We start from the raw sequence: 57,671 nt of genomic DNA, 5'->3' as shown, positions 1-57,671 counted from the left end.
AGGCATTGTCGTAACAACAACCTCTGGCGCTCATACTTCCCCGCAGATTATGGCGTTTCAGTAAGCTCTGATAATCCGTTGAACAGTACTGACCGCCTCTGTCTGTATGCACGATGACATTTTCCGGACATTTACGCCGCCACAGCGCCATCTGTAACGCATCGCAGGCAAGCTGTGCTGTCATCCGCGAAGACATCGACCAGCCAATGACTGACCGCGACCACAGATCGATAACCACGGCCAGATAAAGCCAGCCTTCACCAGTGCGAAGATACGTGATGTCACCCACCCACTTCTGATTCGGGCCGCTGGCGTAAAAGTCCTGCTTCAGCAGATTCTCTGAGACTGGCAGATCATGTTTGCGGTAACTGACCGGACGGAACCGGCGCGAGGCTTTCGCCCGCAGCCCCTGCCGACGCAGGCTGGCCGCCACGGTTTTCACGTTGAACTGGTAACCCTGAGCACGAAGCTCATCCGTCAGGCGTGGCGCACCATAGCGTTGTTTTGCGTCACTGAATGCTTCCCGGACGACGTTATCACAGACAAGGCGGAACCGCTGACGCCGGTTTATCTGATGACGACGCTGATGCCAGACGTACCAGCCGCTACGGGCAATCTGAAGTACACGGCACATGGCTTTGATATTGAACTCAGCCTGATGTTTTTCGATGAAGACATACTTCATTTCAGGCGCTTCGCGAAGTATGTCGCGGCCTTCTGGAGAATGGCCAGTTCCTCATCCCGTTCTGCCAGTTGACGTTTCAGACGGGCGATCTCAGCGGACATCTCCTGCTCGCGTTCAGAAGAAGAGAGCTGATTTTGCTGTTTGCTTCGCCAGTTGTAGAGCTGTGATTCATACAGGTTAAGTTCGCGGGCGGCAGCGGCCACCCCAATGCGTTCAGCCAGTTTCAGGGCTTCCTGACGAAATTCAGGCGTGTGTGCTGCTTGCGTGGCTTTTTGGTGGTTGATGCTGGTTTTGTCATGTGAGTCACCTCTTACTTGTGAGTTTACTCACTTAGTCGCGTGTCCACTATTGCTGGGTAAGATCAATGGCCTCGCTGACCAGTCATGACATGAACGCCGTGCATATCCAGGATCTTCTTGCGGTGGATACGTTTATTCCCCGCGCGGTACAGGGTGGCATTGCCGGGGAATGTTCAATGGAAAACGCCGTTGGCATTGCGGCGATGGTGAAATCCGATCGCTTACAGATGCAGGCTATCGCCAGCGAGCTAAGCGCCCGGTTAAATACCCCAGTTGAAGTCGGTGGTGTGGAAGCCAACATGGCTGTGGCTGGCGCGTTAACGACGCATGGATGCGCCGTGCCGCTGGCGATCTTCGATTTAGGCGCAGGATCCACCGATGCCGCCATTATCAATAACGATGGCGCAGTACGGCGTTGTCGCCGGGCAGGGTAATATCCGTGGTACTGAAGGCCCGCGCAATGCGGTAGCGACCGGGCTGGTTTTAGCCGGAGAAGCCAAAAAATAGCGCAGAAAACAGCCGCGCAAGCGTTTAGCTGCGGGGTAAGTCAAAGAAAGGCGATGTTCTCTTTGATATCCCGGCGGAGTTGGGTACATAGTATCAAGGTGTCTCTCACGTGGTTAATTTTAAGGATAAGAGCATGCCAACAGCAATTGAAAAAGCCTTGGATTTTATTGGTGGTATGAACACTTCGGCGTCAGTACCCCATTCAATGGATGAAAGTACCGCTAAGGGAATTCTAAAGTATTTGCATGACTTAGGTGTGCCAGCGAGTCCGGAAGTTGTGATGGCAAGGGGTGAGCAGGAGGGATGGAATCCTGAGTTCACGAAAAAAGTGGCCGGATGGGCAGAAAAAGTCGCCTCCGGTAACCGCATCCTTATCAAAAACCCAGAGTATTTTTCGACCTATATGCAGGAGCAGCTCAAAGAACTCGTGTGAGCTGACTATCGAATAAAACGCTAACGGACGTTTCCATCTAAGGATGGCGGCGTCCAGAAGGGGTTGCCAGTGACAGTTTTGGACTGCCGATTCATTTCTTTTCGTCAAATTAATGTCTATATATTTATTGAATAAATATATAGTTCATAACTTACTACGTTGCCATTACCGCGTCATTCTTAGATGATCTACATTTCATAAAACACTTGATTCCATTTTGTCTCTATTAAGAAAAATAAAATGTGAACGCTGTCAATTCTGTAAACGTAAAAGATAAATATTGTATACACGGATGTTTGTTGGCAAACAGGCAGATGGCAATCAGGATCTTTTACGGAACATTGTGTATGAAAAATAATATTGAAGAGACAATAGGTAAGTACTTGCCTATTTTAATGATATTACCTCTGGCGGGTTTGGCAGAGTTAGCTTCTTTATATTCAATCCAGGCTTTATTACCAAAGTTAAGTGAGGTTTATAATATCCCATTGAATCAGGTAGGGATGATTTTGTCTGCTGAGGTGGGGTTTCTGGCATTAGCCATGTTATTTAGCGGCACGTTATCTGACCGTTTTGGGCGAAAGCCAATCATTTTTTATTCGTTGCTGGCAGGAGGTATTTTAACTCTATTGTGCGCAACTGCATCATCATGGCCGATGCTGGTGGTATACCGCGCTTTGCTCGGCATTGCAGTAAGTGGTATTACGGCGGCCGTTACAGTCTATATCAGTGAAGAAGTCTCTCCTGCTTTGGCAGGGATTGTTACTGGATATTTTATTTTTGGCAATTCGCTAGGGAGTATGTCTGGTCGTGTGTTTGCAACTTTGATGATGGAGCATGTATCTATAGATACGATTTTCTTTATCTTCGGTGGTGTTCTGATTGCTATGGCACTCGCGGTGAAGTTGTTTCTCCCGACATCCCGACAGTTTGTTCCTACACCTTCACTACAGCTTGGTGCAGTGTTGAAAGGCGGGTTGGAACATTTTAAGAATATCCGAGTATCATTATGTTTTGTCATTGGATTTATTCTTTTCGGCTCTTTTACGTCCATCTTTAATTTTCTGGCGTTTTACCTGCATCGACCGCCTTATGAGCTGAGCTACACCTGGATAGGTTTGATTCCAGTTAGCTTCTCATTAACTTTTTTTCTTGCGCCATATGCTGCCCGTGTCGCGTTGAATATTGGGTCGATGAACGCGCTCAGTATGCTGATCATCTGTATGATGGTCGGTGCATTTCTCACGCTAATCGCCCCTTCTCTGTGGGTTTTCATTTCAGGTATCGTTTTACTGTCAGTCGCATTTTTCTCTGCTCATTCCACCGTATTAGCCTGGGTCAGTTCACGGAGTCCAAACGCAAAAGGACAGGCGACATCGTTTTATCTGCTTTGCTACTACTCTGGCGGTGCAGTAATGGGGTATTTAAACGGGTATCTTTTCTCCTGGCAGGGATGGAATGCTATTGCGGCATCATGTCTGATGATGCTGGGGATAGGATTATTGATCTGCCGGTTTATTTTCGCAAAATATGAGAAACAACCGCAAATCAAAAAACAGTCAGTTCAGGAGAGTTTCTGATTATAGACACGAAGTGTGTTTTTATACTTTCCATAATGGAATCATCATTTTTTCATTAATGTGTCACTATAGCTAAAAGCTTAAATTGTGAATATTTGGCTACCCGGATATTCGTTGCTCCAGGAATATATATGTCTGCTAAAACGCTGTATGAAAAATTAGTTGAGTCACATACCATTCGTGAACTTGATAACGAAGGACATGTTTTACTTTATATTGATCGTTCAATACTGAATGAATATACCAGCCCGCAGGCATTTAGCGGGTTAAGAGAACGCGGTCGCACCGTTCGGCACCCCGACACGTTTTTATTGAATATTGACCATGTTAATCCCACGCGGTCGCAACGGGATGTCTTAATGACCGATCCGGGAGGACAGCTACAGGTTGATTACTTTCGGGAAAATGCCGCTGACTTTGGCATCACATTATTTGATGTGCTGGATCCGCGTCAGGGGATTGAACACGTGGTTGCTCATGAACAAGGGCTAGTGATGCCTGGCATGGTGATCGCCGCCGGGGATAGTCACACGACAACCTACGGTGCATTTGGCGCGCTGGGCTTTGGTATCGGGACGTCGGAAATTGAACATCTGCTGGCCACGCAGACGCTGGTTTACCGCAAGCTCAAAACCATGCGCGTAAGTGTTCAGGGAGAGCTACCTTTCGCCTGTTCCGCAAAAGATATTGTTCTTGAATTGCTTGAACGTATTGGCGCTGATGGCGCGACGGGATATGCCATTGAATTTGTGGGTGAGGCCATCAGCGCGTTGAGCGTTGAAGGACGAATGACGCTCTGCAACATGGCGGTAGAAGCGGGGGCGCGTGGTGCCATTATTGCGCCGGATAAAAAGGTTTTTGACTATATCTACGGTAAACCGCAAATGCCTGTAGGTGAACTCTGGCAGCAGGCATTGCTGGAATGGTCACAGTTGAGCAGCGATGCTGATGCGGTATTTGATAAGACGGTGGCGATCAACTGCCATGATCTTGAGCCTAAAGTCACCTGGGGAATCAGTCCGGATCAAACAGGTTCCATCACCGGACGTGTCCCTTTCCCGGAACAGGAAACCAATCCGCTTAAGCGCCTGGCGCTTGAGAAGGCCCTTCATTACATGGGATTAACGGCTGGCATGTTGCTGAAAGATATTCGTATCTCTCACGCTTTTATTGGTTCATGCACAAATGGTCGCATTGAGGATTTGCGTGCCGTTGCGAAGGTGCTTGAAGGGCGCAAAATCGCCAGCCATGTTCGCGGGATCATTGTGCCTGGCTCAACAATGGTAAGATGCCAGGCGGAAGAAGAAGGACTGGCGAAAATCTTTATTGCTGCCGGTTTTGAATGGCGGCAGTCGGGTTGCTCAATGTGCCTTGCGATGAATGAAGATGTGTTGTTGCCCGGCGATCGCTGTGCATCAGGTACGAACCGTAACTTCCCTGGACGACAGGGCGCTGGAGCAAGAACGCATTTGATGAGCCCGGCGATGGTTGCGGCGGCGGCGGTAGCGGGGCATCTGGTCGATGTTCGGTCATTACTTCAGGCAGGGGAATAAGATGGATACGTTTAAGCAAATCAGCGGGCGAATTGCGCCGATGCTGGAACCGAATATCGACACTGATGTGATTATGCCAAAACAGTTCCTGAAAGGGATCGATCGCCAGGGGCTGGATAAAGGGGTGTTTTTCGATCGTCGCTTTATGGCTGGCGGCCAACCAAATCCTGATTTTATTCTGAACATGCCGGGCTGGCAGAGCGCGACATTCCTGCTGGTTGGCCCCAATTTTGGCTGTGGATCGAGTCGTGAACACGCCGTATGGGGATTGAAACAACTGGGAGTACGGGGGCTGATAGGTAGCACATTTGCAGGCATTTTCGATGATAACTGCCAACGCAACGGGATCCTCACGGTCTCATTAGATGAACCTGCTTTGGCGCGCCTGGCGCAGCTTGCCGCGAGTGCTGATACCAATTCTATCACTGTTTCACTCGATCGCTGCGAAATTACGACGGCAGAGGAAACGATCTCCTTTGTGATTAGTGAACTCAAACGGGCGATGCTGGCCGCAGGCGAAGATGCGATAGCCTGGACATTGCAATACTTGCCGGAGATTGAAAATTTTGAGGTTGCGCATTATTCACGGCGGCCGTGGTTAAAACGCCCTGCATCCCCGCGCGGTTAAGGAAGAAGACTGCAATGAAACTGGTTCAATATCTTGTGAACGGTGGCAAACGCTACGGCATTATGCAGGAAACCGGAATAATTGATCTCTCGCAGCGGCTTGGCGACAAATATCCCACTTTGAAATCTCTACTGTGCGCTAATGCGCTGACGGATGCGGCGTTATGGTGTGATGAGCCGGCGGATTATTACTACCAGGAAGTCACTTTTCTGCCGGTGATTGACGATCCGCAGAAGATCATCTGTGTCGGAATGAATTACGCCGATAAGCGTATTGAGTTTAATGAAACCAACCCGGCCCCAACCCTTTTTGTCCGCTTTGCGGATTCTCAGACCGGGCATAATGGCCTGCTGCTGAAGCCTGAAAATACCAATGAGTTCGACTACGAAGGTGAATTAGCCGTAGTGATTGGGCGGCCATGCTCCCGGGTCAGCGCTGAGGATGCTTTAGATTATGTCGCCGGATACAGCTGCTATATGGATGGTTCAGTGAGGGACTGGCAGCATAGCTGGTTTACGGCTGGAAAAAACTGGCCTTCGACAGGATCATTCGGTCCGTGTCTGGTGACCACAGACGACATTCCCGATCCCCAGATGCTACGTTTACTGACACGACTAAACGGGCGGGAGGTGCAGAACGAATCTACGGCAAATATGATCCATCCTATCGCTTCACTCATTGCTTATATAAGCACCTTTACTCTGCTTTCCCCTGGCGACACGATCCTCACAGGGTCGCCTGGTGGAGTGGGCAAAAAACGCGTTCCACCGCTGTTTTTACACGATGGTGATGTTATTGAAGTTGAGATTGAACATATTGGAACCCTGCGCAATGTCGTCCGGGATAGCCGTTATTTAACATCATCTGTTAGCTGGCATGACGGGAGAAAGTGATGAGTACACTGATTGAATGCGGTGCCTCTCCGTTTATTCCGGGGTTTGCGCTCAAGGATGTTCGTCTGGAAAATGGTCTGACGGTAAGAGTGGCTATCGGAGGCAGCGGTTCACCTTTGGTACTGCTACATGGGCATCCGCAGAATCATACAACATGGCGGAAAGTCGCACCGACATTGGCGCAAAATCATACAGTCATTTTGCCGGATTTGCGTGGCTATGGCGACAGCGATAAACCAACGAGCGATCCGGCGCACCGTACCTATTCAAAGCGCACCATGGCGCAGGATATCGTCATGTTAATGGACGCGCTCGGCTTTTCCCGTTTTGCCTTCGTAGGGCACGATCGTGGCGGACGCGTAGGACACAGGCTCGCGCTGGATTATCCGGATCGTGTGACCTGTTGTACTTTTATCGACATTGCTCCAACCGCGACGATGTACGCCTTGACCGATAAATCCTTTGCTACGCGTTACTTTTGGTGGTTTTTCCTGATTCAACCTTTCCCGTTACCCGAAACGATGATTGCGCACGATCCGGCATTTTTTCTGCGTAAGCATATTTCTGGCCAGTTAAAAATAGAGGGCGCGACCTCGCAGGAAGCATTCAATGAATACCTGCGCTGTTACCAGAACCCTGAGATGATCCACGCGATCTGTGAGGACTACCGGGCTGCTGCGACGATTGATTTGGACGATGATGCCGCAGATACGTCGGCGCGTATCCGGTGTCCGTTACAGTTGCTGTGGGGAGGGCTGGGAACGGTAGGGCAACTATATAATGTGGTTGGTACCTGGAAAGAAAAGGCGCTAAACGTTCAGGGGGAAGCATTGCCTTGCGGACACTCCCCGCAGGAAGAGTGTCCTGAGTACTTTATCCAGAAACTTCAGTCCTTTTTACATTCAGTGTTATAACTCGGTCATCCTTTGCAACTTCGCACTGATGCTATGAAAACGACACCTGTAGGAAAAAAACATCGCCAGCCCCTTGAGGGCTGGCCTTCTGTTGAAGATCTTTTCGTTTTTGTCACCGTTGCTCGCAACGGTGGATTTGCCCGGGCAGCGCTGGAGCTGGGGTTATCTCCCTCCTATATCAGCAAACGTATCGCTATCCTTGAAAAATGTCTCAACGCCCGGCTTTTTTTTCGAAATAACAGAGTGATGCGTCTCACACCGGAAGGCGAAAATGCGCTGTGTGGGGCTATGCAGGTCGTCAGTGAAATGGATGGTTTTGTCAGTCGTTTGGATAATCAACGTGGTGTGTTGGCTGGTAATATCACCATCAACTGCTCATTTGGTTTTGGGCATAAATATGTCGCAGAGGCGCTGTCGTCATTTATGATCACCTATCCTGATATTACGGTAAAACTCACGCTAACAGATCGTGAAGTGGATCTGGTGGAAGAGGGGATCGATATTGAAATTCGCGTTGGGGATGATATCAACGAATTGTATATCGCACGGCAGTTAGCCACTAATCGACGGATCCTGTGTGCTTCCCCTGAATACCTCGAACGCCACGGCAAGCCAGAGTCTGTTAGTGCGCTTGTGCAGCACGATTGCCTAATGATTCAGGAAAAAAACTCGGCATTTGGCAATTGGATATTAACGGACGGTAAGCAGCAGACACATTGCCGACTAAACGGTTTTCATTCTTCCAACAGCGGCAGTGTGGTGCTTATTTGGGCCCTGAAAGGCCATGGCATTACATTGCGGTCGGAATGGGATGTTGCGCAGTATATTGAACGAGGTGAGCTGGTTCGCGTGTTGCCTCAGTGGTATCAGGAAGCGAATATCTGGGCTGTATATACCCGGCGTTCATCAAGTTCTGATCGTATCAAAATCTGCATCGATTTCCTCACGGAGCATCTTGCACAATGCTTGCCAGGCGGTAAAGCACCGGGCGTACTGTGATCAGTCGGCGCCAACTGTCGTGGCGCCAGATGCTCTGACTTACGTTTACTGTTAGGTGTTCTTTTTGCCAGCACCCAGTAGCTTTTAGGGCGTTGCGTTGGTGGCGCGGTTTTGTTTCCGCTATCGTGGCGAAGTTATCTTTTATCCCACCACGCGGCCCAACCTCCACATAGATACCTCCATTATTACCGGATTTCTCACCTGGTTTTAACGTCATATTTTATCTCCTGATTTTTGGGTGACGATTATCGGAGGTTGAGAATTCTATTGGTATCGGCTGGATGGCATTGTAAGTATCACACACTCACTCCATAACAATCAGATTGATTGAGCGACTACTTTAGCTCAATAGATATGTGTTCATCTTAAGCGTATTATCGCAGGTTGGTAATTAAAATTCTTTAAAAAACAATACCATCCATCAATTCAATATGCTGATTTTTCGAGGTTTTCTCAAATTTAGTTATGCTTATGTAATGCTACCTAACTGACTAAAAGTAATGCTCTTTTCACACAAAAGCCTTAACAGAGGAAACGCAATATTACGTGACTTAATGCCTCTGCTCATTCTCATTAGTTATACCAATGTAATGTTTTCTCACAGCAAAAGAGAAGTAGCTACCTGTGCAGCATTATAGGCGGAAAATCCATTGGGGGTATTACCAAAGATGAAATAGAAAATTAATATTATTAATTAAATGAATATGAAATAGGTATTGTTCCTGTTATCGTTACAACCTTTTCTGTCATAACAATCTTCTCATTTTCTTTCTCGCATACTTGCTGAGACATGATATAAATGTCTATGAGGACGTCAGCTCGGAAAGCATTCGTTCTGCATGGTATGCCTTTCGCTATTCTCAGGGGCGTGAAATGAAAGTTTTCTTTGATGGAGTCTATATAAGCATATGAAATTGATAATAATTCTCCTTCTCGCGCTATTCCCGTTATGTTCATCTGCCAGCAATCATTATGCCCTTGTTTTTGAAAATAACACGATACTGCTTGTTTTAAATCTTAAATTTTCCCCCTGTGATTTAAACTGCGCAAATATTCAGTATCAGCTTTTCAATAAAGAGACGGAGTCTGTTATTTCAGGGGTTGCTAAGCCTGTGACAACGGGCATCGAAAATAATTTTCGTGGTTATATGATGCGTAATAATAATACGTCCTACACATTAATTGAATCAGATAATAAAAACGTATGGGATATGTCTGTTGAGGAGAAGGGAACTCAACAGAACAAAGATACCGTGCAAAAAGTAAAATATCAGCTTAATGCTATTTTTGACAATGGTACATGCTGAGTCTGGCTTGCCTCAGGGATACGATCGTATCCCTGAATATTTCCCATCAAAACTCAGGAATAAAATTACTCTTACTAATATATTTTTCCAGTATGGCGGTATATTGTCGCCAGTTCCCGGAATCATTGATTACTGCATAATTTATCGATGCTCCCGGCGTTGGCGAGCGTGTTAGCGGCACATCAAGTGCTGTTTTCGGCGCAACCATGATATCGCCGATACTTTTCTTGTTATCCATCGTTAACGTTAAACTCATATACCACGAGGTGGGGTTAACTATCCGTATAGTATTCTCTTTAGCAATAAAGCGTAATTTTTTCTCCTCCGCTTCCGTGGGCGCTTTTAGCCCAGTCGGGCGAATTAAAATTTTTAGCCTCAAACGAAGCGGTAACACCAGTTTTCGCGGGTGGTTTTTAATGTCCTGGGTGACTGGCGGTATCTGATAAATGTTTAGCCAGAAGAGACTCTCCCGGTCCGTTGCCAGCTGCTGGCGGGAACTCAGGAGCAGGCGAAGCGTTCTCAGTTCTCCTGGCTGCATTTTAAATACCGGCGGCAGCGCCACCAGCGGCGTTTTGCTGTTATCCGGAGAGGCGTCAATGTTTCCGGCGTCGGTCCATACCTGTAACAGCATCGGCGTTGTATTATCGTTGGATAATGTCAACGATTGAGCGACCTCATCTGAAGCAAAAATAATTCGGGTTCTGTCAATATTAACGGCAGCTTGTGCCGGGCCATACCATCCCGTCAACCCAAGTAGCGTTAATATGACTTTACTGAAAACTAACCACTGCCTGTAATTGCGCATTCACGCTTCCTGCCGTTACTGTTTGTCCGCCGATCGCCTCAAGCGAGGCAGTAAAATCACCGCTGTAGGTTTCTACTGAACCGGATGATACCCGTGTGGTTAAATCTTTATAGCCATACCAGCCTCGGGCGTTGCCGGTGCCTGTCTTGATCCGATCGGGTAACAGGTTAATTGGCGTACCGGCATCGTTATAGATGCGGATACCCACTCCGGAAGCTACGCCAGGTTCGCCATAATGGGTGTCCAGTAGCCACGACAGACCGCCTGCGGATGTGGTTAGCCCCAGGCGACGCGCCGCCGCCACGGCGGTGGGTTGATTAACGACAAACCCCATTGCGACATTAGCGGCGCTGGTGGACGGGAGGGCACTGGACACTGCGCCGGACTCACATTCCAGGCTGACGTGGAAAGGCGCCTGGCTATTGCCTCCGGCGGCTAATATGCCGACGGCGACAGGGGGAATTTTCACGATCGCAGGATAATCTGTGATTTTACATAACGCGCCGCGAACATAGGTGACGCTATTATATGTACTCCATGCCCCGGGCCAATAGCTGGGCCAGCCATAATAATCGCTGGCATGATCCAGTCCCGCTTTGATCCGCTCGGTAATCAAGCCTGGGCCTTTAAACGCGATATAACCCCGAGGCTGCGTCCAGGTATCTCGGTCCATTGGATTCTGGTAGGCAAAATATTTTCTTGAGTCAATTTTAAACATCTCATATAGCACGTTGCTAAACGCGCTGGCAGGAATATAAATATATTTGTCATCCTGAAACCAACTGTCTGCGGTAAGTTGGCGTTCTTTCCAGAAACGGCTGTAATATTCGCCGGTACTGAGGTTTGTCATACGGACAGCAACATTACGCTCCACATCATAATAGGCGCCTTCTACTTCGGGAGTAAAAAATGCCCCCGCAAAAGCGCTATCGCCATTTGTCGAATACATCTCATAGAGCTTCCCGGCATCGGCGGTATCGCAGCGGTAAAGTACCTGTTTACTGGAATAGGGCGTTTCGGTGGCGGCCGTCAGGAAGTTACCGATCCCACTGGCCAATAGTGTGCCGGAGGGTTGAAATGTTTCACTATTACTGATGCTAATCACCGTTGGCAAACCGATATTACCGGTATTTGTGTCAGTTGCGCCGATCCAGTTTTGCGCCGTGTAGCCCGCTTTTATCGCCGCGTCAGAGAGCGCGCTCTTATCGGTGACTTTGATACATGACGACCATGTTCCGGCGCTGACAAACAGACTGGTGATAAACAAGAGCGTTCGGAAATTAAAAAGCATTGTGCTATTCCTTCTCGCAGATTTTGTTCAGATAGAGAAACGGTTCTTTGGTGTGAAGATCGAGTTGGTAGGCAACCCGGCAACGCTGGTTTGCCCCTGTTCCCCAGCGCACCAGTAGAGAACCCGACGGATGGGCGATACGGGCATAAATCTGCCCACTCTGGCCGACCATGCCGATGTTTGTGCCTTCACCGTTGAAAACATCAGCGCCCATTGGCGGTATGCCGCCATCCGGCATCTTCACGGAGATCAGCACCGCTTTGCCGCTGATAGTGGCGAAATTGACACGCGCGATGGCGCCGGCATAGGGCACAATCTGCTGACTTCCTCCCGTCAGTTCGGCATCGCTGCGCATCTTACGGGTATCGAGCGTAACGTTATTGACGCGGTAAGGAGATAACGAAGGCAGAATGGCGTAACCAAAGTGATCAACCACAGCGCCCTGGCCATTTTGTACGATCGCGCCCTGCGCGCCATCGGCATGAATAAGCGCAAAGGTATCGCTGGTATAGGGTCCAGCCGTCAGACCGCCAGGGTGGAGTACCAGGGTGCCGGACGCGCCCAGTCCTTCCTGACGATAGTTATCACCCTGGTCATAGTTGGCGCGAAGTGCGCCAAACCGGGTGTTTTGTTGTAGATTACCGCCAAACGTCGTTGGCGCGCTGCTATCGCTATTACTATTGCGATAACGCTCGTAGCTGCCATAAACCGACCATGACAGGTCGCTGTTTTCACCGCTACTGCCGGTCATGGATACGGTTGAGGAACGGCTTTGACTGGACTGGTTATAATTCATGGCGACAGACGTTCTGTTTTCGCCCCAATCCAGCGGTATAGAGACATTAAACGACATTGTGGTTTCGGTATATTTTTGTCGGCTACTCACGTCCAGTGGTTCGTTAACGCCGTGATAAAAGCGATCGTAATCCCAGGTGGTGCGCTGTCGTGCGATATTCACCCCGTAGCTTATATTCCGCCACTGGTTGCTATACCCCATTTGTAGCTGTGTTATACGCGATTGGTTATTGTAGTAGTCTGCGGTGCTGGCGCTGAGGTTAAGCGTGCCAAGCCGTCCTAACGGCTGGCTTACCGTCGCGGACAGGCGATTGCGCTGATGCAGCGTGTCGGAGTAGTAATCAATCCCCGTTTTTGCTTCCCGGCGTACGCCGAGCACGTCCTGAAGATCGCGAAAGCCGTTGGTTGAATAACGATAAGCCGCCAGCACCAGGTTAGTGCCGGTGGTAAACGTTTTGCTGTAACTGAGTTCCGCGCGCCAGCCTTGCTGGCGATCGTTATGCTCTGCGCGCGCATTCGACCAGGTGGCGTTAAGGCCGAACGCGCCCATACCGGTGGCCCAGACGCCGCCCGCCAGCCATGCCTGGTAACGCTGCGCAATTCGTGAACCGAGGTTGAGGGTAATGGTGTTATTAACGCCGTGCTGGAACGTTCTCTCAAAGAAACGATTTTCAATATCGTAGTACTGACGGACCCTGCCGAAGGCCAGCGAATAGTGCCAGTTACCGGGACGTACCGAATCCGGCACGGAAGAATAAGGCACGGTGAAACGTGAGGTTTTACCGCTGGCCTCGATAACCTCTACCTCCAGATCGCCTTGATAACGGGTGTTGTACAGATCGTCAATATAAAATGGGCCCGGCGGAACGTTGGTTTCATAAATCACTTTCCCCAGTTGTTTTACTACCACGTGCGCGCTACTGGCCGCTACGCCCCGAACTTCCGGCGCATAACCGCGTTTGCCCTGCGGGCGCATCCGCTCGTCGGTGACTAGTTTAGCTCCGTTAAAAGACAGACTGCCGAATAAGCTGGAGTCCGTATAGCTATCGCCCAGCGACAGAATACTGTTAATAGACGCGACAGGTCTTTGCACCCAGGTTCGAACGCTATTATAGCGCCAGGCGCTTCCGCTCTGGTTGCTATTGGCATAGCGCAGATTACTTTGATGACGGACCTGCCAAAGTCCGAGGTTAACGCCCATGTTTAAACCGCTCCATAAGTATTGGTAGCGATAATGGCTGTCGGTATTTTCGGTGCGGGTCCAGTTTGTGTTATGGCGTAAAAACAGCGCCAGCGCGCCGCTATCCCACTCTGAAGGGGAGATATAACCGCGCGGTTTGTGCGTAAGTTCGGTCATTGGAATCGTCAGCAACAGGCGAAGCGTGGCGCTATCAAATTGCCAACCGGCATGAGGTACCCACTCCCTGAGCGGGCGACACTCGGTCGCAGCGTCGGTCGCGGGAAGTGATTTTATCTGTGCCGCTTTCATCACCGATAAGGGCAGGCAGGGTTCCGTCTGTTGACCCTCTTTTACAGCATCAAATCGAATATTAGTGCTCGCTGTTACCAGCGTGCCATTAACGTAAACGTCGGCAAGATAGTCTCCGGAAGGCGTTTGCCGTTCATTAAAACGGGCAATATTTTGTCCGTAAGTGGCCCCCTGAAGTAGCGCAGGATCAAAATAATACTCTTCACCCTGCGCGGAGCCTGAGCAAACTATGGCGATCAATAGCGCAAGGCTTTTGCGGTTCAAATTAATGGTGGGGGACATCGTAGCTCTCGCTTATCCTTGCGCCCAGGTCGTTAACTAAAGTAACGGTGACTGTACCGGAGAAGGATTTGAGTGACCGTTTGCCCGGCAGCCACCAGGTTTGACTGGAGAAAGGGGCAATCATGTCAGCATCCAGGTTATACGAAGCGCCGTTCACTTTTACATTCAGGTTACTTAAAGAGGCAAACCAGGGCTGCGGATTAACAATAACAATACCGCTTTTTCCGGAACCCTTATTTACCGTTTTAATCTGTAGTTTTTTCGCCAGATTATCAGGTTTACCTAGCCCGTCAGGACGATAGAAAAGTTTTATTCTTGAGCGCAGCATCACCAACATTTTATTTTGCCCGCTGTCGCTGCCAATATTCGTTGGTGGTACCTGTAATACGTTAAACCAGAATACTGACTCACGATCCTGCGGCAATTTTTTCGTGTTGTTATAAATTACGCGTACAACCTGGCCTGCTTTGGGTTGAATACGAAATACCGGCGGCGTGGCAATGAATGGCATCGCGCTGCTATTTTCCGGGCTGGTATTCATATCGCCATCGTCAAACCAGGTTTGTACGATATAAGGTATTGCATCATTATTTTTTAACTGCACATCTACGGAGGAGGCTGTTGATGGGTAAATTATTCGGCTACCCAAAATAGTAACGCTCGCCCACGATGCTGTGGCGGGTAGGGCCAGCAATAGAAAAACTATTAAGTAATATAATGCGGAATGTCGGGTATCCATTTTCATCTCAACAACTCCCTGGCGATTGAAAAAGGTCTGGCGTTTCAACGCCAGACCGTAGCGACAATTATTTATACGAAACGGCGTATTGTAGGGTGGCAGCGACTGTCCCTGCCTCTGCTTTCCCGGTAGAGTAATACCGCGCGGTATAAGTCGCGCTCGCTTCAGAAGCATTTGGTTCCAGCTGTAGGTCGCCGTCGCCAGTAAAGCCGCCGGTCAGATTGATTGGCTCCCCTGAAGTGTCGAGTAATTGGACTTCAACATTTTTCGCGCTGCCAGTATTACCCAGGTTACCGTTACTGGTGACCTGATTACCGACAAAGACAGTGGAAATTTTTGTTGTTTTGTCCTTAGAGCCGGTACACCCGGACAGCCCAATATCAAACGTTATTGGCCCCGCGGTTTTCCCTTGTTCTGATAAATCTTTAGTACTTACTGTTGGCAATAACACGAGAGGTTTAGCCTGATTACCATTAATCACGACAGAGCACGTTTCATCAGAGACTTCCCCTTGAAAGGTGATGGTATTATCAGAAACAGCCATCGCGCTGCTGGAGACAAGAAGTGAGCCTGTGATCATTGCTAAATACTTTTTCATAGACATATGATAATGTTCCTGTATTAATCTTTACTTTTTCAGGACGAGTGCAATTCGCCCGAATGTTTCGTGCTTATGGAGGAGTGGTAAAAATAACGATCATTAACTCTATTTTTGGATGTGAGCTATACCCTCCTGACTATTGATAATGCGATATAAAACAAACAGACTTATTTCTCTTATCATGAAATAGAGCGATAAGCGCTTTCGTCCATACATCTCATTAGTACAACTGATAGTGTTATCATTTGATTGAGTGTAATCCGATAACAATTCTCTCCGCGTCTGAATAGATAGACTATGTTGCAATACAAACCTGCACATTTTTGCTATGTAAAATCCGCATCAGTTAAACCTCCCGATGGATAATACGATGGTGAGATTAAGGTAAATTTTCTGAAATGTGCTTCTGAAACAGTATAATTAGTCTTACTTTTTTCTTACTTTTGGCCTTTCAGAAGTTTCCTGAGTTTGCGTTAAGGTAAAGAAAAGTGTTCAGATTTACCTATAACTGTTTGATTTGTAATGTGCAGGTAATACTTGTGTCAATTATTGTTTACTATAAGCGAGAGTTATAAGTTAAACTCAGGTTAATTAGGGGGCTGAATTCTTTTTTGAGCATGATAATATGTCGTCTGAATGATGGATGCAGTTACCTTTAGGATTGTCATGAATGAAAGCATATTTTTACTTGATAAGCGTGTTGTATTTGATAGTACGAAGATGACCTTATCGCATGGTAATGAGATAATCAGAATATCAGAAGCTGAGACCCATCTGCTTCTTGCTTTTTGGCATGGTCTTTACAAAAAAGAAGATATTATTCATTTTGTTTGGGAAAATCGTGGAGGCTGCGTCTCAGAATCAAGTTACTATAAACTCATTAATCAAATGAGAAATGATTTTAGTAGCATCGGTCTACAGTCATCTGACATCGTAACTCGTCCTCGGGTGGGGGTGTCGCTGTCTGTTGCCATTGAACCTATAAAAAAAATCACCTCCCTAAAGGTGAGTGATGAAAACGTTAAAGGCACCCCGACTCGGGAGAACATATTTTACAAAATTAAACGTCACAGCGTATTTGTGGTATTAACAGGAGCCATTCTTCTGGCATTGCTCTATGGTGTATTTACTATATATAAAGCGCCTGTTCGTAACAGCCCTGATAGTTTTTTTACATATCTTGGCGAATATAACGATTATGCAATCTATAAAACAAAAGAGGATAAGGTCACATTAAGTGAAGTAGTTTTTGCTTTTAACTCTCTAAAAATTAAAATTTACCGGCAAAATGGACGCCATCTTTATTATATCAGGGAGCCAAATATGAATATTTTTCTGCAATGCTTAAATCCTGTTGAAATGGCGGTGCCAAAATGTATTACAGTAAAAGAACGTTACTGATTATATTTGTAATATTTATCGCCATTGCCGCAATCGGATCGATAATAGCGCTTGAGTGGGTAAATCGTGACTCTTATAGAACCAATAATCTTATATGCACGACAAAATCAGAAGCGTATATTGAACCACGAAAATTGTACATGGATGGTGGACTTGTGCTGGATCTTAAATCCGGCAGGATTACCCTACACTACGATGTTACTACCGATACGAAAGAGAAGCGGCTTTTTTTTCGTGATATCTGCATCAGCAAACTGCGCAGAACGGGTATGAAAACATTTACTTTTAAAGTCAATTCAGTTAAGACTTTTGAGTCTGATACTGCTGGCGATTTGTTTTCCTGGTTGAGGTTGTTACAACCTGGTACGATTAATGAGTTAAAGATGGTCAATATTGGGAAAAATACCTACATGTTTTCGCTTAATCGGCATTTGTATAATGTGTGTACCACCAGTAGTAACGTTGAGTTGTAGCCAATAATCCCTGTATTGATGGGAATTCGTTCCGTGATGGTTATGCCTCATCAGGCAGCGAACCTGGTATCAGGCTAACATATTGAATTTAGATATCTGCTATCGCTTATTTTAACGATAGTATCCTGCACCTGTTGGGTATTGATATTTTCTTGTCTATTTTCGGCACAGGGAGTGCCATCTTGCTATCATTAAGAACGTATAACCTATCTCTTAATATTGCTTTTCTATATTAATGTTACTTTAGTTATCCTATAAAAGCGTACAGTGGCAAAAGGAAGGCCGGTAAGAGGGCAATGATTTGAAAGTAAGAAAGCTATTTCTGATGTTGTTTATTGCCGTTCCACTGATCGTAATGATATTGGTGGGGTTACTCGCGGGTATCTTCCAGCTAAAACGAGATATCGCCGTCAGCGCCAATACGCTGCTGCGGTTTAGCGCGGATATATCTGCCGCCTCCTGGCAAGTCGCCGGAAAAGCCGCCAGACTGGCTGAGAGTTCCTGCACTGACACGCTGAAAGAACTGTCCAGAACGCGGGCCTTCACTCCTTATGTCCGTGACATTGGGTTTCTGGAAAATGGCGATATCACTTGCTCCTTTGTCACAGGAACCGAACGCTATCATTTTTCCCGGCTGGCAGGGCTTTCTTTACCTGCTTCTTATCCGGAACGGTGGTTGCGATCTATCGGTAGTATGGCCGAAGGACCCGATCGCCTTGTTGTGGTTTATGTGAAAAAAGTAGCAGCGAATAAAGCGGCTTTCGTCATTGTGGATTCGCAGTATGTTCAGGAGCTCATAGAGATATTGGCAGCAGAGAGAGCATCAGCCTTTAGCCTGACATTCGGCGCAGGGGAGGCGATTACCAGCGCTGCGACGTTGCGCGGTAAGGCGTTTTTAACGCAGCGGTTCACCTCAACCGATCACACTATCCAGCTGATGGTGCGAACCCCCTTCTCAACGTTATCGGCATACTGGTTACAAAACCTTTTTATTTTTGTTCCGCTGTCATTGTGTCTTTCTGTAGGGATGATGTTGTTTTACAGGCGCTGGTATTTAAAACGCTTATCTCTGGCCCGGGAGATTGCCAGGGGGATAACGCACAATGAGTTTACGGTACATTATCAACCTGTTTTTAACGTTAAACACGGTAGTTGCGGCGGCGTAGAGGCGCTAATGCGCTGGCCGCAACCGGATGGTCGTTTTATAACCCCGGATATTTTTATTACCGCCGCAGAAAATGAAGGCATGATTATTCCACTCTCTCGTCATCTGTTCGAACTGATTGCTCATGACGTAATAAACTGGACTGTACCGGATGATTTCTATATCAGCGTAAATATATCGCCTGCGCATCTTATGGATGACGGTTTTATACAAGATATAGAGGCGCTCAGGACTCGTTTGGGAACGATAACGCTTATGTTGGAGCTCACCGAGCGTAGCCTGATTGTAGAACCTTCACAGGTCGCGGAAAAACTTTCAACGCTCCGTGAAAAAGGCGTGTTAATAGCGATTGATGATTTTGGGACCGGCTATTGCTCACTCTCCTATCTCCAACAATTACCTGTAGACTCTCTTAAAATAGACAGAACGTTTATCGATACCATTGATACCAGCAGCGATGATGTTCCTGTCCTGGATACTATCATTACGCTGAGTCAGCGACTGGGACTCAATGTGGTTGCCGAAGGGGTCAGTACCCAGCACCAATTGCGTTACATCTTAAGCCACGGGGTAGGATTCGTTCAGGGATTTCTTTATGCCAGGCCGATGGGGACTAATGACTTTATGAGTTGGCTTGGCAAGTCAGCCCAGCGGCAAAATGGTTTGCTCAAGGGGGAAAGCGGATCCGCGAGCGATCTGGTGGCTGAATAATGCAGGAACTCGCTACGGAAAAAAATTCAATAGCACGATATATCCTGGTAATATGTTTATGCCGTGAAGAAACGTGATAGCACTGGGGCGGATATTTTTATGAGTCAGAACAATTATCTGATTGACAAAAGGGTTATTCTTGATTGTGAACGAATGACGCTTTCCTGCGCCGGAGAGTCGATAACGATATCTGAATCGGAACGCAGTTTGCTTATCGCTTTTTATGAAGGCCTTTTTAAAAAAGATGATTTAATTAACTATGTCTGGGGGCGCAAAGGTGTCGTGGTCTCTGATGCCAGTTATTATAAACTGATTAACCAGCTACGAGGATCATTTGATAAAATTGGTCTTAAGGGGGCGTCTGTTGTGACTCGCCCTCGCGTGGGTGTTTTACTCTCAGTTTCCATTGAACCGTTGAGTGATGAGGCGCAAAATACGCCGTTGCCTGCTGTTGCTGAAACAGAATTATCGAAGGTTGAAGTGCGGCGCGATGACACTATTATCCCCCCAATACCGGGCGCTGTGAATAAAAAAGATTGGCTCTACTTTTGCCTGGCCGCGCTTCTGATGTTTTTTATGATGTATAAAGTTAAGGGTGAAAATATTGATTACTTTACCCTCCAGGGTTCGTATGATGGATACACTTTTTATAGTGTCGGGCATGATAAAACCCATCTGACGGATATCGTTGAAGCGTACTCTGAGATGAGTAATGAAATACATAAACAAAACGGAAAAATCATTTATTACATTCGCGTTCCTAATACAAATATTTTTGTCCAGTGTCTTAACCAACTTGATATAGCGGAGCCGAAATGCATTTCCATAAAAGAACGTTATTAAGCGTGGCGACGTTTGGTATGTTGGCTGTTTCAGTCGTACTGATGGTAGTTTGGGTACGAAACAGTAACCATAGTTCTATTAATACTAATGAATTTTTATGTACGACAAGAACGGTAACGACGATACAGCCTAAAGATATCCATGCCGATGGCAGTCTTGTTCTTGATTTTAAGATGAAGAGAATTACGCTTCAATATGAAATAAAAACAAAAGATAACGGTGTAAAAATATTATACCGGGACGTATATATGAAAAATTTACATCGAACAGCGCCTGGTGTTTATACGTTCGAAGTATCCCAGGTAAAAGTCTTTGCCACGGACACGGCTGGCGATCTGTTATCATATTTACGGGTTCTGCATCCGGAAGCGGCTAATGAGATTCGAATATCTAAAGTGGGTGAGAAAACCTTTTTTTATTCTCTTAATCGGCAGCTTTATAACGTTTGTACCGCGCAGTAGATCTGAATGTTGTCTGAATGCGTCAGAAAGCGAGTTGCGAAATTGCCCTCCGCAAGGGTAAAGGTTAACTCGAACACCAGTTAAAGAGCGTTAAAAACAATGAGTTATGAATTTTTTACTCTTCATGGAGGTAACTGATACTCGCTGATAACCTCTCGCAGTCCGCCTGACGGATGCGATGCCAGGATCGGGTCTGAAGCAACCATGAATCCGCCATTAATAAAAAAGTAAGAACTCTGTAAGACTGATTTCATATCCATTATCGAATATATCAGGTTATATTACCTCCGCAGTTGGCATGACTGGTAATAAGCGCATTAGGTGCTCTTAATCTAAATGCTATTTGTGTGCCATAAGTTCCGGTACCGCCTTAATTATATATCAAAAATGGAGTGGTTTTAATGAAAAGACGGTCTTCGTTCCTTGTTTTTTTAGGTTTATTATTAGCGTCACCTTTAGCTTTGGCTAACGATCAGCACACCGTATCGTTTGGTTATGCACAAACTCATCTCAGTTCATTGAAAAATAGCGATAGCAAAGATCTGCGAGGCTTTAATTTTAAATATCGTTACGAGTTCAATGAGACCTGGGGGATGTTAGGCTCATTCACTGCGACGCGCAATGAAATGGAGAACTACACCTGGAAAGAGGGGAAATTGCATAAAAATGGTTCCGATTCTGTAGACTATGGTTCTTTGATGTTTGGACCAACATATCGTTTTAATGACTATGTGAGCCTGTACGGCAATGCGGGTATAGCGACGATGAAATTTAATAAACACTCAAAAGAAGACTCCTTTGCCTACGGCGCTGGCGTAATATTTAATCCAGTTAAGAGTATATCTATCGATGCATCATGGGAAGCCAGTCGTTTCTTCGCTGTGGATACCAATACATTTGGTGTCAGCGTAGGTTATCGCTTCTGACATTAAAATTATAAGCGTTACGTTTATGGCAAGGAATTAAAAATAATATGGCGCTGCTACAGAATAGGGATGGTTATGAGCGCTCAGGTAATCTTAAGAGGAAGATAAAACACTCACCGTAGCGTTATTCTATTGATGAAATTATGATAAATTCACTATCGGAACAACTTCCGTTAAAAACGATAGGTATAGTTTTAACGGATGATTATTATACTTATTTAGGCATCGCTTCACTCTTTGAGGATGGGAAGTGCTTTATGTTCCCACTCAATGGAGAATATAATTCGTGTCAGATATCAGCTAGCGAAGATATCATAATTATTATTGATGGACGAGTTTTGATTCAGGGGGTCTGGAAAGGTTTTAAGGCGCTCATGCAGCATTATCCACATGCTCGTCGAATCTGGCTCACGCGCAGAGATATTGGAAAACTTTATCCACATGGCTGCGATAGAGATCCTGATATCGATCCCGATTTGGCAAAGCCTGTTTTTATTGAGCATTTCATTAAATACGCTTGTGCAAACGATGTAGCGGTCGGTGAAATTGCGCCGTTGACAAAAAAGGAGGAGGAGTTGTTATGGCACTTTTTATATAAAAAGTCGATGAGTCAGATCGCCAGTAGCTATGGCATTAGTCGTAAGACTTTGTACATTCATAGATTGCGTATCTGTCGTAAATATGGCTTCAAGCGCTTTTTCCATTTGCTATTTATTTACCAAAGAAGTCGCCATATCTTCGCATCTAAAATTTGCCGTGTAGACAAAAACGCCGATCAGGCTTGAAGTAAACAAGATGAAAAAGTTAACGATGAGAGAGTGTGAAAGCATCAATCCTACTTTGCTGCTTGCCATTAAGATACTTATCTCGGCGCTTGACGAAAAAACAAAAATAAGGCTCAGAGAGCATATTGAAAAAACTGAACAAGAAATAACCTCAAGCATACATGATAGCATCATGACAGAGACTTTTCTTCAGCAAATGAAAGACATTCGTTACATCTTAAATATAGTTCCTTGACGGCGTTCAGAAGCAAGAACGCGTTATTATTTAATGATTAATAGACCAGGTATTAGTATGAAAAAGATCTTAGTATGTTTCGTCGGCTTGGCTTTAACCGCATGTAGCGCTAATTCGTTGAATTATGGCGCTGAACAGGTACGGGTGATGACCAGCGAGCCAGGTAAGGAATGCAGCTACTTAGGAGATATCACGGGCAGCCAGGGGAATTTCTTTACCGGTGGCTGGACTTCCAACAGTAACCTGGAAACGGGTGCCCGTAACGATCTGAAAAACAAAGCTTATAAAATGGGCGGCAATACGGTAGTCCTGTTAACCCAGCGTGCAGGCCAGACAGGAAGTTCATGGCACGGTTCGGGCTCAAGCAAACAAACGAATGTCACGTTAAGCGGGAACGTTTATCGTTGCCCTCGTTAACCTTATTTTGCAGGCAATATATGCCTGTTTAGCGCGCGCGCCGCACTGGCGACGCGGGCGCTATTTGGGCTAACCTTGCTTTTTCTCGCTGTATTCCCGCCAACCGCCGCCTAATGCTTTATACAGATTAATGATATTCAGCTGTTGCATGAGCCGTGTGCGTACCAGGCGCTGTTGCGCGCCATAAAGCATACGATGGGTATCAAGCAGCGTAAGGTAGTCATCGACGCCTTCCTGAAAACGGAGTCCGGCCAGCTCATAGGCGATTTGACTGGCTTCAACCGCGCGTTGTTCTGATTGCACCTGGTCATTCAGCGTACGCTGTCCCGCCAGACCATCCGCCACGTCGCGAAAGGCTTGCTGAATAACGTTTTCATACCTGGCGATTTCAATCTGTTTTTGGACATGCGCCCTATCCAGGTCAGCGCGTAATGCGCCGCCGTGAAAGAGAGGCAAGGTGATTTGCGGTAGAAAACGCCAGCTTCCCGATCCCGGTTCAAAGAGTCCGCTAAGAGACGCGCTGGCCGTTCCCGCCGTGCCTGTCAGGCTGATGGTCGGGAAGAAGGCGGCGCGCGCTGCGCCTATTCGGGCGTTTGCGCCGCGCAGCCTGTACTCGGCGGCGCGAATATCCGGGCGGCGTACCAGCAGATCTGACGGTAATCCGCCTGGCAGTGTGGTCGGGATCGCGCCTTCCGTAAGCGTGACCGCCTCGTTTAGTCGACGCGACAGTTCAGGCGTGAGCGGCTGGCCCAACAGCAATTCCAGCGCGTTACGATCCCGCGCCAACTGTCGCGTATACGCCGCGCGATTGATTTCCGCAGAACGCAGCGCGATCTCCGCCATACGCAGATCGAGCTGTGTGGCGTTGCCTGTCCGGGCAAGCTGGGTTGTCAATGTGTATGAACTTTTTTGCGCGGCCAGCGTATCTTCGGTTAAGCGCAGCAGCTCCCGGTCAGCCCGTAGCGTCAGCCAGGCGCTGGCGACTTCGGAAACCAGGCTCATTCGCGCCGCAATGTACGTCTCATCAAGCGCCATATAGGCGGCTAATGCCTGGTCGCTAAGGCTTCGCACTCGCCCCCAGAGATCCAGTTCCCAGGCCGTCGTCGCCCCAGCCATCTCGTAGCGTCGGTTAATCTCAGACTCGTCTGTGACGCTGAGATCGGCGGGAGTGCGACCGGCGTCCATGGCGGTGGCGATGCCGAGCGTCGGCAGCATCTCCGCGCGCTGAATACGGTATAACGCCCGGGCGGCTTCAACATTGAGCCCTGCCTTGCGTAAATCCCGATTATTGCGTAACGCGATCGCGATCAGTTCCTGTAGAAGCGGATCGTGGAAGAAATCACGCCAGCCAATGTCAGCGGCATCCGGCGCGCCAGAAACGGTTGACGTTGCGTAGGGATAGACCATCGCAGTCGGCGATGCGGGGCGTTCGTGCTTCGGCGCCATCGTACAGCCAGCAAGCGTGGTGACGAAAGCAAGCGTCGCCAGCGTGGCGGTCTGCCGATAGCCTGTAAAAGTGATCTTCATTATGCCATTCCCATCATTATGCTTGCTGATCATGCGAATCAACGCGGTTCTCACGCTTTAATGCCATCCTGCGAACCACCACGTAAAATACAGGCGTCAATAACAGGCCGAAGAGCGTGACGCCCAACATTCCGGCAAACACGGCGATGCCCATCGCATGTCGCATTTCCGCGCCGGCACCCGTCGCGAGTACCAGCGGTACTACGCCTGCGATAAAGGCGAATGAGGTCATCAGGATAGGACGTAGACGCAGGCGTGACGCTTCCAGCACGGCGGGCAGCGGGTCTGCGCCGTCGTGTTCTTTGGCGCGGGCAAACTCGACAATCAAAATGGCGTTCTTGGCCGCCAGGCCGACCAGCACCACGAAACCAATCTGCGTAAAGATATTGTTATCTCCGCCAGATACCCACACGCCGACAATGGCTGAGAGCAATGACATAGGCGCAATAAGCAGGACGGCGAAGGGCAGCGACCAACTGTTGTACTGCGCCGCCAGGATCAGGAAGGCCAGCAGCACCGCCAGCGCAAAGATAGCAAGCGCGGAGTTGCCGGCCTGTTTTTCCTGATAAACCAGATCGGTCCATTCGAAGACCATCCCTTCCGGCAACGTTTCACGCACGATCTTTTCAATCGCGTCCGTCGCCTGTCCGGAGGAGAAGCCCGGAGCCGGTCCACCGCTAATATCTACCGAGGGGAAGCCGTTGTAATGGATGATTCTGTCCGGCCCCGACTGGCGCATAATCGTGACGAAAGCGCTAAGCGGGATCATCTCGCCCTTCGCATTGCGGACTTTAAGCAGGCCGATATCCTCTTGTTGCATACGGAATGGCGCATCGGCCTGCGCCATCACCCGCCAGGTACGGCCAAATCGGTTGAAATCGTTGACGTAAAGCGAGCCGAGGTTAATTTGCAACGTTTCAAAGATGTCGGTGAGCGATACCCCCATTGATTTCGCCTTTACCCGGTCGATATCCACCTGTAATTGCGGGGCGTTTGTCTGGAAACTGGCCAGCATATTGGCCAGTTCGGGCGTCTGCATCGCCTTAGACATAATCTCGCTTTGCACCTTTGTCATCGCTTCAAATCCCAGTTCCGCACGATCTTCAATCTGCAATTTAAAGCCGCCCGTCGCGCCAAGCCCTGGAACCGGCGGCGGCGGGAAGATGCCAATAAACCCGTCGGGAATGTGGCTAAATTTGTGCATTAGCTTTCCGGCGATAGCGTTAGCGGAAAGCGAAGGATCTTCACGCTCGTCAAAGGGTTTCAGCATGGCGAACATCAGCGCCGAATTTGGCACATTTACCGGGCCGTTAACCGACAGGCCGGGGAAGACGACGACGCTTTCAACGCCGGGTTCCGCCAGCGCGATAGCGGACATCTGTTTCACGATCGCCTCTGTGCGATCCAACGATGCGCCGCTTGGGAGCTGGGCGATGCCGACGAGATAGTATTTATCCTGCGCAGGCACAAACCCGTTCGGCACCTGATGGAAGCCAAGCCAGGTCAGCCCCACAAAGCCAGCATAGAGCACCATCACAATGACGCTGCCGCGCACGGCCCGACGGACGGCGCTAACATAGCGGTTCGACGCGCTGTCGAAGAAACGGTTAAAGCGATGGAAAAAACCGCCAGTGACCGTGCCCATCAACCGCGTTAGCCAGTCAGCCTTCGCAGTATCGTGGTGCGGTCTTAGCAAAATGGCGGCCAGCGCAGGGGAGAGCGTCAGCGAGTTAATGGCCGAAAGGATGGTCGAAATAGCGATGGTCAACGCGAACTGGCGATAAAACTCACCCTGCAGGCCCGCCAGGAATGCGGAAGGGATAAAGACCGCCGTCAGCACCGAGGTAATAGAAAGAATGGGACCAGTGACTTCATCCATGGCCTTCTTTGCCGCCTCTCCGGGACTTTTGCCCTGCGAGATATGCCGTTCCACGTTTTCGACCACAACGATGGCGTCATCGACAACGATACCTATCGACAAGACCAAACCAAACAGCGAAAGCGTATTCAGCGAAAAGCCAAACAGGTGCATCAAGGCAAAGGTGCCGACCAGCGAAACGGGAACCGCCACCAGAGGAATAATGGACGCCCGCCAGGTTTGCAGGAACAGCACCACGACAAGGACGACCAGCACGAGGGCTTCCAGCAACGTAATCGCCACCGATTGTAGCGATGCGCGCACGAAGACCGTAGGATCATAGGCAATCCGGTATTCGATATCCTGCGGGAAGTTTTGCTGCAACTCATCCATTTTGCCGCGAATCGCGTTAGAAACGTCAATCGCATTGGCGCCCGGACTTTGAATAATCTGTAACGCTGGCGCCGCTTCGCCATTCAGTAAACTGCGCAGCGTATAGGCATCTGCGCCCAGCGTGACGCGGGCGACATCACGCAGACGCGTCACCTCGCCGTCAGCGCCGATTTTTACCACAATCTCGCCGAACTGTTCTTCGCTGGTCAGGCGGCCCAGCGTGTTTACCGTCATCTGAAAAGCGGCGGAGGCCTCCGGCTGTTGCCCGACGGAACCGGCGGCGACCTGTACGTTTTGTTCCCGCAACGCCGTAACGATATCACTGGCGGTAAGACCGCGGTTGGCGATTTTCGCCGGGTCCAGCCAGACGCGCATGGCGTACTCGCCCGCGCCCCAGACGAGAACATCGCCGACGCCGGGTAAACGGGCCAGTTCGTCGCGAACCTGCCGGATGGCGAAGTTAGACAGGTAAAGCGAGTCATAGCGTTTTTGCGGCGAGACAAGATGAACCACCATCAACATATCGGGGGACGTTTTCTCCGTTACAACGCCAATTCGCTGGACTTCTTCGGGCAGGCGAGGCAGCGCGCGGGATACCCGGTTTTGCACCTGAATTTGCGCCATATCAGGATCGGTTCCCTGTTCGAAGGCGATAGAGATAACCATGCGGCCATCAATGGCCATCTGGGTATTCATATACAACATGCCGTCAACGCCGTTGATCACCTGTTCCAGCGGCGCGGCTACAGTATCGGCAATCACTTGCGGGTTAGCGCCGGGGTAGCTGGCGCTAACCTGTACCGTGGGCGGCGTAACGGCCGGATATTCACTCAGCGGCAGTTTTAAAAAGGCGATAGCGCCAGCCAGCAGCATTAACAGCGACAGGACGATGGCGAAGATGGGGCGTGCAATGAAAAAGTGGGTGAATTTCATTGGCGCACCGCCTTCGACGCACTGTCGCCGTCCGCTTTAGTCAATGTCGCGGTCTGTTTGTCGGTCACATTCTGTCGCATCGGCACCAGACGCGGCGCAACGGTCATGCCAGGACGCACCAGCCCCTTGAGGATGATTTTTTCTCCCGGCTGTACTCCCTGTGTAACGACGCGGAGTCCATCGACCATTTGTCCCAGCTCAACCGGACGATACTCCACCTGATTCTCCTTGCCGACGATCAGCACATAGTTTTTGCCCTGATCGGCGCTCACCGCCAGATCGTCAATCAGCACGGTTTCCCGCGGCTCGCCGATGGGCAAACTGATTCGGGCAAACAGGCCGGGAGAAAGCATTCCGTTGGGGTCAGGAATCACGGCGCGCGCCCGGATAGTGCCGGTGCTGCGGTTCATCTGATTGCCCATAAAGTCGAGTACGCCCTGATAAGGCAGCCCGTTATCGGTGGTTAACCCCATGTTGACTACCGGTGGATTTTTGTCGGAGCGGGTATGCCGTAACGCCTTCAGCCAGGTGGCTTCGTCAATATCGAAATACACATACATGGGATTGTGAGACACGATAGTCGTCAAAAGCGTGGCGTTACCCGCTACGCCGCCGCTGACCAGATTGCCCCGGGTCACCAGTACGCGGTCAACGCGTCCGGCAATGGGCGCGGTAATACGGGTCCAGGAGAGTTCAAGGCGCGCTGCGGCGACGGCGGCTTTGGCCGATTGCATCTGCGCCTGTCGCGCATTACGCGTGGCGGTGACATCGTCAGCGTTTTTACGTGATACGGCGCCGCTGGCGACCAGTCGTTGAATGCGATCGAAATCCGCCTGCGCCTGGCGGGCCAGTACTTCAGCCTGACGTAATTGCGCGACGGCGGTATCGAGGGCGACCTCGAACGGGCGCGGATCGATCTGGAACAGCAGTTGTCCGCGGCTTACCAGACGTCCTTCCGGAACGCTGACGGCGTCAAGGGTTCCTCCCACGCGCGAACGCAGCTCCACGGTCTCCGGCGCGGCCAGAAAACCGGTGAATTCCGCCGTAGGCGCGAGTGTGCGGCTAAGGGCTTTAGCAACCGGTACCGACGGTGGAGGCGGCGCGCTGGCCGGGGGGCCGACGGCGTTGTCTTTATCCCATAGTGCTTCGCCGGCCATGTAAATCACGCCCCCGATGGCGGCGATGACGCCGGCTATCAACATAATTTTGAATGTTCTACGCATGTCGTTTCCCTCTTTACCGCAGCGTGTCGGCCATTCCGCAACGCTGCCGCAGAATTTTTGGCAAAGGCTAGGCGTTACAACGAAGGAAAGGTCAAGCGTTCCTGGCGGGTTTTTACGGGACGTAGGTCGGCATCGTGGCGTAAATGTCTCGCATCATCCTCTTTTATGAGCCATCTCACATTCTCGCCGAACCGTGCAGCCTGAATACGCTTGACCTTCCCACAATGGCAAGCTTTAGGCTTTCTGATACCGAATAGTCAGGATGGGGAAGTCGTCATGAGTCAGTCAGAAAATCGTCACGACACGATAAGCTTGCTTATTGAAGGTATGACCTGCGCGTCGTGCGTCGCTCGCGTTGAAAAAGGTATTAAGGCTGTGCCTGGCGTAACGGACGCTACGGTGAATCTGGCGACGGAGCGCGCCACCGTCCGCGGGACGGCGTCGGCGTCGGCGGAGGCGGTGATCGCGGCGATTGAAAAAACGGGGTATGAGGCGCGACCGATAGAGACGGCGGGGCAGGGCGAAGACGACTCTGAAGAGAAAAAAGAGGCCGAGCGCGTCAGGCTGAAGCGCGATCTGATTCTCGCCAGCGTGCTGGCGCTCCCCGTTTTTGTGCTTGAAATGGGCTCGCACCTTATTCCTGGTATGCACGAGTGGGTGATAAAAACGATTGGCCTGCAACAAAGCTGGTACTGGCAATTTGCACTGACCCTGTTGGTGCTGACGATCCCCGGTCGCCGTTTTTACCTTAAAGGGTTCCCGGCGCTGGCGCGTCTGGCGCCGGACATGAACTCGCTGGTCGCCGTGGGAACCGCAGCGGCATTCGGCTACTCGCTGGTGGCGACCTTTACGCCCGACCTGTTGCCTGAAGGGACGGTAAACGTCTATTACGAGGCCGCCGCAGTGATTGTCGCGCTTATTCTGCTGGGGCGCTTTCTGGAGGCAAGGGCGAAGGGGCGGACTTCCGAAGCGATTAAACGTCTGGTGGGGCTACAGGCGCGGGTCGCGCATGTGTTACGCGAGGGCCGCATCGTGGATATCCCTGTCGACGAGGTTGTGCTGGGCGACTGTGTGGAGGTTCGGCCAGGCGAGCGGATCCCGGTTGACGGCGAAGTGACCGAAGGCCGCAGCTTCGTTGACGAGTCGATGATTACCGGCGAACCGATACCGGTTGAGAAATCCGCAGGAAGCGCGGTGGTGGGCGGTACCGTAAACCAAAAAGGCGCGCTCACGCTGCGGGCGACCGCCGTCGGCGGACAGACCATGCTGGCGCAAATCATTCGTCTGGTGGAACAGGCGCAGGGTTCAAAACTGCCGATTCAGGCCGTCGTGGATAAAGTGACGCTGTGGTTTGTCCCAATGGTAATGCTTATTGCTGCGCTGACCTTTGTGGTATGGCTGGCGTTTGGGCCGTCGCCAGCGCTGACTTTCGCTCTGATCAATGGCGTTGCGGTTCTGATTATCGCCTGTCCTTGCGCGATGGGCCTGGCGACGCCGACCTCCATTATGGTGGGAACCGGTCGTGGGGCGGAAATGGGCGTGCTGTTCCGTAAGGGGGAGGCGTTACAGCTACTCAAAGACGCTAAGGTGGTGGCCGTAGACAAAACCGGGACGCTTACCGAAGGCCGCCCGGTACTGACCGATCTCGACGTGACCAACGGCTTTGAACGCCGTGAGGTGCTGGCGAAAGTCGCGGCGGTAGAATCGCGTTCAGAGCATCCGATTGCCCGTGCGATTGTCGTGTCGGCAGAAGAGGAAGGGATCGCGCTACCAGGCATGAGCGGCTTCGAATCGGTGACCGGGATGGGCGTATACGCCACCGTTGACGGTACGCGTGTTGACGTGGGGGCCGATCGCTATATGCGCAAAATTGGCGTGGATATTAGCGGCTTCGCCACCACCGCCGAACGGTTAGGACAGGAAGGGAAATCGCCGCTCTATGCGGCTATTGACGGTCAACTGGCAGCGATTATCGCCGTGGCCGATCCGATCAAACCCAGTACACCCGCCGCAATTAACGCTTTACATCAGCTCGGCATTAAGGTCGCCATGATCACTGGCGATAATGCCCGCACGGCACAGGCTATCGCCAGACAGTTAGGGATTGATGACGTGGTCGCCGAGGTATTGCCAGAAGGGAAAGTCGAGGCGATACGGCGCCTGAAAGCGGCGTATGGGCAGGTGGCGTTTGTCGGCGATGGCATCAACGATGCGCCAGCGCTGGCGGAGTCCGACGTGGGGCTGGCGATTGGCACCGGCACCGATGTGGCGGTGGAATCCGCCGACGTTGTACTAATGTCCGGCAACTTGCAAGGCGTGCCGAATGCTATCGCGCTGTCTAAAGCGACCATCCGCAATATCCACCAGAATCTGTTCTGGGCCTTTGCTTACAATACGGCGCTGATTCCTGTCGCGGCAGGCGCGCTATTTCCGGTCTGGGGCATATTATTGTCCCCGGTATTCGCCGCAGGGGCGATGGCGATGTCGAGCGTGTTCGTGCTGGGCAACGCTTTGCGGCTGCGCCGTTTCCGGGCGCCGATGGCAACCCCATCCGACACATCCACGACATGAGGAGGAGCGTCATGAACATCGGTAAAGCAGCTAAAGCATCGAAAGTCTCGGCCAAAATGATTCGCTACTATGAACAGATTGGTCTGATTCCCGCGGCAAGTCGGACGGATTCCGGCTATCGGGCCTATACCCAGGCTGATGTTAATCAATTGCATTTTATACGCCGCGCGCGCGATCTCGGCTTTTCAGTTGCTGAAATCAGCGACTTACTGAATCTTTGGAATAACCAGTCGCGGCAAAGCGCTGACGTCAAACGCTTGGCGCAGACGCACATTGATGAACTGGACAGACGTATCCAGAACATGCAGCACATGGCGCAAACCCTCAAAGCGCTGATTCACTGCTGCGCCGGCGACGCGCTGCCAGATTGCCCCATTCTGCATACGCTTGGACAACCTGACGATAGCGAGCCGGAGGCGCGTACCGGAGCGGTATTGCGCCGTCCTCGTCGCCACGGACTGGCAAAGCGTCTGTAAGTCCTGAGATTACGCTTGACCTTCCAACACTGGCAAGGCCCAGACTGGCAACAGTTCCCACACAAAAGGAGTTCACTATGCAGTTCCATATTGATGACATGACCTGCGGCGGCTGCGCCAGTACGGTAAAAAAGACGATTCTGACTCTCGATGCTAATGCGACGGTGAGAACTGACCCGGCGACGCGTCTGGTTGACGTTGAAACGTCGCTATCCGCGGAGCAGATTGCCGCCGCCCTGCAAAAGGCCGGTTTCCCGCCGCGCGAGAGGTAATCGTCAATGGCGATCGGTCTGGCGACAGGCCGGTCGCGATACGCTAGCCACGCTTCGCTTTCCTTTGCATGAGATAATCCCCATAAAAAGTGTGACAAATCATGTGTCAGTAAGCTTTGTTAATAATATGTAATGATTTGTCTATTTTTGCTAACATTTTACCTGCTATATACAAAAAGATAACAAATAAGTAGCGCAACGCTACCTTGTTACGTCGCTTTGACGACGGGAGCGCTTCAGCGTTTCGCCGCTTCAAAGCTTGATGTTATTTTTTGATGCAGGACACTACCTATGTACACCCCCCTGAACTGGACGACGACACAACGACATGTGGCGTTTGCCAGCTTTACCAGTTGGATGCTGGATGCGTTTGATTTCTTTATCCTTGTCTTTGTACTTAGCGATCTCGCCGAATGGTTTCACGCTTCCGTATCGGACGTTTCCATTGCGATTATGCTGACCCTGGCGGTACGTCCCATTGGCGCGCTGCTATTTGGTCGAATGGCGGAAAAGTACGGACGTCGACCGATACTGATGCTCAATATTCTGTTCTTTACGGTGTTTGAACTGCTTTCCGCCTGGTCGCCCACCTTCATGGCATTTCTGATTTTTCGGGTCATGTACGGCGTGGCGATGGGCGGGATATGGGGCGTTGCGTCATCACTGGCGATGGAAACCATTCCCGATCGTTCGCGTGGCCTGATGTCGGGCATTTTTCAGGCGGGCTATCCCTGCGGCTATCTGTTCGCCTCGGTTATTTTTGGCCTCTTCTACAGTATGGTAGGCTGGCGCGGCATGTTCCTGATTGGCGCCCTGCCTGTTGTCTTGCTGCCTTATATCTGGTTTAAAGTGCCGGAATCCCCCGTCTGGCTGGCGGCCAGAGCGCGTAAAGAGAATACCGCGCTGCTTCCTGTTCTGCGCAAGCAGTGGAAGTTGTGTCTGTATCTGGTGCTGGTTATGGCGTTCTTTAACTTTTTCAGCCACGGCACGCAGGATCTCTATCCTACCTTCCTGAAGATGCAGCATGGTTTTGATCCGCATCTGATCAGTATCATTGCGATTTTTTATAACATTGCCGCCATGCTCGGCGGTATTTTCTACGGTACGCTATCGGAACGTATTGGGCGTAAAAAAGCGATCATGATCGCCGCCTTTCTTGCGCTTCCGGTACTCCCGCTATGGGCATTTTCCAGCGGATCATTCACGATTGGCCTGGGCGCGTTTCTGATGCAGTTTATGGTGCAGGGCGCCTGGGGTGTCGTACCGACCTGGCTGAACGAGCTGGTTCCGGCGAATGCGCGCGCCGTGCTGCCAGGGTTTGTTTACCAACTCGGTAATTTACTGGCGTCGGTTAATGCGACGTTACAGGCCCGCATCGCGGAAACGCATGGCGGAAATTACGGGTTGGCAATGGCGATCGTGGCTGGCGCGGTGGCTATTTTAATCTGTGTATTTGTGGCATTTGGTCGCGAGACCCGGGGAGTCGTCATCTCCGGTACAGATAGCGATGCCCTCCCGGAGTCGGCCATCGGTCATCGCACGTAAACACTACGCTCCTGGCGCATACTGTCGCCGGGAGCACGCCTTCCTCCCGTCGTTTTCACGCCCTTTCAACGAACAACAAAGGTTAATGATGGCATCTGCCGTTCGTGACCATTACAATCATCGCTTACTTTTTTCTTTATAAGAAATTGATTGCTGCACCTTAAAATTATCAACGGAGCGAAGATATCATGTTGAAAGATAACCAAAAACACAACGAGTCTGTTGCCCCGAATAGCGCCTTTCTGTCTGAGTTACAACGTGCATTACCGGAATTTTTTACCGCCGATCGCTATAACGAGCAGGGCGAACTGATCGCGAAAGGCGGATTTGATCTCGCCAAATTTGAGCGCGCGCTGAAAGCGCGTAATATTGATGAGCTGACTAGCGGTTATCAGATTGATTTTATTGGCAAAGATTACGCAAAAAAACAGGCGGGTGAAAAATCCGTTACCGTTATCGTTCCTGACGTGGAACACAATACTCTGGCAGAAAACAAAAACAGCCATAATCTTTTTCTGACCGGGGATAATCTGGATGTTTTACGCCATCTGCAAAATAATTACGCCGATACCGTCGATATGATCTATATCGATCCCCCTTATAACACCGGATCGGACGGGTTTGTCTATCCCGATCATTTTGAATATAGCGATCGGGCGTTGCAGGATATGTTTGGTCTTAATGATACTGAACTGGCACGTTTAAAATCCATTCAGGGTAAATCGACGCACTCCGCGTGGTTATCTTTTATGTATCCGCGTCTTTTCCTGGCCAGGAAACTCCTGAAAGATACCGGATTTATTTTTATCTCTATCGACGATAATGAGTACGCCAATCTTAAATTAATGATGGATGAGATTTTTGGCGAAGGCGGATTTGTCACCAATGTGATGTGGAAGCGCAAAAAAGAGATTTCTAACGACTCTGATAACGTTTCCATCCAGGGGGAATACATTCTTGTTTATGCCAAAACCGGTCAGGGCGCTTTACGTTTAGAACCGCTTTCTAAAGAGTATATTCAGAAATCCTATAAAGAACCGACCGAACAGTTTCCAGAAGGGAAATGGCGACCGGTGCCGTTAACGGTGTCAAAAGGGCTGAGCGGCGGCGGCTATACCTATAAAATTACCACGCCGAATGGTACGGTACACGAAAGACTATGGGCTTATCCTGAAGCCAGTTACCAAAAACTGGTGGCCGATAATCTGGTCTATTTTGGCAAAGATAACGGCGGTATTCCCCAGCGAGTCATGTACGCGCATCACAGTAAAGGGCAGCCAACGACCAATTACTGGGATAACGTAGCGTCGAATAAAGAGGGGAAAAAGGAGATTCTGGATCTCTTCGGCGACAACGTTTTTGATACGCCGAAACCGACCGCATTATTGAAGAAAATCATCAAGCTCGCTATCGATAAAGACGGCGTCGTTCTGGACTTTTTTGCCGGTTCCGGCACCACGGCCCATGCGGTAATGGCGCTGAATGAAGAAGATGGGGGGCAGCGCACGTTTATTCTGTGTACTATCGATCAGGCATTAAGCAATAACACTATCGCGAAAAAAGCAGGTTATAACACTATTGATGAAATCAGCCGCGAGCGAATTACACGCGTTGCGGCGAAGATCCGCGCCAACAATCCCGCGACCAATAGCGATCTCGGTTTTAAACATTATCGTTTTGCCACTCCGACACAGCAGACGCTGGACGATCTGGATAGCTTCGATATTGCTACCGGCCATTTTATCAATACCAGCGGTCAACTGGCCGCTTTCACCGAGTCAGGATTTACCGACATGATCAATCCTTTTTCCGCCAGAGGATTGGGCGTGCCGGGCGGCGCAAGCGGCGAAGAGACCTTATTAACGACATGGCTGGTCGCCGATGGTTATAAAATGGATATTGACGTACAGACCATTGATTTTTCCGGCTATTGCGCCAGGTATGTTGATAATACGCGCCTGTATCTGATTGATGAACGATGGGGAACAGAGCAGACCCGCGATCTTCTCAACCACATTGGTACGCACCAGCTTCCGGTTCAGACCATTGTCATTTACGGCTACTCTTTCGACCTTGAATCCATTCGTGAACTGGAAATCGGCTTAAAACAGCTTGATCAAAAAGTGAACCTGGTGAAGCGTTATTAAGAGGGGATGATGATGAATATTTTACTGGAAGAACTTCCCCATCAGGAACAGGCGTTAGCGGCGATTCTGGCGAGTTTCACCGGTATCGATCACGCGCAAGCCGATCATAATCACTATGCTAATCCGCTGATTAAGGAACGTTACGACGATAAGGCCAATATTGACGTTAAAATGGAGACCGGGACGGGTAAAACCTATGTCTATACCCGGTTGATGTATGAACTGCATCAGAACTACGGCCTCTTCAAATTTGTGCTGGTGGTGCCGACGCCAGCCATTAAAGAAGGCGCGCGGAACTTTATCACCAGCGATTACGCCAGACAGCATTTTTCACAGTTCTACGAAAATACGCGGATGGAACTTTGCACCATTAACGCCGGTGATTTTAAAGTAAAGTCGGGGCGTAAAAATTTTCCGGCCCAGCTATTAAGTTTTACTGATGCCAGCCGTCGTGATAGCCATACGATTCAGGTTTTGCTGATCAATGCGCAAATGCTCAATTCCGCCAGTATGACGCGAGACGATTACGATCAAACGCTCCTGGGTGGGCTGACGTCGCCTGTTAAAGGGCTGCAAATGACGCGACCGGTGGTCATTATTGATGAACCGCATCGTTTTGCGCGAGATAACAAATTTTATCGAGCGATTCAGGCCATTCAGCCGCAAATGATCGTCCGCTTTGGCGCTACCTTCCCGGATATTGTCGAAGGTAAGGGTAAAAATAAATGTGTACGTAAAGATTACTATCGCCGGCAACCGCAGTTTGATCTCAACGCGGTGGACAGTTTTAACGATGGTTTGGTGAAAGGTATTGATATTTATTACCCGAATCTCCCCGAAGAACAGGCCAACAATCGTTATATCGTTGACAGCGTCACGGCAAAGAAATTAATCCTCCGACGGGGGAGCAAAATTGCCGAGGTTGGCGTGGGCGAAAATCTCGCCGATGTCGATGCAGGATTTGAAGGCAGTATCGAATATGCCGGCAGTAAAATGTTGTCGAACGATCTGGAGCTGGAGGCAGGGATGGCGCTGGTGCCAGGAACCTTTGGCGCGAGCTACCAGGAACTGATTATTCAGGACGCCATTGATAAGCATTTTGATACCGAGCAGGCAAATTTCTTACGCAGCAATGAGCCAGAAAATAATGCCCCGCGTATTAAGACCTTAAGCCTTTTCTTTATTGACAGTATTAAAAGCTATCGTGATGACGAAGGCTGGTTGAAAGTCACTTTTGAGCGTTTGCTGAAAAAGAAACTGACGCAACTGATTGACGATTATCAGCGCAAGACCCTGCCGCGAGAAGTGGAGTATCTGTCGTTTCTGCAGGCCACGCTCGCCAGCCTGCACTCGGATAACCAAAACGTCCACGCTGGTTACTTTGGCGAAGACCGCGGAAGCGGCGATGAGGCGATCCAGGCTGAGGTAGATGATATTCTGAAAAATAAAGAGAAGTTGCTCAGTTTTTCAGACCATCACGGCAACTGGGAAACGCGCCGCTTTCTGTTTTCAAAATGGACGCTTCGCGAAGGCTGGGATAACCCGAATGTTTTTGTCATTGCTAAATTACGTTCTTCCGGTAGCGAGTCGAGCAAAATTCAGGAAGTGGGGCGCGGCCTGCGGCTACCGGTAGATGAAAACGGCCATCGCGTTCATCAGGAAGAGTGGCCGTCCCGACTGTCGTTTCTGATTGGTTATGATGAAAAAGCGTTTGCCAGTATGCTGGTTGATGAGATTAATCGCGACAGCAAAGTTCAGCTTAACGAGCAGAAGCTGGATGAGGCGATGATCACACTCATCGTCACCGAGCGACAAAAAGTCGATCCTGCGTTTACGGAGCTTCGTTTGCTGGAAGATCTGGATGATAAAAAACTGATCAACCGGAGTAATGAGTTTAAACCCAGCGTCACGCTTAACGGGGAAACCAAAAGTGGCTTTGCGTGGCTACTGGAGTTCTACCCTGAGCTGACGCAGGCGCGGGTGCGAGCGGATCGCATTCGTGACAATAAGCCCGCCTCCCGACTGCGAGTCAGGTTACGCAAAGAGAATTGGGAACAACTTAGCAGTATCTGGGAGCAGTTTTCCCGCCGTTATATGCTGCAATTCGAGCGTAGCGGCGCTTCTCTGGAACAGATTGCCGCCGAGGTGCTGCGCGATCCGTCGCTGTATATACGCCAGAAGCCAAGCCAGGTGCAACAACGGCTGGTATCGAATGAAGATAATGGCCGTTTTGAAGTGGCGCAGCGGGAAGGCGAATTAGCCGCCAGCGAATTTATGGCGGGCATGAAATATGGCCATTTTCTTAAGCAACTGGCGTTACGCACCAGTCTGCCGGTTAACGTCCTGCACCCGGTGTTAATGGCGATGCTGCGTGATGTTTTGCACGGAGATTCACGCTATTTAAGCGAGATCTCGTTGGACAATATGACCCGCGCATTACAGACGCGGATTAATGCGCATTTTGCGCAGCGCCACGATTATCTGCCTCTCGATTTTCAGGCTTCAACGTCGGTATTTGATTCCACGGCACGGCAGTTCAGAGAGGAGATTAGCGCTGAAATTGTGGGGAAAAATGTGGATGAGAATGCGATAGACGATCCTCGTTCTCTCTATCAAATACCGCCGTTGCGTTATGACAGCGTCGATCCAGAATTGCCGCTATTAAAATACGATTATCCGCAACAGGTTTCTGTGTTTGGCAAACTGCCTAAGCGGGCCATTCAGATCCCCAAATATACGGGGGGCTCTACTACGCCGGATTTTGTGTACCGTATTGAGTGTCAGGACGCCGACAGCGTTTATTTACTGGTTGAAACTAAAGCAGAAAATATGCGCGTAGGCGATCAGGTTATTCTTGATGCGCAACGTAAATTCTTCGATATGCTGCGTCGGCAAAATATCAATGTCGAGTTTGCGGAAGCGACCAGCGCGCCGGCGGTATTTTCTACGATCAATGGCTTGATTGAGGGGAAGGCAAACTAACGGGTTTGAATGGACCTTAACGGTTATCTTTTTGATAGACCATATAAAATGGCCGCCGCGCAGCGAGCGTTGCGGTCATTCTCCCTGTGCTAATCCCCCGTCCCGTAAACCGCGTTGACTTGAAGGTTATCGTTTTACGTCTATTCTTAACTTTCAGCTAAGCGTATTTTGCTGAAATTGCAAATAGTCTTGAGGACGCTGTTTTTTTGTTTTGCCGTTATTTTTATAACGGCCAGGTAGATATTGCCAAGTGAATGTAACTAAGGGAGACATGTTATGCTAAATAGATACTACCGTTTCGCTGTCGAAAAAGACGACCCCTCCGAAGCGCCAGAGTCGGGCGATAAGCCTGACAGCCAGCCGCAAAAAAAATCGTAATTTATCTGGATATTCCCCGACGTTTATACGTTTGGGGAAAATAACCGTTTCGTTTCAACCTGGTTGCGAACAGTGAATATTTTACACGAAGTGACTATATATAAACGGGAGGGAACATGGAGTTTGATGCCTTCTTTTTAGCGAGACTCCAGTTTGCCTTTACCGTCTCTTTTCATATTATTTTCCCCGCGATTACGATTGGCTTAGCCAGTTACCTGGTGGTACTGGAAGGTTTATGGCTAAAAACGCGTAATCCTGTCTGGCGCTCGCTCTATCAGTTCTGGCTCAAAATTTTTGCCGTCAACTTCGGGATGGGCGTGGTCTCCGGTCTGGTCATGGCTTACCAGTTCGGAACGAACTGGAGCGGTTTCTCCCAGTTCGCCGGCAGTATCACCGGGCCTTTATTAACCTATGAAGTGCTCACCGCATTCTTCCTGGAAGCGGGATTCTTAGGCGTGATGCTTTTTGGCTGGAACAAAGTCGGGCCGGGCCTGCATTTCTTGTCTACCTGTATGGTGGCGTTGGGCACGTTAATGTCGACGTTCTGGATTCTGGCGTCTAACAGCTGGATGCATACCCCGCAGGGATTTGAAATTCACAACGGTCAGGTGGTCCCGGTGGACTGGTTCGCGGTGATTTTCAACCCGTCGTTCCCGTATCGCCTGTTGCATATGTCCGTTGCGGCGTTTTTAAGTAGCGCGATGTTTGTCGGCGCGTCCGCAGCCTGGCATTTACTAAAAGGTAACGATACGCCGGCTATCCGCCGTATGTTCTCGATGGCGTTATGGATGGCGGTCGTGGTGGCGCCCGTTCAGGCATTGATTGGCGATATGCATGGCCTTAACACCCTGAAGCATCAGCCGGTCAAAATCGCCGCGATTGAGGGGCACTGGGAAAATACGCCCGGCGAGCCAACGCCGCTTACGCTGGTAGGCTGGCCGGATATGGAGGCGGAACGGACCCGCTATGCGCTTGAGATCCCGGCGTTGGGCAGTCTGATCCTGACGCATAGCCTGGACAAACAGGTGCCTGCGCTAAAAGATTATCCCAAAGAGGATCGCCCCAACTCTACCGTGGTGTTCTGGTCTTTCCGTCTGATGGTGGGCATGGGCGTACTGATGATCTTCCTGGGGCTGGCCAGCCTGTGGCTACGCTACCGACGCCGACTGTATCATTCGCGGCCCTTTATGCACTTTGCGCTGTGGATGGGGCCGTCCGGGCTTATCGCCATCCTTGCCGGATGGGTGACGACTGAAGTAGGACGTCAGCCGTGGGTGGTCTATGGCCTGCTGCGAACGCGTGATGCGGTTTCCGCGCACAGCACCTTGCAGATGAGCATCAGTTTGCTGGCCTTCTTTGTGGTCTATTCCCTGGTCTTTGGGGTTGGCTATATTTATATGATTCGTCTTATCCAGAAAGGGCCGCAGCCGGCGGAGACACCGACCGCTGAAACCGATGGCAGACCTGCGCGTCCTATCTCTGCCGTGGGAGAATCGCTTGAGCAGGAGAAACGCGAATGACCATCGATCTTCCGGTTATCTGGTTTGCTATTATCGTGTTCGCCACGCTGATGTATATCGTGATGGATGGTTTCGATCTGGGCGTCGGTATCCTGTTTCCGTTTATTCGTGATAAACACGATCGCGATGTTATGGTGAACTCGGTCGCGCCGGTATGGGACGGGAACGAAACCTGGCTGGTGCTGGGCGGGGCCGGGCTTTTTGGCGCTTTCCCGTTGGCTTATGCTGTCATCACCGACGCGCTGACTATCCCGCTGGTGGTTATGCTGCTTGGTCTTATCTTTCGCGGCGTCGCGTTTGAATTCCGTTTTAAAGCCACCGAGTCGCATCGCGCGTTCTGGGATAAATCCTTTATCGTCGGGTCAATCCTGGCGACCTTTGCCCAGGGGGTTGTGGTGGGGGCGGTGGTGAGCGGTTTTCAGGTGGAAGGGCGAACCTTTAGCGGTTCGCAGCTTGACTGGCTGACGCCGTTTAACCTGTTCTGCGGCGTCGGTCTGGTCGTCACCTACGCGCTGCTGGGCGCAACCTGGCTGATTATGAAAAGCGAAGATCCGCTGCATAGCCGGATGTGCGCGCTGTCGCGCCCGTTGTTGATCGTCTTGTTGTTGGTGATGGGAGGCGTCAGCGTGTGGACGCCGCTCACCCACGACGACATCGCCGAGCGCTGGTTCACGCTGCCCAATTTATACTACTTCCTGCCGGTGCCTGTGCTGGTGTTGGCTTTTAGCGTCTGGCTATGGCGCAGCGTGAAAAAACCAGAATCCCATGCGCGTCCATTTATTCTCACGCTAGGGCTGATTTTTCTGGGGTTCAGCGGGTTAGGCATCAGTATTTGGCCGAATATTATTCCACCGGATATTTCGCTGTATGCCGCCGCCGCGCCGCCGCAAAGTCAAAGCTTTATGCTGGTTGGGGCGCTGATAATCATCCCGATTATTCTGGCTTATACCTTCTGGAGCTACTACGTCTTCCGTGGAAAAGTGCGACATGGAGAGGGATATCACTGATGGTTAAAGTGAAAAAATGGTCGCGGCGAGTCGTATGGATGGTCGCGATATGGTGCGCCAGCGTGCTTCTGCTGGCGGGCGTCGGAATGTTGTTCAGACTGCTCATGACCTCCGCAGGATTTCGCTCCTGACTGATACCCCCGGACGCGCTTTCGTCGCTGGCGAAAGCGCGTTTTTATCGACAGATCGGCGTTTATCGATCACCTTTGCTCGCCTTATCTCTTCCCTCAATAGCGGTTGATAATTATTCTCATCTTTATTGTCGTTCCCGGGCCGCAGTGATATGGTTACACAGTGGCTAACGCTCTGGTATAACGCAGATAAACGGTATTGATAATGTCTCCGATCTCCTGTCACTCTTCCGCCGCCCCGGCGATGAAAAAGATCTTTTCCGTCAGCGACTTCATCGCGTTTGGCGAGCGTTATGGCATTGATTACCGCTTCCCTGCGTTACCGCAGTATACGCAGAGTAGTCCCGTACTTCATGGCGATATCGAAGAGATAGCGCTTCCCGGCGGGATTTGCATTACACGCTCGGATGTTCACGTGTTACAACCTTATGAAACCACCTCTCGCCATAGCAGTCCGCTGTATATGCTGGTGGTGCTGGAAGGTAACGTCGCGCTGGCTGTCAATGAGCAGACCTTTTTGTTGAGCGCGGGGATGGCGTTTTGCTCGCAACTGAGTGAGCAGCAGACGATACGCGCCCATCACGGCGCAGACAGTAAATTGCGCACCTTGTCGCTGGGAATGTACCCGGACGGCGGATGGCGGGAGCGTTTGCCTGGCTCGCTGGCAGACGAGTGGGAACATAGCGCAACCTCGGCGAGGGTCTGGCAGGTGCCGGAGTTTCTGCTTTCGGGGCTACGTTATGCGCAGCAGCCCGGACCTCATGCGGCGTCACGCCAGTTAATGCTGGAAGGCATCATGCTGCAATTGCTGGGCTATGCGCTAAATCTATGTCAGCCCGCAACGCAAAAACGCGGGCTTCCCGTCACCGGTGAATACCAGCGGCTGGAGCTCATTCGGCGTTTACTGGAGCAGACGCCGGAAAAAGCCTACACGCTGAACGAACTGGCGCGTCGGGCGGCAATGAGTCCAAGTAGCCTGCGGTGCAAGTTTCGCCATGCCTATGGGTGTACCGTGTTTGATTATCTGCGCGATTGCCGCCTGGCGCGCGCGCGTCGTTATCTGATGGAGGGATACAGCGTGCAGCAGGCCGCCTGGATGTCAGGCTATCAACATGCCACAAACTTTGCGACGGCATTTCGTCGGCGTTATGGCTGCTCGCCCGGCGAGCTGCGTGACGCGTCTCTGACGGCGTCCCGACACTGTGCGTAACGCGCCCCGCCAGAACGGTAATATCCGCTGCTAACCCGGTTTTCTGCCGCTTTGGGTGATTTTTTATCATTGCGCATAGGCAATCTGGCGTTACGCATAGTGGTCCGTCATCTCTAAAAGGTAATAATTCTTATTTACAATAAAGATGCCTTTGGAGATGTTCATGTTTGCGACAACGCGTATGGCGCTATTGATAGGCGGAGCTATCGGCGGCGCGACTTTTCCTCTTTCTGCCCAGGAAACCACAAAAAATGATACCGTCATTGTCACCTCGCCCGTTCAGAGTGGCGCGACCAAGCTGGCGACGCCAGATATTGAAACGCCGCAGTCGGTATCCATTATTACCCGCCAGCAGTTTGAAGAGCAGGGCGCAACCAGCGTGCGTCAGGCGGTCAGCTACACCCCAGGCGTATACAGTAACCAGATAGGCGCCTCTAACCGCTTTGATTACATCGTATTGCGTGGTTTTTCGGACGGTAGTCTGGATAACGTCTATCTCGACGGGTTAAAAATGATGGGCGACACCAATTCGCACAGTTCGTTGGTGGTTGACCCCTGGTTTCTGGAAGATATCGAGGTGGTACGCGGCCCGGCGTCCGTTCTGTATGGTCGTTCATCGCCAGGCGGCATTGTCGCGTTGACGTCGCGAAAACCGGCGTTTGATGCCGGGGGAGAAGTGAAGCTGTTTGCCGGCAATCACAACCAGCGCGGGGCGGCTTTTGATGTGACCGGCCCACTGGATGACAATGAACGTGTGGCGGCGCGTCTTAGCGGCATGACACGTTACGCCGATTCGCAGTTTACCCCCTTGAAAGAGGAACGTTATGCGCTGATGCCGAGCCTGACCTGGCGAATTACCGATCGGACGCGTCTTGATCTTATGGCCTATCTGCACCGTGATCCGGAAGGCGGTAGCCACTCCGGACTGCCTTATCAAGGCACGGTTGTACCTTATAACGGCAGAAAAATTTCTAACACTTTCTTTGAAGGTGAAGATGACTACGACAAATACGATCGCCGTGAAAATATGGTGGGTTATAACATTGAGCATCTGTTCGATAACGGCTGGTCGGTACGGCAAAAATTGCGTTATTTGCATACCAAAGTGACGTTGAATCAGGTCTATGCCGCAGGTTGGTTGAATGAAACGGCGCTGAATCGCGGCTATTCCGGCTCTGGGGAGAAAATGTCGGCTATCGCGCTGGATAATCAGCTCGACGGCAGCGTGGATACCGGGGCGATTAATCATCGTCTGCTGGTGGGGATCGATTATCAGGATCGCAGTAATCATACTACTGGCTATTATGGCGCGTTTCCGCCGATTGACGCTTTCAACCCCGTTTATGGCGCTCAGCCGGATTACATTACGTTGTATAGCCGTGAAAAACATAAGCTGCGGCAGACCGGATACTATTTACAGGATCAGATGTCATGGGATCGCTGGCGCTTTACGTTGGGCGGTCGTTACGATCGGGTCAGCGTGTCTAACATCGACAAACTTCATGATTCACGCAGCGATCTCGATAAAAACAACGTCAGTACCCGTGCTGCGTTGCTTTATCTGTTCGACAATGGCGTCGCCCCCTATCTCAGTTATTCTACCGCGTTTACGCCGACCAGCTTCGCCGACGAAAACGGCAATGTGCTGGAACCGATGAAAGGCAAGCAGTGGGAGGCGGGGGTAAAATACGAACCGCTGGGGGGGAATAGCCAGTTTAGCGCCGCCGTGTATCGTATTAACCAGACAAATATCGCGACCAAAGAAGAACCTACCGATCCGTACCGCTCGATTGGTGAAATTGAGTCTAAAGGGGGGGAACTGGAGGCCATTAGCCATTTGTCGGATAGCGTCCGTTTGCAGGCGGCGTATACCTATACTGATATCCGTTATAAGAAAAGTAGCCCGCAAGAGCAGGGTAAGCGCGCGGTTTATGCTCCACGGAACCAGGCCAGCGCCTGGCTAAGCTACGATGTGAAAAGCGGTCTGTTAGAGGGGCTGACTTTGGGCTCCGGCATCCGGTACGTCAACGGCGTGACCAGCGATCGCCTGAATACCCACACGTTGCCGTCCTATACACTGGTCGACATGGTGGTTGGGTATGATTTATCCAGCATTGGGTTAAATGGCTTGAGCGCCCAGCTCAACGTAAATAACCTGACGGACAAACGCTATGTCGCTGCCTGTAATTCGCTCTCTTATTGTTATTTTGGCGCCGAGCGTAGCATTGTAGGCAGCGTGTCATGGGCGTTTTGATAACGCTTATCGTCCGGTAGCAAAGGCTACCGGGCAAACATTAGCGGTGCGTCACGCCTTCATAGAGAAGTCTGAGCGCAAACATCCCGATAATGGCGCCGATAACACGGCTGGCAATGCGCTGTATACGCCCATAAGCGCGGCGGACTGCGGGGAGCGAAAAGGCCTGGCTGAGAAAAATACGCCAGATAACGGATGACAGCACAATTCCGGCCCAGGCCATTAACCTTGCCCATGTGGGCGTTTCTGCGCTAAGCGTTACGGAAAAAATACTGATAAAAAACAGTACGGTTTGCGGATTGGATAAATCGGTCATTAATCCCCGGCGAAAGAAAATCGTCCACGGGGCGGCAATCGGCGTCTGGAGCGTGCTCATTTGCGGCGTCGCCTGGTGGCGAATACTGTTCCAGGCGAACCATAATAAATAGGCGCCGCCGACAATTTTGATAAGAGAAAATACCGCTTCGCATTGCGTAATGAGCGTCGCCAGACCGAAAAGCCCCAGCCCGGAATAAAAGGCGTCTCCCGTGGCGACGCCCAGGCCGGTGATGACTCCCGCCCGGCGTCCTGATGCGAGGCTGGTTTGCACCACCACAAACAGATTCGCGCCGGGATTAAAAAAGGTTAACACAAACAGACTGACGGTAAGCACAACGGCATGAAACGGCTCCATAGGCAACTCTTCTCTTAGCCTCAAGAAATAACGTTCATCTTATTAATAGTCAAACCAGATGATTGCGAGTGAGATCACAAAGCAGGGGCGTTTTAATCCGCGTTGTTACGCCGACAGAGCGGGGGCTGACTGGATTTTTCCAGCAATCTACACTACTTATTTAATCAGTCCGAACGGCCTTTTTGTTCTGATAAAGCGATGATGGCGTAATAATAAAACGAGGGTTTTGCTATGAAAACTGGCTACAAGGTTATGCTTGGCGCATTAGCGTTTGTCGTGACAAACGTTTATGCCGCAGAAATCATGAAAAAAACGGACTTTGATAAAGTCGCCTCCGAATACACGAAAATTGGCACGATTTCCACCACCGGGGAAATGTCGCCGCTGGACGCCAGAGAAGATTTAATCAAAAAGGCGGATGAAAAAGGGGCGGATGTGGTGGTGCTGACGTCCGGGCAGACAGAAAATAAAATTCATGGTACGGCTGATATTTATAAAAAGAAATAAAAGCGTTGCATCATAAAAATACCCGCCTGGGTTTCCGGCGGGTATATTTATTCCTGGCAACCGGCATCCGTTTTGCCGGATGACGGCCTGCAGTAAACGTAGCGCCATCAGGCATTCAGGACGCGGTCATTTGTCTTAATTATCCGACTGGTCTTTGGCACCAGCTTTTAAACGACGCCACAGAGTGGTGCGGCTAATCCCCAGATAACGCGCCGCGGCGCTCTTATCGCCCTTAAAGCGCGCCAGTACATCCTGTAACGCGTTCGCATCCACGGTTGAAGGCGTCAGCTCTGCTGTGTTCACCATAAGCTCAGGTAATAACTGCCGCATAAATTGCCTGTCCAGCGTTGGCGCGGGATCGACGCTTAAAAAAAGCGCCAGGCGCTCCATCATATTACGCAGTTCGCGAATATTACCGGGCCAGCGCCAGGCCAGCAAAAGCGGCTGACACTGTGTCAATCCATGACGTATCGATTCGGTAAACGGAATTTCCATCGCTGCCAGCGACTGTTTTAAAAAGCTTTCCGCGAGCGGCAAAATATCAGCCTGCCGCTCGCGCAAAGGAGGAAGCGTCAGACGCAGAATACTCAGGCGATAAAAGAGATCGGGGCGAAAACGTCCTTGCATTATCTCCCGATCCAGATCGCAATGCGTAGCGCTGATCACCCGGACATCCACCGGGATCGGCTGGTGTCCGCCGACGCGAGTGACGGCTTTTTCCTCCAGTACGCGCAAAAGTCGGGTTTGTAACGGCAAGGGCATTTCGCCGATTTCATCCAGAAGCAGCGTGCCGCCGTGTGCGATTTCAAACAGCCCCGCCCGGCCTCCTCGTCGTGAACCGGTAAACGCACCCTCTTCATAACCAAACAGTTCCGCTTCCAGCAACGACTCGGTAATCGCACCGCAATTGACGGCGACAAAGGGAGGGGATGGCTTATTCTGACGGTGAGGCTGGCGGTGAAAAAACGTCTGGTGAATCGCCTGCGCCGCCAGCTCTTTTCCGGTCCCTGTTTCCCCCTGAATCAGCACTGCCGCACGGGAGCGGGCATAGAGCGTAATCGTCTGGCGGAGCTGCTCCATTTGCGGCGACTGGCCGCGTATATCGCCCAGTTCATACCGGGTTTGTAATCCCTTGCCGGATGAGTAATCCACGCGCTGGCGCCGTGTCAGACGGGTCATATCCAGCGCATCATGAAAAGCCTGACGAACGGTCGCCGCGGAATAAATAAAGATGGCGGTCATTCCTGCCTCTTCCGCCAGATCGGTAATTAATCCCGCGCCGACGACGGCCTCAATACCGTTGGCCTTAAGTTCGTTAATTTGCCCGCGCGCGTCCTCTTCGGTGACATAGCTTCGCTGTTCAAGACGGAGGTGAAACGTTTTCTGAAAGGCAAGTAAAGCCGGAATGGTCTCCTGATAGGTCACGATACCGATAGACGAGGTGAGCTTTCCCGCTTTCGCCAGCGCCTGTAATACATCGAATCCGCTGGGCTTGATGAGGATCACCGGTATTGACAGGCGACTTTTTAAATAGGCCCCGTTCGAACCCGCCGCGATAATCGCGTCGCAGCGCTCGGTCGCCAGTTTTTTGCGAATGTAGGTCACCGCCTTTTCAAAGCCGAGTTGAATAGGCGTGATGGTCGCCAGATGATCGAATTCCAGGCTGATATCCCGAAACAGTTCGAACAGACGCGTTACGGAGACCGTCCAGATCACCGGTTTATCGCTATTATCGCGCGGAGCGCTGTGAGCAGTCGTCATTGCAGTAGGCTCATCTTTAAGGGGCGATTTTTTGTTTTAAACGTGTTTCATAAATGTTGCAATGAAACGGGGGATTCGTTTCATGAAACGTTAGCTGACACGTTTTTCTTTTCCCTTAATCGCGCTTATTCATAACAGGCATTACTGTAATTACCTGTTTTTAAATCTCATTGTATTTAATTTTCTCGCTGCCTCTTTGCCTGGCATAGCCTTTGCTTTGGTGAATACATCTTGAATAACAATTTACTAACATGAGGACGAGATATGTCTTTACATTCGCCGGGGCAGGCATTTCGCGCCGCGCTCTCTAAAGAGAATCCATTACAAATTGTCGGCGCTATTAATGCCAACCATGCTCTGTTGGCCCAACGGGCCGGGTATCAGGCTATCTATCTTTCTGGCGGCGGCGTAGCGGCGGGCTCGCTCGGACTGCCGGATCTGGGGATTTCGACGCTGGATGATGTGTTAACCGATATCCGGCGCATCACGGATGTTTGTCCGCTGCCGCTGTTGGTAGATGCGGATATTGGCTTTGGCTCCTCCGCCTTTAATGTCGCGCGGACGGTAAAGTCCATAGCCAAAGCGGGTGCCGCCGCGCTGCATATTGAAGACCAGGTTGGCGCTAAGCGCTGTGGACACCGTCCAAACAAAGCGATCGTCTCGAAAGAGGAGATGGTAGACCGAATTCGGGCGGCAGTGGATGCGCGCACCGATCCGAACTTTGTGATCATGGCGCGTACCGATGCGCTGGCGGTGGAAGGGCTGGAGGCGGCTCTCGATCGCGCGCAGGCTTACGTGGACGCGGGGGCAGACATGCTGTTCCCGGAGGCGATCACCGAACTGTCGATGTACCGCCAGTTCGCCGACGTGGCGCAGGTGCCGATCCTCGCCAACATCACTGAGTTTGGCGCGACGCCGCTGTTTACGACCGACGAGTTGCGTAGCGCACACGTGGCGATGGCGCTCTATCCGCTGTCGGCGTTTCGCGCCATGAACCGCGCCGCAGAAAAAGTCTATACCGTGCTGCGCCAGGAAGGGACGCAAAAGAACGTGATCGACATCATGCAGACCCGCAACGAGCTGTACGAAAGCATCAATTACTACCAGTTCGAAGAGAAGCTGGACGCGCTGTACAGGAATAAAAAATCGTAGCCTGTAGGCCTGATAAGGCGAAGCCGCCATCAGGCAATGCCGGATGGCACTACGTTTATCCCGCCTACGGTACGGCCTACACGCCTCAATACCCTACACATTACAATAATGACGAGGACAATATGACAGACACGACGATCCTGCAAAACAACACGCATGTCATTAAGCCTAAAAAATCGGTCGCGCTTTCCGGCGTACCTGCCGGAAATACTGCTCTGTGTACCGTGGGAAAAAGCGGTAACGATCTGCACTATCGCGGTTACGACATTCTCGATCTGGCGGAGCACTGCGAATTTGAAGAAGTCGCGCATTTACTGATCCACGGAAAATTACCGACCCGCGACGAGCTGAACGCGTATAAAAGCAAGTTAAAAGCGCTGCGCGGATTACCCGCCAATGTCCGTACCGTTCTGGAAGCGTTACCGGCGGCCTCGCACCCGATGGACGTGATGCGTACCGGCGTTTCCGCGCTGGGCTGCACCCTGCCGGAAAAAGAGGGACATACCGTCTCCGGCGCGCGCGATATTGCCGATAAGCTGTTGGCTTCGCTCAGCTCTATCCTTCTTTACTGGTATCACTACAGCCACAACGGCGAACGTATTCAGCCGGAAACCGACGATGATTCCATCGGCGGCCATTTCCTGCATCTGCTGCACGGTGAAAAGCCAACCCAAAGCTGGGAAAAGGCGATGCATATTTCGCTGGTGCTGTATGCCGAGCATGAGTTCAACGCCTCGACGTTTACCAGCCGGGTGATTGCCGGAACCGGCTCGGATGTCTACTCCGCGATTATCGGCGCGATTGGCGCGCTGCGCGGCCCGAAACACGGCGGGGCGAATGAGGTGTCGCTGGAAATTCAACAGCGTTATGAAACGCCGGACGAGGCAGAGGCGGATATCCGTAAACGCGTGGAAAACAAAGAGGTGGTGATTGGCTTTGGACATCCGGTTTACACCATCGCCGACCCGCGCCATCAGGTGATCAAACGGGTGGCGAAACAGCTTTCAGAAGAAGGCGGCTCGCTGAAGATGTACCACATCGCCGACCGTCTGGAAACGGTGATGTGGGAGACCAAAAAGATGTTCCCGAATCTCGACTGGTTTTCGGCGGTCTCCTACAACATGATGGGCGTCCCTACCGAAATGTTCACCCCGCTGTTTGTCATCGCCCGCGTTACCGGCTGGGCGGCGCACATTATTGAACAGCGTCAGGACAACAAAATTATTCGTCCTTCCGCCAATTATACCGGCCCGGACGATCGCGTATTTGTGCCGATCGAAAAGCGTTGCTAATTAAAACCTCTAAATATAAAAACAGGAGTTGTACCCTATGTCCGCACATATTTCGAACGTTCGCCCAGACTTTGACCGTGAAATCGTCGATATCGTGGATTACGTGATGAACTACGACATCACCTCAAAGGTGGCGTACGACACTGCGCATTACTGCCTGCTCGACACGCTCGGCTGTGGTCTGGAAGCGCTGGAATACCCGGCCTGTAAAAAATTGCTTGGGCCGATCGTGCCAGGCACGGTGGTGCCCAACGGCGCACGCGTGCCGGGCACTCAGTTCCAGCTCGATCCGGTACAGGCAGCCTTTAACATTGGCGCGATGATCCGCTGGCTCGATTTTAACGATACCTGGCTTGCCGCCGAGTGGGGCCATCCTTCCGATAACCTCGGCGGTATTCTGGCGATTGCGGATTGGTTGTCACGCAACGCCGTCGCCGCCGGCAAAGCGCCGCTGACCATGAAACAGGTATTGAGCGGGATGATCAAAGCCCATGAAATTCAGGGCTGCATCGCGCTGGAAAACGCCTTCAACCGTGTCGGGCTTGACCATGTGCTGCTGGTGAAAGTGGCCTCGACCGCGGTGGTCGCTGAAATGCTGGGGCTGACGCGCGATGAGATCCTCAACGCGGTATCGCTGGCGTGGGTGGATGGGCAGTCGTTGCGCACTTATCGTCATGCGCCGAATACCGGTACGCGCAAATCCTGGGCGGCGGGCGATGCGACTTCGCGCGCGGTACGTCTGGCGCTGATGGCGAAAACCGGCGAGATGGGCTATCCCTCGGCGCTCACCGCCAAAACATGGGGCTTCTACGACGTTTCATTCAAAGGTGAAACGTTCCGTTTCCAGCGTCCTTACGGCTCCTACGTGATGGAAAACGTGCTGTTCAAAATTTCTTTCCCGGCAGAATTCCACTCGCAAACCGCCGTCGAAGCGGCGATGACGCTGTATGAGCAGATGCAGGCCGCGGGTAAAACGGCAGCGGATATCGAGAAAGTGACCATCCGTACCCACGAAGCCTGTCTTCGCATTATCGATAAAAAAGGCCCGCTCAATAACCCGGCGGACCGCGATCACTGTATCCAGTATATGGTCGCCGTGCCGTTGCTGTTCGGACGGTTAACCGCGGCGGATTATGAAGACGAGGTGGCGCAGGACAAGCGTATTGACGCCCTGCGCGAGAAAATCATGTGTTATGAGGACCCGGCTTTTACCGCCGACTATCACGACCCGGAAAAACGAGCTATCGGCAATGCGATCACCTTGGAGTTTACTGATGGCTCACGCTTTGGCGAGGTTGTCGTGGAGTATCCGATTGGTCATGCGCGTCGCCGCGCCGACGGTATTCCGAAGCTTATCGAAAAATTTAAAATTAACCTGGCGCGTCAGTTCCCGACTCGCCAGCAGCAACGCATTCTGGATGTCTCCCTAGACAGAGCCCGCCTGGAGCAGATGCCGGTTAACGAATACCTCGATTTATATGTCATCTGAGCCAGCCAGCAGTAAGGCGTAAGTTCAACAGGAGGGCGTGATGTCTTTTAGCGAATTTTATCAGCGTTCCATTAACGAACCGGAGGCGTTCTGGGCCGAGCAGGCCCGGCGTATCGACTGGCGACAGCCGTTTACGCAGACGCTGGATCATAGCCGTCCACCATTTGCCCGCTGGTTTTGCGGCGGCACCACTAACTTATGTCATAACGCCGTCGACCGCTGGCTGGATAAACAGCCGGAGGCGCTGGCGCTGATTGCCGTCTCATCAGAGACCGATGAAGAGCGCACATTTACCTTCAGCCAGTTGCATGATGAAGTCAACATTGTGGCCGCCATGTTGCTGTCGCTGGGCGTGCAGCGTGGCGATCGCGTATTGGTCTATATGCCGATGATTGCCGAAGCGCAGATAACCCTGCTGGCCTGCGCGCGCATTGGCGCGATCCATTCGGTGGTCTTTGGCGGTTTTGCCTCGCACAGCGTGGCGGCGCGCATTGACGATGCCAGACCGGCGCTGATTGTGTCGGCGGATGCCGGAGCGCGGGGCGGTAAAATTCTGCCGTATAAAAAGCTGCTTGATGACGCTATTGCGCAGGCGCAGCATCAGCCGAAACACGTTCTGCTGGTGGACAGAGGGCTGGCGAAAATGGCATGGGTGGATGGGCGCGATCTGGATTTTGCCACGTTGCGCCAGCAGCATCTCGGTGCGAGCGTGCCGGTGGCGTGGCTGGAATCCAATGAAACCTCGTGCATTCTTTACACCTCCGGCACTACCGGCAAACCGAAAGGCGTCCAGCGCGACGTCGGCGGTTATGCGGTGGCGCTGGCAACCTCGATGGACACCATTTTTGGCGGCAAGGTGGGCGGCGTATTCTTTTGCGCATCGGATATCGGCTGGGTCGTCGGCCACTCCTATATCGTTTACGCGCCGCTGCTGGCAGGCATGGCGACTATTGTTTACGAAGGACTGCCGACGTACCCGGACTGCGGGGTCTGGTGGAAAATTGTCGAGAAATACCAGGTTAACCGGATGTTTTCCGCCCCGACCGCGATTCGCGTGCTGAAAAAATTCCCAACGGCGCAAATCCGCAATCACGATCTCTCCTCGCTGGAGGCGCTTTATCTGGCCGGTGAGCCGCTGGACGAGCCGACGGCCAGTTGGGTGACGGAGACGCTGGGCGTACCGGTCATCGACAATTATTGGCAGACGGAGTCCGGCTGGCCGATCATGGCGCTGGCCCGCGCGCTGGACGACAGGCCGTCGCGTCTGGGAAGTCCCGGCGTGCCGATGTACGGTTATAACGTCCAGCTACTCAATGAAGTCACCGGCGAACCTTGCGGCATAAATGAAAAGGGGATGCTGGTGATCGAAGGGCCGCTGCCGCCGGGCTGTATTCAGACTATTTGGGGCGACGATGCGCGTTTTGTGAAGACTTACTGGTCGCTGTTTAACCGTCAGGTTTATGCCACCTTCGACTGGGGAATCCGCGACGCCGAGGGGTATTACTTTATTCTGGGCCGTACCGATGATGTAATTAATATTGCGGGCCATCGGCTGGGGACGCGAGAAATAGAAGAAAGTATCTCCAGTTACCCGAACGTAGCGGAAGTGGCGGTGGTGGGGATAAAGGACGCTCTGAAAGGGCAGGTAGCGGTGGCGTTTGTCATTCCGAAGCAGAGCGATACGCTGGCGGATCGCGAGGCGGCGCGCGACGAGGAAAAAGCGATTATGGCGCTGGTGGACAACCAGATCGGCCACTTTGGTCGTCCGGCGCATGTCTGGTTTGTTTCGCAGCTTCCCAAAACGCGTTCCGGAAAGATGCTTCGCCGCACGATCCAGGCGATCTGCGAAGGCCGCGATCCGGGCGATCTGACAACCATTGACGATCCCGCGTCGTTGCAGCAAATTCGCCAGGCGATCGAAGAATAGCCGTAAGCCGGATAAGCCGCGTTCGGCAACGGGTTAGACTCAGCGGCTGAATAGTGGGGCGTAAAGTCGGGAAAGGGCGGCAGCGCGCCGCCCTGTAACAGAATTAACGCAGAATATTTTTCTCAGCCAGATCCAGTGCGAAGTAACTGAAAATCAAATCGGCACCGGCGCGTTTAATCGAGCCCAGACTTTCCAGCACGACCTTTTCTTCATCGATGGCGCCAGCCATAGCAGCAAATTTAATCATGGCGTATTCACCGCTCACCTGGTAAGCGCCAAGCGGCAACTCTGTGCGTTCGCGGATTTCACGCAGCACGTCCAGATACGCGCCGGCCGGTTTCACCATTAAGCAATCCGCGCCCTGGGCTTCGTCGAGCAGTGATTCACGAATCGCTTCACGGCGGTTCATCGGATTCATTTGATACGTTTTGCGGTCGCCTTTTAACGCGGTGCCCGCTGCTTCACGGAAGGGGCCGTAGAAAGAAGAGGCGAACTTAGTGGAGTAGGACATTATTGCCGTATCGGTAAAACCGGCGGCATCCAGCGCCTGGCGGATAGCCTGGACTTGTCCATCCATTGCCGCGGAGGGCGCAATAAAATCTGCTCCAGCCGCCGCCGCGATAACGGCCTGCTTGCCGAGGTTGGCCAGCGTCGCATCGTTATCCACGCCGTGTTCGCACAACACGCCGCAGTGGCCGTGCGAGGTGTATTCGCAGAAGCAGGTGTCGGACATGACGATCATCTCCGGCACGGTTTGCTTACAGATGCGGGACATTCTTGCCACCAGGCCGTCTTCTTTCCAGGTATCGCTGCCGGTGTCATCAGTATGGTGAGAAATGCCGAAGGTCATAACGGAACGAATGCCAGCATTTGCGATACGTTCAATCTCTCGCGCTAGCTGCTTTTCCGGGATACGCATTACGCTGGGCATGGCATCAATAGCTTTGTAATCGTCGAGTTCTTCTTCAACAAAGATCGGCAACACCAGGTCGTTCAGGCTAAGTGTTGTCTCTTCAAACATAGCGCGCAGCGCAGCGGATTTGCGCAGGCGGCGAGGGCGATGGATAAGGTCTGTCATGGTCTGCCTGATGTTTGTGGAATCGAAGGCCCAGTATACCTGAATCTGCAGGCAGATGTTTTACGAAAACGGTCCTTAACGTAGCAGGCGCAGCCCCGGCGGCGGCGGAACATGGCGCTTCTTTTATATACCGAAGATTAATACCTCAGGCACTATATCATTTTAAATAAGAATTAGTTTTACGTTGTTTTTAGTTTTATTTCATCGTCATTTAAGTAAATGTGGGTTTCAACATTATTCATGTTTATTTTGTTTTTCTTTAATCCATATTTATCTTATATGTGTTTTGTTTTTTTATTTTCTTGTAAGGCCATGAAAAAGAATGCTTTTCAATTATAAATTTTCCTTTTATTACGTCCTTTTAATTCATGTCCGAATCCGGACTGAGGATAAAGAATAATTGAACCTTTTAGCAATAACGCCGCATAATCCTTCTTGCTAAACATCTGTATGTTTTTATGCATTGATAATTGATGGATCAACTATATTACGTCCCTGAGGAGGGATGACAAATGCACTCCTGGAAAAAGAAATTTGTAGTCTCACAATTAGCATTGGCTTGCACTCTGGCAATCACTTCTCAGGCGAATGCTACTACATATGATACTTTTGGGTACCATGACGATGCAGCCACTGTTTTTGGCTGGGATGATACCAACGATCATGACTATCTAACTTATGGTGGTTATGTCTACAACACCCCAGCTAGTGATAGCGGCTATTTTGATACAAAATTTACTGGTGACACTGTAAATGGTGTTATTTCAACTTTTTATCTGAATCATGATTACGCCAATGATACTGCGAATACATTGGATGTTACCAACTCAGCCATTCATGGTATGATTACTTCTTACCAGATTGGCTACGGTCAATATGTTTGGACTAACGGTAGTGATTATACGACCCATGATTGGGTTGATGATGATACTTTTAATCTAAACATTTCTAATTCTACAATCGATGATGACTTTGAGGCGTTTTACTTCACTGATACCTATCTCGATTCTGATGGAAAAACAGTCAAAACCGATTATGACAAATTGGTTACTGCTGGTTTAGGCACTGCTATAACCCTTGACGTTGAAAGTAATATTAATATTACTAACAATTCTCATGTGGCTGGTATTGCTCTTTACCAAAAAGATCTTGGCAATTCAACATATACAACCGAAGCACATCAGTGGGATAACACTATTAACGTAGCGAATTCAACTGTAACTTCAGGTTCTTGGTCCGAAGATGAAGAACAAGGCCATTTTGGCAATTCAAGTGAACCAAGCGATTATAATGGCAATGGTTGGAATAACGATGATGTTGCTTTAGCTTTTGTTGACGATCCTTATTCAAATTACCGTATGGTAAACAACGTTACGTTTACCGACTCGCAGTTACTGGGGGATGTCGTCCTTCAGATCTCCTGGAATTATAATTTCTATTCTGACGGCCGTTTAGTCGATGATTCCACTACCGTCTATACGAATGGTGGTTGGGCAGATGATGATCAAAACGTTGATCACCTGACATTGACCCTGAATAACACTAAATGGGTTGGTGCGGCGTTTAATGATTCACAGTCAATGGATCCAGTGCAATTCTATGATGTTGATGCCAATAGCTTAGATCCAGACTCGACTAATTATGATGCCTGGGGACGTGTTAATAGTGCTGCTTCCTTCCAGAGCGGTATCTTTGATGTCAGCTTGAATAATGGATCTGAGTGGGATACCACAAAAACATCTGTAATAGATACCTTAGCAGTAAATAGCGGCTCTCAGGTTGATGTTGCTAATGGCTCCAGTTTAACCGCTGATACCATTACTCTAAACGGTGGTTCAGCTATGAACATCGGGGAAGGTGGCTACGTTGATACTGATCACCTGACCGTTGATACTTTCAGTACAGTTACTTTGGCTGATGATGTCAGCAGTGCATGGAGTGATGATGCACTGTATGCTAATACTATTACCGTAACTCACGGTGGTATGTTAGATATTCAAACCAACAATACAAACGCAGATTGAGTTGCCACGGATAATCTAGACACTTTCGAGTCGTCGGTAATATCGGTTTTCATATTCTGTCGGTGGCATCTTATCGCTCGAACCATGCCGACGCTTACTGTTATAAAACATTTCGATGTAATCA

Annotated in this window: 47 protein-coding genes and 4 pseudogenes (1 of these 51 running past the window's edge); 38 read left to right on the top strand and 13 right to left on the bottom strand. The window is 50.7% G+C overall.

Features of this window, described 5'->3' with window-relative positions; all coding sequences use genetic code 11:
- Window positions 1–983, bottom strand: a pseudogene (locus tag J4728_RS19900) (IS3 family transposase); it reaches 182 nt to the left of the window's first position.
- Between the two features lie 66 nt (window positions 984–1,049).
- On the opposite strand from J4728_RS19900, the pseudogene J4728_RS19895 reads away from it, so the two are divergent.
- The 9 genes and pseudogenes from J4728_RS19895 to J4728_RS19855 all read left to right on the top strand — a co-directional run.
- Window positions 1,050–1,415: pseudogene (locus J4728_RS19895) on the top strand (diol dehydratase reactivase ATPase-like domain-containing protein); the annotation flags it as partial.
- On the top strand, window positions 1,363–1,491 hold the full coding sequence (locus tag J4728_RS24315) for a diol dehydratase reactivase ATPase-like domain-containing protein (RefSeq protein ID WP_077221214.1): 129 nt from the start codon (window positions 1,363–1,365) through the stop codon (window positions 1,489–1,491). The pseudogene J4728_RS19895 and the gene J4728_RS24315, both read left to right, overlap by 53 nt.
- Window positions 1,492–1,600: 109 nt before the next feature.
- A complete protein-coding gene (locus J4728_RS19885; protein WP_001573898.1) occupies window positions 1,601–1,924 on the top strand; it encodes a DUF1889 family protein in 324 nt (107 codons plus the stop codon).
- 341 nt (window positions 1,925–2,265) lie between these two features.
- Window positions 2,266–3,504, top strand: a complete 1,239-nt coding sequence (locus J4728_RS19880; RefSeq protein WP_077910726.1) for an MFS transporter — start codon at window positions 2,266–2,268, stop codon at window positions 3,502–3,504.
- A gap of 131 nt (window positions 3,505–3,635) precedes the next feature.
- Window positions 3,636–5,057 (top strand): 3-isopropylmalate dehydratase large subunit, encoded by a 1,422-nt coding sequence (gene leuC / locus J4728_RS19875; protein ID WP_208212304.1) that lies wholly within the window; start codon window positions 3,636–3,638, stop codon window positions 5,055–5,057.
- Between the two features lies 1 nt (window position 5,058).
- The gene (leuD, locus tag J4728_RS19870; protein ID WP_000379343.1) at window positions 5,059–5,685 is read left to right on the top strand and encodes a 3-isopropylmalate dehydratase small subunit; all 627 of its coding nucleotides are present in this window, start codon (window positions 5,059–5,061) and stop codon (window positions 5,683–5,685) included.
- Window positions 5,686–5,699: 14 nt separating this feature from the next.
- The gene (locus J4728_RS19865) at window positions 5,700–6,578 is read left to right on the top strand and encodes a fumarylacetoacetate hydrolase family protein (RefSeq protein WP_000780208.1); all 879 of its coding nucleotides are present in this window, start codon (window positions 5,700–5,702) and stop codon (window positions 6,576–6,578) included.
- The gene (locus tag J4728_RS19860) at window positions 6,578–7,492 is read left to right on the top strand and encodes an alpha/beta fold hydrolase (protein WP_000105593.1); all 915 of its coding nucleotides are present in this window, start codon (window positions 6,578–6,580) and stop codon (window positions 7,490–7,492) included. Before J4728_RS19865 ends, J4728_RS19860 begins: the two co-directional genes overlap by 1 nt.
- Window positions 7,493–7,525: 33 nt before the next feature.
- The gene (locus J4728_RS19855; protein WP_208212302.1) at window positions 7,526–8,491 is read left to right on the top strand and encodes a LysR family transcriptional regulator; all 966 of its coding nucleotides are present in this window, start codon (window positions 7,526–7,528) and stop codon (window positions 8,489–8,491) included.
- Here the strand turns inward: J4728_RS19855 and J4728_RS19850 are convergent.
- Entirely contained in the window at window positions 8,436–8,708 is a 273-nt protein-coding gene (locus tag J4728_RS19850) for a hypothetical protein (protein WP_001675688.1), read from the bottom strand. The genes J4728_RS19855 and J4728_RS19850 overlap by 56 nt on opposite strands.
- 691 nt (window positions 8,709–9,399) lie before the next feature.
- On the opposite strand from J4728_RS19850, the gene J4728_RS19845 reads away from it, so the two are divergent.
- Entirely contained in the window at window positions 9,400–9,798 is a 399-nt protein-coding gene (locus tag J4728_RS19845; protein WP_208212300.1) for a hypothetical protein, read from the top strand.
- Window positions 9,799–9,844: 46 nt separating this feature from the next.
- Here the strand turns inward: J4728_RS19845 and stbE are convergent, their stop codons facing one another.
- The 5 genes from stbE to J4728_RS19820 all read right to left on the bottom strand — a co-directional run bounded on the left by stbE (window position 9,845) and on the right by J4728_RS19820 (window position 15,803).
- The gene (gene stbE, locus J4728_RS19840) at window positions 9,845–10,603 is read right to left on the bottom strand and encodes a fimbrial biogenesis chaperone StbE (protein WP_001247037.1); all 759 of its coding nucleotides are present in this window, start codon (window positions 10,601–10,603) and stop codon (window positions 9,845–9,847) included.
- The gene (gene stbD, locus J4728_RS19835; protein WP_208212298.1) at window positions 10,569–11,894 is read right to left on the bottom strand and encodes a fimbrial usher protein StbD; all 1,326 of its coding nucleotides are present in this window, start codon (window positions 11,892–11,894) and stop codon (window positions 10,569–10,571) included. The genes stbE and stbD overlap by 35 nt, the downstream gene beginning before the upstream one ends.
- A gap of 4 nt (window positions 11,895–11,898) precedes the next feature.
- Entirely contained in the window at window positions 11,899–14,460 is a 2,562-nt protein-coding gene (locus J4728_RS19830) for a fimbrial outer membrane usher protein (protein WP_208212296.1), read from the bottom strand.
- Window positions 14,444–15,205, bottom strand: coding sequence for a fimbrial biogenesis chaperone StbB (stbB, locus tag J4728_RS19825; protein WP_000781492.1), 762 nt, complete (start codon window positions 15,203–15,205; stop codon window positions 14,444–14,446). The genes J4728_RS19830 and stbB overlap by 17 nt, the downstream gene beginning before the upstream one ends.
- A gap of 61 nt (window positions 15,206–15,266) precedes the next feature.
- Window positions 15,267–15,803 carry a fimbrial protein gene (locus J4728_RS19820; RefSeq protein ID WP_208212294.1) on the bottom strand — a complete coding sequence of 179 codons (537 nt, stop codon included), beginning with the start codon at window positions 15,801–15,803 and terminating at the stop codon, window positions 15,267–15,269.
- A 663-nt stretch (window positions 15,804–16,466) separates the two neighbouring features.
- Here J4728_RS19820 and J4728_RS19815 point away from each other — a divergent pair.
- The 9 genes and pseudogenes from J4728_RS19815 (at window position 16,467) to J4728_RS19775 (ending at window position 23,217) form a co-directional block, all read left to right on the top strand.
- On the top strand, window positions 16,467–17,201 hold the full coding sequence (locus J4728_RS19815; protein ID WP_001005866.1) for a transcriptional regulator: 735 nt from the start codon (window positions 16,467–16,469) through the stop codon (window positions 17,199–17,201).
- Window positions 17,174–17,474: pseudogene (locus J4728_RS19810) on the top strand (hypothetical protein). The gene J4728_RS19815 and the pseudogene J4728_RS19810 overlap by 28 nt, the downstream one beginning before the upstream one ends.
- Window positions 17,475–17,975: 501 nt before the next feature.
- Window positions 17,976–19,550, top strand: coding sequence for an EAL domain-containing protein (locus J4728_RS19805; RefSeq protein ID WP_208212292.1), 1,575 nt, complete (start codon window positions 17,976–17,978; stop codon window positions 19,548–19,550).
- 99 nt (window positions 19,551–19,649) lie between these two features.
- Entirely contained in the window at window positions 19,650–20,393 is a 744-nt protein-coding gene (locus tag J4728_RS19800; protein ID WP_079902585.1) for a transcriptional regulator, read from the top strand.
- Entirely contained in the window at window positions 20,366–20,854 is a 489-nt protein-coding gene (locus tag J4728_RS19795) for a hypothetical protein (protein WP_042827150.1), read from the top strand. Before J4728_RS19800 ends, J4728_RS19795 begins: the two co-directional genes overlap by 28 nt.
- 401 nt (window positions 20,855–21,255) lie before the next feature.
- Window positions 21,256–21,780, top strand: a complete 525-nt coding sequence (locus J4728_RS19790; RefSeq protein ID WP_000830237.1) for an Ail/Lom family outer membrane beta-barrel protein — start codon at window positions 21,256–21,258, stop codon at window positions 21,778–21,780.
- Between the two features lie 143 nt (window positions 21,781–21,923).
- Window positions 21,924–22,565 carry a helix-turn-helix transcriptional regulator gene (locus J4728_RS19785; protein WP_000610819.1) on the top strand — a complete coding sequence of 214 codons (642 nt, stop codon included), beginning with the start codon at window positions 21,924–21,926 and terminating at the stop codon, window positions 22,563–22,565.
- 10 nt (window positions 22,566–22,575) lie between these two features.
- The gene (locus tag J4728_RS19780) at window positions 22,576–22,800 is read left to right on the top strand and encodes a membrane protein (protein ID WP_000737125.1); all 225 of its coding nucleotides are present in this window, start codon (window positions 22,576–22,578) and stop codon (window positions 22,798–22,800) included.
- A 57-nt stretch (window positions 22,801–22,857) separates the two neighbouring features.
- Window positions 22,858–23,217 (top strand): DUF4156 domain-containing protein, encoded by a 360-nt coding sequence (locus J4728_RS19775; RefSeq protein ID WP_000722978.1) that lies wholly within the window; start codon window positions 22,858–22,860, stop codon window positions 23,215–23,217.
- 69 nt (window positions 23,218–23,286) lie between these two features.
- Here J4728_RS19775 and mdsC read toward each other — a convergent pair whose 3' ends face one another.
- From mdsC to mdsA, 3 genes are read right to left on the bottom strand one after another with little or no spacing between them, the layout of a single operon-like run.
- Window positions 23,287–24,744 (bottom strand): multidrug efflux transporter outer membrane subunit MdsC, encoded by a 1,458-nt coding sequence (mdsC, locus tag J4728_RS19770; protein WP_208212290.1) that lies wholly within the window; start codon window positions 24,742–24,744, stop codon window positions 23,287–23,289.
- Window positions 24,745–24,760: 16 nt separating this feature from the next.
- Window positions 24,761–27,928: a multidrug efflux RND transporter permease subunit MdsB gene (gene mdsB / locus J4728_RS19765; RefSeq protein ID WP_208212289.1), complete on the bottom strand. Its 3,168-nt coding sequence runs from the start codon at window positions 27,926–27,928 to the stop codon at window positions 24,761–24,763.
- Window positions 27,925–29,151 carry a multidrug efflux RND transporter periplasmic adaptor subunit MdsA gene (gene mdsA, locus J4728_RS19760; protein WP_079942799.1) on the bottom strand — a complete coding sequence of 409 codons (1,227 nt, stop codon included), beginning with the start codon at window positions 29,149–29,151 and terminating at the stop codon, window positions 27,925–27,927. Before mdsA ends, mdsB begins: the two co-directional genes overlap by 4 nt.
- Before the next feature lie 276 nt (window positions 29,152–29,427).
- Here mdsA and golT point away from each other — a divergent pair, with 276 nt between their 5' ends.
- The 13 genes from golT to foxA all read left to right on the top strand — a co-directional run bounded on the left by golT (window position 29,428) and on the right by foxA (window position 45,644).
- A complete protein-coding gene (golT, locus tag J4728_RS19755; RefSeq protein WP_208212287.1) occupies window positions 29,428–31,722 on the top strand; it encodes a gold/copper-translocating P-type ATPase GolT in 2,295 nt (764 codons plus the stop codon).
- A gap of 11 nt (window positions 31,723–31,733) precedes the next feature.
- A complete protein-coding gene (gene golS / locus J4728_RS19750) occupies window positions 31,734–32,198 on the top strand; it encodes an Au(I) sensor transcriptional regulator GolS (protein WP_001020583.1) in 465 nt (154 codons plus the stop codon).
- Window positions 32,199–32,275: 77 nt separating this feature from the next.
- Window positions 32,276–32,470, top strand: coding sequence for a gold resistance metallochaperone GolB (gene golB / locus J4728_RS19745; protein ID WP_001159470.1), 195 nt, complete (start codon window positions 32,276–32,278; stop codon window positions 32,468–32,470).
- Window positions 32,471–32,761: 291 nt separating this feature from the next.
- The gene (locus tag J4728_RS19740) at window positions 32,762–34,015 is read left to right on the top strand and encodes an MFS transporter (protein ID WP_000288502.1); all 1,254 of its coding nucleotides are present in this window, start codon (window positions 32,762–32,764) and stop codon (window positions 34,013–34,015) included.
- Window positions 34,016–34,203: 188 nt separating this feature from the next.
- Complete coding sequence (locus J4728_RS19735; RefSeq protein ID WP_023204768.1) at window positions 34,204–36,162, top strand: site-specific DNA-methyltransferase; 1,959 nt, start codon at window positions 34,204–34,206, stop codon at window positions 36,160–36,162.
- Window positions 36,163–36,171: 9 nt separating this feature from the next.
- Window positions 36,172–39,144: a type III restriction-modification system endonuclease gene (locus J4728_RS19730; RefSeq protein WP_208212326.1), complete on the top strand. Its 2,973-nt coding sequence runs from the start codon at window positions 36,172–36,174 to the stop codon at window positions 39,142–39,144.
- Window positions 39,145–39,420: 276 nt separating this feature from the next.
- Entirely contained in the window at window positions 39,421–39,522 is a 102-nt protein-coding gene (ssaA, locus tag J4728_RS19725) for a small effector SsaA (protein WP_000934834.1), read from the top strand.
- Between the two features lie 116 nt (window positions 39,523–39,638).
- On the top strand, window positions 39,639–41,042 hold the full coding sequence (locus tag J4728_RS19720) for a cytochrome ubiquinol oxidase subunit I (protein ID WP_000393711.1): 1,404 nt from the start codon (window positions 39,639–39,641) through the stop codon (window positions 41,040–41,042).
- Window positions 41,039–42,049, top strand: a complete 1,011-nt coding sequence (gene cydB / locus J4728_RS19715) for a cytochrome d ubiquinol oxidase subunit II (protein WP_000151047.1) — start codon at window positions 41,039–41,041, stop codon at window positions 42,047–42,049. The genes J4728_RS19720 and cydB overlap by 4 nt, the downstream gene beginning before the upstream one ends.
- Complete coding sequence (locus J4728_RS24310; RefSeq protein WP_305954967.1) at window positions 41,995–42,180, top strand: DUF2474 domain-containing protein; 186 nt, start codon at window positions 41,995–41,997, stop codon at window positions 42,178–42,180. The genes cydB and J4728_RS24310 overlap by 55 nt, the downstream gene beginning before the upstream one ends.
- Window positions 42,099–42,290 carry a hypothetical protein gene (locus J4728_RS24015; RefSeq protein WP_229023857.1) on the top strand — a complete coding sequence of 64 codons (192 nt, stop codon included), beginning with the start codon at window positions 42,099–42,101 and terminating at the stop codon, window positions 42,288–42,290. The genes J4728_RS24310 and J4728_RS24015 overlap by 82 nt, the downstream gene beginning before the upstream one ends.
- Window positions 42,291–42,385: 95 nt before the next feature.
- Window positions 42,386–43,390, top strand: coding sequence for a ferrioxamine uptake transcriptional regulator FoxR (foxR, locus tag J4728_RS19705; protein ID WP_000074596.1), 1,005 nt, complete (start codon window positions 42,386–42,388; stop codon window positions 43,388–43,390).
- 145 nt (window positions 43,391–43,535) lie between these two features.
- The gene (foxA, locus tag J4728_RS19700; protein WP_208212285.1) at window positions 43,536–45,644 is read left to right on the top strand and encodes a ferrioxamine B receptor FoxA; all 2,109 of its coding nucleotides are present in this window, start codon (window positions 43,536–43,538) and stop codon (window positions 45,642–45,644) included.
- 40 nt (window positions 45,645–45,684) lie between these two features.
- Here the strand turns inward: foxA and J4728_RS19695 are convergent, their stop codons facing one another.
- Window positions 45,685–46,317: a LysE family transporter gene (locus J4728_RS19695; RefSeq protein ID WP_000433131.1), complete on the bottom strand. Its 633-nt coding sequence runs from the start codon at window positions 46,315–46,317 to the stop codon at window positions 45,685–45,687.
- A gap of 231 nt (window positions 46,318–46,548) precedes the next feature.
- On the opposite strand from J4728_RS19695, the gene yahO reads away from it, so the two are divergent.
- Window positions 46,549–46,824: a DUF1471 family periplasmic protein YahO gene (yahO, locus tag J4728_RS19690; RefSeq protein WP_000848026.1), complete on the top strand. Its 276-nt coding sequence runs from the start codon at window positions 46,549–46,551 to the stop codon at window positions 46,822–46,824.
- 135 nt (window positions 46,825–46,959) lie between these two features.
- Here the strand turns inward: yahO and prpR are convergent, their stop codons facing one another.
- Window positions 46,960–48,585: a propionate catabolism operon regulatory protein PrpR gene (gene prpR, locus J4728_RS19685; protein ID WP_208212283.1), complete on the bottom strand. Its 1,626-nt coding sequence runs from the start codon at window positions 48,583–48,585 to the stop codon at window positions 46,960–46,962.
- Window positions 48,586–48,849: 264 nt separating this feature from the next.
- Between prpR and prpB the strand changes: the two genes are divergently transcribed.
- The 4 genes from prpB to prpE all read left to right on the top strand — a co-directional run bounded on the left by prpB (window position 48,850) and on the right by prpE (window position 54,445).
- On the top strand, window positions 48,850–49,737 hold the full coding sequence (gene prpB / locus J4728_RS19680) for a methylisocitrate lyase (RefSeq protein ID WP_000052229.1): 888 nt from the start codon (window positions 48,850–48,852) through the stop codon (window positions 49,735–49,737).
- 122 nt (window positions 49,738–49,859) lie between these two features.
- Window positions 49,860–51,029: a 2-methylcitrate synthase gene (gene prpC, locus J4728_RS19675; RefSeq protein ID WP_023219099.1), complete on the top strand. Its 1,170-nt coding sequence runs from the start codon at window positions 49,860–49,862 to the stop codon at window positions 51,027–51,029.
- Window positions 51,030–51,066: 37 nt separating this feature from the next.
- A complete protein-coding gene (locus J4728_RS19670) occupies window positions 51,067–52,518 on the top strand; it encodes a bifunctional 2-methylcitrate dehydratase/aconitate hydratase (protein ID WP_208212281.1) in 1,452 nt (483 codons plus the stop codon).
- Between the two features lie 40 nt (window positions 52,519–52,558).
- Window positions 52,559–54,445 carry a propionate--CoA ligase gene (gene prpE / locus J4728_RS19665; protein WP_000010214.1) on the top strand — a complete coding sequence of 629 codons (1,887 nt, stop codon included), beginning with the start codon at window positions 52,559–52,561 and terminating at the stop codon, window positions 54,443–54,445.
- A 103-nt stretch (window positions 54,446–54,548) separates the two neighbouring features.
- On the opposite strand, the gene hemB is transcribed toward prpE, so the two are convergent.
- Entirely contained in the window at window positions 54,549–55,523 is a 975-nt protein-coding gene (gene hemB / locus J4728_RS19660; protein WP_208212279.1) for a porphobilinogen synthase, read from the bottom strand.
- A gap of 512 nt (window positions 55,524–56,035) precedes the next feature.
- Between hemB and J4728_RS19655 the strand changes: the two are divergent.
- A pseudogene (locus J4728_RS19655) lies at window positions 56,036–57,544 on the top strand (autotransporter outer membrane beta-barrel domain-containing protein); the annotation flags it as partial.
- Window positions 57,545–57,671 lie beyond the last annotated feature (127 nt).

The sequence above is a fragment of the Salmonella sp. 32070601201500089SM genome (assembly GCF_017573605.1).
Classification (GTDB): domain Bacteria; phylum Pseudomonadota; class Gammaproteobacteria; order Enterobacterales; family Enterobacteriaceae; genus Salmonella; species Salmonella enterica.
Note: the sequence above shows the minus strand (reverse complement) of the source record. Positions and strands in the feature narration are given on the sequence as shown.

Bases quoted from the DNA above. Each gene is read 5' to 3' on its own strand.
- leuD (WP_000379343.1), top strand. From the start codon at position 5,059: ATGGATACGTTTAAGCAAATCAGCGGGCGAATTGCGCCGATGCTGGAA.
- golT (WP_208212287.1), top strand. From the start codon at position 29,428: ATGAGTCAGTCAGAAAATCGTCACGACACGATAAGCTTGCTTATTGAA.
- J4728_RS19815 (WP_001005866.1), top strand. From the start codon at position 16,467: ATGAATGAAAGCATATTTTTACTTGATAAGCGTGTTGTATTTGATAGT.
- J4728_RS19800 (WP_079902585.1), top strand. From the start codon at position 19,650: ATGAGTCAGAACAATTATCTGATTGACAAAAGGGTTATTCTTGATTGT.
- stbB (WP_000781492.1), bottom strand. From the start codon at position 15,205: ATGAAAATGGATACCCGACATTCCGCATTATATTACTTAATAGTTTTT.
- J4728_RS24015 (WP_229023857.1), top strand. From the start codon at position 42,099: ATGGTGCGCCAGCGTGCTTCTGCTGGCGGGCGTCGGAATGTTGTTCAG.
- J4728_RS19780 (WP_000737125.1), top strand. From the start codon at position 22,576: ATGAAAAAGTTAACGATGAGAGAGTGTGAAAGCATCAATCCTACTTTG.
- J4728_RS19790 (WP_000830237.1), top strand. From the start codon at position 21,256: ATGAAAAGACGGTCTTCGTTCCTTGTTTTTTTAGGTTTATTATTAGCG.
- yahO (WP_000848026.1), top strand. From the start codon at position 46,549: ATGAAAACTGGCTACAAGGTTATGCTTGGCGCATTAGCGTTTGTCGTG.
- J4728_RS19855 (WP_208212302.1), top strand. From the start codon at position 7,526: ATGAAAACGACACCTGTAGGAAAAAAACATCGCCAGCCCCTTGAGGGC.
- J4728_RS19730 (WP_208212326.1), top strand. From the start codon at position 36,172: ATGATGAATATTTTACTGGAAGAACTTCCCCATCAGGAACAGGCGTTA.
- prpR (WP_208212283.1), bottom strand. From the start codon at position 48,585: ATGACGACTGCTCACAGCGCTCCGCGCGATAATAGCGATAAACCGGTG.
- J4728_RS19670 (WP_208212281.1), top strand. From the start codon at position 51,067: ATGTCCGCACATATTTCGAACGTTCGCCCAGACTTTGACCGTGAAATC.
- cydB (WP_000151047.1), top strand. From the start codon at position 41,039: ATGACCATCGATCTTCCGGTTATCTGGTTTGCTATTATCGTGTTCGCC.
- prpE (WP_000010214.1), top strand. From the start codon at position 52,559: ATGTCTTTTAGCGAATTTTATCAGCGTTCCATTAACGAACCGGAGGCG.
- J4728_RS19850 (WP_001675688.1), bottom strand. From the start codon at position 8,708: ATGACGTTAAAACCAGGTGAGAAATCCGGTAATAATGGAGGTATCTAT.
- J4728_RS19860 (WP_000105593.1), top strand. From the start codon at position 6,578: ATGAGTACACTGATTGAATGCGGTGCCTCTCCGTTTATTCCGGGGTTT.
- mdsC (WP_208212290.1), bottom strand. From the start codon at position 24,744: ATGAAGATCACTTTTACAGGCTATCGGCAGACCGCCACGCTGGCGACG.
- leuC (WP_208212304.1), top strand. From the start codon at position 3,636: ATGTCTGCTAAAACGCTGTATGAAAAATTAGTTGAGTCACATACCATT.
- stbD (WP_208212298.1), bottom strand. From the start codon at position 11,894: ATGCTTTTTAATTTCCGAACGCTCTTGTTTATCACCAGTCTGTTTGTC.
- J4728_RS19775 (WP_000722978.1), top strand. From the start codon at position 22,858: ATGAAAAAGATCTTAGTATGTTTCGTCGGCTTGGCTTTAACCGCATGT.
- J4728_RS19785 (WP_000610819.1), top strand. From the start codon at position 21,924: ATGATAAATTCACTATCGGAACAACTTCCGTTAAAAACGATAGGTATA.
- prpB (WP_000052229.1), top strand. From the start codon at position 48,850: ATGTCTTTACATTCGCCGGGGCAGGCATTTCGCGCCGCGCTCTCTAAA.
- J4728_RS24315 (WP_077221214.1), top strand. From the start codon at position 1,363: ATGCCGCCATTATCAATAACGATGGCGCAGTACGGCGTTGTCGCCGGG.
- hemB (WP_208212279.1), bottom strand. From the start codon at position 55,523: ATGACAGACCTTATCCATCGCCCTCGCCGCCTGCGCAAATCCGCTGCG.
- J4728_RS19735 (WP_023204768.1), top strand. From the start codon at position 34,204: ATGTTGAAAGATAACCAAAAACACAACGAGTCTGTTGCCCCGAATAGC.
- J4728_RS19830 (WP_208212296.1), bottom strand. From the start codon at position 14,460: ATGTCCCCCACCATTAATTTGAACCGCAAAAGCCTTGCGCTATTGATC.
- foxR (WP_000074596.1), top strand. From the start codon at position 42,386: ATGTCTCCGATCTCCTGTCACTCTTCCGCCGCCCCGGCGATGAAAAAG.
- J4728_RS19820 (WP_208212294.1), bottom strand. From the start codon at position 15,803: ATGTCTATGAAAAAGTATTTAGCAATGATCACAGGCTCACTTCTTGTC.
- foxA (WP_208212285.1), top strand. From the start codon at position 43,536: ATGCCTTTGGAGATGTTCATGTTTGCGACAACGCGTATGGCGCTATTG.
- stbE (WP_001247037.1), bottom strand. From the start codon at position 10,603: ATGCGCAATTACAGGCAGTGGTTAGTTTTCAGTAAAGTCATATTAACG.
- golB (WP_001159470.1), top strand. From the start codon at position 32,276: ATGCAGTTCCATATTGATGACATGACCTGCGGCGGCTGCGCCAGTACG.
- J4728_RS19795 (WP_042827150.1), top strand. From the start codon at position 20,366: ATGCATTTCCATAAAAGAACGTTATTAAGCGTGGCGACGTTTGGTATG.
- J4728_RS19740 (WP_000288502.1), top strand. From the start codon at position 32,762: ATGTACACCCCCCTGAACTGGACGACGACACAACGACATGTGGCGTTT.
- J4728_RS19720 (WP_000393711.1), top strand. From the start codon at position 39,639: ATGGAGTTTGATGCCTTCTTTTTAGCGAGACTCCAGTTTGCCTTTACC.
- prpC (WP_023219099.1), top strand. From the start codon at position 49,860: ATGACAGACACGACGATCCTGCAAAACAACACGCATGTCATTAAGCCT.
- mdsA (WP_079942799.1), bottom strand. From the start codon at position 29,151: ATGCGTAGAACATTCAAAATTATGTTGATAGCCGGCGTCATCGCCGCC.
- J4728_RS19845 (WP_208212300.1), top strand. From the start codon at position 9,400: ATGAAATTGATAATAATTCTCCTTCTCGCGCTATTCCCGTTATGTTCA.
- J4728_RS19695 (WP_000433131.1), bottom strand. From the start codon at position 46,317: ATGGAGCCGTTTCATGCCGTTGTGCTTACCGTCAGTCTGTTTGTGTTA.
- golS (WP_001020583.1), top strand. From the start codon at position 31,734: ATGAACATCGGTAAAGCAGCTAAAGCATCGAAAGTCTCGGCCAAAATG.
- ssaA (WP_000934834.1), top strand. From the start codon at position 39,421: ATGCTAAATAGATACTACCGTTTCGCTGTCGAAAAAGACGACCCCTCC.
- J4728_RS19865 (WP_000780208.1), top strand. From the start codon at position 5,700: ATGAAACTGGTTCAATATCTTGTGAACGGTGGCAAACGCTACGGCATT.
- mdsB (WP_208212289.1), bottom strand. From the start codon at position 27,928: ATGAAATTCACCCACTTTTTCATTGCACGCCCCATCTTCGCCATCGTC.